Annotated in this window: 48 protein-coding genes and 1 pseudogene (1 of these 49 running past the window's edge); 20 read left to right on the top strand and 29 right to left on the bottom strand. The window is 61.4% G+C overall.

Features of this window, described 5'->3' with window-relative positions; all coding sequences use genetic code 11:
• Together DFR34_RS04490 and DFR34_RS04485 are read right to left on the bottom strand one after the other, a co-directional pair.
• Positions 1-344: the 5' portion of a YbaY family lipoprotein gene (locus DFR34_RS04490; protein ID WP_158281732.1), read on the bottom strand. 64 nt of this gene lie to the left of the window's left edge; only the first 344 of its 408 coding nucleotides appear in the window; its start codon is at positions 342-344; the stop codon falls past the left edge of the window.
• Between the two features lie 60 nt (positions 345-404).
• Positions 405-2,840 (bottom strand): heavy metal translocating P-type ATPase, encoded by a 2,436-nt coding sequence (locus DFR34_RS04485; protein ID WP_110389971.1) that lies wholly within the window; start codon positions 2,838-2,840, stop codon positions 405-407.
• Positions 2,841-3,297: 457 nt separating this feature from the next.
• Here DFR34_RS04485 and DFR34_RS04480 point away from each other — a divergent pair, with 457 nt between their 5' ends.
• The 3 genes from DFR34_RS04480 to acnB all read left to right on the top strand — a co-directional run bounded on the left by DFR34_RS04480 (position 3,298) and on the right by acnB (position 6,989).
• Positions 3,298-3,942 carry a TetR/AcrR family transcriptional regulator gene (locus DFR34_RS04480; protein WP_110389970.1) on the top strand — a complete coding sequence of 215 codons (645 nt, stop codon included), beginning with the start codon at positions 3,298-3,300 and terminating at the stop codon, positions 3,940-3,942.
• A gap of 56 nt (positions 3,943-3,998) precedes the next feature.
• Positions 3,999-4,184, top strand: coding sequence for a hypothetical protein (locus tag DFR34_RS17325; RefSeq protein ID WP_146215050.1), 186 nt, complete (start codon positions 3,999-4,001; stop codon positions 4,182-4,184).
• A gap of 207 nt (positions 4,185-4,391) precedes the next feature.
• Positions 4,392-6,989: a bifunctional aconitate hydratase 2/2-methylisocitrate dehydratase gene (gene acnB, locus DFR34_RS04475; RefSeq protein WP_110389969.1), complete on the top strand. Its 2,598-nt coding sequence runs from the start codon at positions 4,392-4,394 to the stop codon at positions 6,987-6,989.
• A gap of 245 nt (positions 6,990-7,234) precedes the next feature.
• Here acnB and DFR34_RS04470 read toward each other — a convergent pair whose 3' ends face one another.
• The 10 genes and pseudogenes from DFR34_RS04470 to smpB all read right to left on the bottom strand — a co-directional run bounded on the left by DFR34_RS04470 (position 7,235) and on the right by smpB (position 20,740).
• Complete coding sequence (locus DFR34_RS04470; RefSeq protein WP_110389968.1) at positions 7,235-10,039, bottom strand: DEAD/DEAH box helicase; 2,805 nt, start codon at positions 10,037-10,039, stop codon at positions 7,235-7,237.
• A complete protein-coding gene (locus DFR34_RS04465) occupies positions 10,032-11,753 on the bottom strand; it encodes a site-specific DNA-methyltransferase (protein WP_110389967.1) in 1,722 nt (573 codons plus the stop codon). The genes DFR34_RS04470 and DFR34_RS04465 overlap by 8 nt, the downstream gene beginning before the upstream one ends.
• 13 nt (positions 11,754-11,766) lie before the next feature.
• On the bottom strand, positions 11,767-12,312 hold the full coding sequence (locus tag DFR34_RS04460) for a hypothetical protein (RefSeq protein ID WP_110389966.1): 546 nt from the start codon (positions 12,310-12,312) through the stop codon (positions 11,767-11,769).
• Positions 12,309-13,322, bottom strand: a complete 1,014-nt coding sequence (locus DFR34_RS04455; protein WP_110390100.1) for an ATP-binding protein — start codon at positions 13,320-13,322, stop codon at positions 12,309-12,311. Before DFR34_RS04455 ends, DFR34_RS04460 begins: the two co-directional genes overlap by 4 nt.
• A 31-nt stretch (positions 13,323-13,353) precedes the next feature.
• Positions 13,354-14,625 (bottom strand): ATP-binding protein, encoded by a 1,272-nt coding sequence (locus DFR34_RS04450; protein WP_110389965.1) that lies wholly within the window; start codon positions 14,623-14,625, stop codon positions 13,354-13,356.
• Positions 14,626-14,635: 10 nt separating this feature from the next.
• Positions 14,636-17,467, bottom strand: a complete 2,832-nt coding sequence (locus tag DFR34_RS04445; RefSeq protein WP_211309290.1) for an SNF2-related protein — start codon at positions 17,465-17,467, stop codon at positions 14,636-14,638.
• Between the two features lie 356 nt (positions 17,468-17,823).
• Positions 17,824-17,991 (bottom strand): annotated as a pseudogene (locus DFR34_RS04440) (transposase); the annotation flags it as partial.
• A 326-nt stretch (positions 17,992-18,317) separates the two neighbouring features.
• Positions 18,318-19,895: a glutamine-hydrolyzing GMP synthase gene (gene guaA, locus DFR34_RS04430; protein WP_110389964.1), complete on the bottom strand. Its 1,578-nt coding sequence runs from the start codon at positions 19,893-19,895 to the stop codon at positions 18,318-18,320.
• A 55-nt stretch (positions 19,896-19,950) separates the two neighbouring features.
• Positions 19,951-20,283, bottom strand: a complete 333-nt coding sequence (locus DFR34_RS04425; protein WP_110389963.1) for a hypothetical protein — start codon at positions 20,281-20,283, stop codon at positions 19,951-19,953.
• Between the two features lie 7 nt (positions 20,284-20,290).
• Positions 20,291-20,740 (bottom strand): SsrA-binding protein SmpB, encoded by a 450-nt coding sequence (gene smpB / locus DFR34_RS04420; RefSeq protein WP_110389962.1) that lies wholly within the window; start codon positions 20,738-20,740, stop codon positions 20,291-20,293.
• Between the two features lie 152 nt (positions 20,741-20,892).
• On the opposite strand from smpB, the gene DFR34_RS04415 reads away from it, so the two are divergent.
• Both DFR34_RS04415 and DFR34_RS04410 read left to right on the top strand, forming a co-directional pair.
• The gene (locus DFR34_RS04415; RefSeq protein WP_110390098.1) at positions 20,893-21,330 is read left to right on the top strand and encodes a type II toxin-antitoxin system RatA family toxin; all 438 of its coding nucleotides are present in this window, start codon (positions 20,893-20,895) and stop codon (positions 21,328-21,330) included.
• On the top strand, positions 21,317-21,649 hold the full coding sequence (locus DFR34_RS04410) for an RnfH family protein (RefSeq protein WP_110389961.1): 333 nt from the start codon (positions 21,317-21,319) through the stop codon (positions 21,647-21,649). The genes DFR34_RS04415 and DFR34_RS04410 overlap by 14 nt, the downstream gene beginning before the upstream one ends.
• A gap of 128 nt (positions 21,650-21,777) precedes the next feature.
• Here the strand turns inward: DFR34_RS04410 and orn are convergent, their stop codons facing one another.
• Entirely contained in the window at positions 21,778-22,323 is a 546-nt protein-coding gene (gene orn, locus DFR34_RS04405) for an oligoribonuclease (RefSeq protein WP_110389960.1), read from the bottom strand.
• Positions 22,324-22,471: 148 nt separating this feature from the next.
• Between orn and DFR34_RS04400 the strand changes: the two genes are divergently transcribed.
• The 3 genes from DFR34_RS04400 (at position 22,472) to phbB (ending at position 25,758) form a co-directional block, all read left to right on the top strand.
• Complete coding sequence (locus DFR34_RS04400) at positions 22,472-23,719, top strand: M48 family metallopeptidase (protein WP_110389959.1); 1,248 nt, start codon at positions 22,472-22,474, stop codon at positions 23,717-23,719.
• Entirely contained in the window at positions 23,716-24,594 is an 879-nt protein-coding gene (gene rsgA / locus DFR34_RS04395) for a ribosome small subunit-dependent GTPase A (protein WP_110389958.1), read from the top strand. The genes DFR34_RS04400 and rsgA overlap by 4 nt, the downstream gene beginning before the upstream one ends.
• A 426-nt stretch (positions 24,595-25,020) precedes the next feature.
• The gene (gene phbB, locus DFR34_RS04390; protein ID WP_110389957.1) at positions 25,021-25,758 is read left to right on the top strand and encodes an acetoacetyl-CoA reductase; all 738 of its coding nucleotides are present in this window, start codon (positions 25,021-25,023) and stop codon (positions 25,756-25,758) included.
• Positions 25,759-25,992: 234 nt separating this feature from the next.
• Here phbB and DFR34_RS04385 read toward each other — a convergent pair whose 3' ends face one another.
• Positions 25,993-27,561, bottom strand: coding sequence for a methyl-accepting chemotaxis protein (locus DFR34_RS04385; protein ID WP_158281731.1), 1,569 nt, complete (start codon positions 27,559-27,561; stop codon positions 25,993-25,995).
• A 639-nt stretch (positions 27,562-28,200) separates the two neighbouring features.
• On the opposite strand from DFR34_RS04385, the gene DFR34_RS16760 reads away from it, so the two are divergent.
• From DFR34_RS16760 to DFR34_RS04360, 5 genes are all read left to right on the top strand, one after another.
• Complete coding sequence (locus DFR34_RS16760) at positions 28,201-28,632, top strand: hypothetical protein (RefSeq protein WP_146215049.1); 432 nt, start codon at positions 28,201-28,203, stop codon at positions 28,630-28,632.
• 280 nt (positions 28,633-28,912) lie between these two features.
• The gene (locus tag DFR34_RS04380; protein WP_110389955.1) at positions 28,913-30,013 is read left to right on the top strand and encodes a hypothetical protein; all 1,101 of its coding nucleotides are present in this window, start codon (positions 28,913-28,915) and stop codon (positions 30,011-30,013) included.
• 258 nt (positions 30,014-30,271) lie between these two features.
• Complete coding sequence (locus tag DFR34_RS04370) at positions 30,272-31,135, top strand: MBL fold metallo-hydrolase (RefSeq protein ID WP_110389953.1); 864 nt, start codon at positions 30,272-30,274, stop codon at positions 31,133-31,135.
• Positions 31,132-31,935 (top strand): sulfite exporter TauE/SafE family protein, encoded by an 804-nt coding sequence (locus DFR34_RS04365; RefSeq protein WP_245906811.1) that lies wholly within the window; start codon positions 31,132-31,134, stop codon positions 31,933-31,935. Before DFR34_RS04370 ends, DFR34_RS04365 begins: the two co-directional genes overlap by 4 nt.
• Before the next feature lie 120 nt (positions 31,936-32,055).
• Positions 32,056-32,433, top strand: a complete 378-nt coding sequence (locus DFR34_RS04360; RefSeq protein WP_110389952.1) for a rhodanese-like domain-containing protein — start codon at positions 32,056-32,058, stop codon at positions 32,431-32,433.
• Between the two features lie 187 nt (positions 32,434-32,620).
• On the opposite strand, the gene DFR34_RS04355 is transcribed toward DFR34_RS04360, so the two are convergent.
• The 6 genes from DFR34_RS04355 to ccoN form a co-directional block, all read right to left on the bottom strand.
• Positions 32,621-33,160, bottom strand: coding sequence for a FixH family protein (locus DFR34_RS04355; RefSeq protein WP_110389951.1), 540 nt, complete (start codon positions 33,158-33,160; stop codon positions 32,621-32,623).
• 7 nt (positions 33,161-33,167) lie between these two features.
• Positions 33,168-34,613, bottom strand: coding sequence for a cytochrome c oxidase accessory protein CcoG (gene ccoG / locus DFR34_RS04350; RefSeq protein ID WP_110389950.1), 1,446 nt, complete (start codon positions 34,611-34,613; stop codon positions 33,168-33,170).
• A 316-nt stretch (positions 34,614-34,929) separates the two neighbouring features.
• Entirely contained in the window at positions 34,930-35,847 is a 918-nt protein-coding gene (ccoP, locus tag DFR34_RS04345) for a cytochrome-c oxidase, cbb3-type subunit III (protein WP_110389949.1), read from the bottom strand.
• Complete coding sequence (locus tag DFR34_RS04340) at positions 35,844-36,047, bottom strand: cbb3-type cytochrome oxidase subunit 3 (protein ID WP_110389948.1); 204 nt, start codon at positions 36,045-36,047, stop codon at positions 35,844-35,846. Before DFR34_RS04340 ends, ccoP begins: the two co-directional genes overlap by 4 nt.
• A 10-nt stretch (positions 36,048-36,057) precedes the next feature.
• Positions 36,058-36,672 (bottom strand): cytochrome-c oxidase, cbb3-type subunit II, encoded by a 615-nt coding sequence (ccoO, locus tag DFR34_RS04335; RefSeq protein ID WP_110389947.1) that lies wholly within the window; start codon positions 36,670-36,672, stop codon positions 36,058-36,060.
• Positions 36,673-36,693: 21 nt separating this feature from the next.
• Positions 36,694-38,115 (bottom strand): cytochrome-c oxidase, cbb3-type subunit I, encoded by a 1,422-nt coding sequence (ccoN, locus tag DFR34_RS04330; RefSeq protein ID WP_110389946.1) that lies wholly within the window; start codon positions 38,113-38,115, stop codon positions 36,694-36,696.
• 476 nt (positions 38,116-38,591) lie between these two features.
• On the opposite strand from ccoN, the gene DFR34_RS04325 reads away from it, so the two are divergent.
• On the top strand, positions 38,592-40,343 hold the full coding sequence (locus DFR34_RS04325) for a M61 family metallopeptidase (RefSeq protein WP_110389945.1): 1,752 nt from the start codon (positions 38,592-38,594) through the stop codon (positions 40,341-40,343).
• A gap of 71 nt (positions 40,344-40,414) precedes the next feature.
• Here the strand turns inward: DFR34_RS04325 and DFR34_RS04320 are convergent, their stop codons facing one another.
• The 5 genes from DFR34_RS04320 to dnaE all read right to left on the bottom strand — a co-directional run bounded on the left by DFR34_RS04320 (position 40,415) and on the right by dnaE (position 45,733).
• Positions 40,415-40,909, bottom strand: coding sequence for a hypothetical protein (locus DFR34_RS04320; protein ID WP_146215046.1), 495 nt, complete (start codon positions 40,907-40,909; stop codon positions 40,415-40,417).
• Positions 40,910-40,953: 44 nt separating this feature from the next.
• A complete protein-coding gene (locus DFR34_RS16755) occupies positions 40,954-41,148 on the bottom strand; it encodes a hypothetical protein (protein WP_146215045.1) in 195 nt (64 codons plus the stop codon).
• Positions 41,149-41,180: 32 nt separating this feature from the next.
• The gene (locus DFR34_RS04315; RefSeq protein ID WP_110389943.1) at positions 41,181-41,783 is read right to left on the bottom strand and encodes a UPF0149 family protein; all 603 of its coding nucleotides are present in this window, start codon (positions 41,781-41,783) and stop codon (positions 41,181-41,183) included.
• Positions 41,784-41,945: 162 nt separating this feature from the next.
• The gene (locus DFR34_RS04310) at positions 41,946-42,293 is read right to left on the bottom strand and encodes a hypothetical protein (RefSeq protein WP_110389942.1); all 348 of its coding nucleotides are present in this window, start codon (positions 42,291-42,293) and stop codon (positions 41,946-41,948) included.
• The gene (dnaE, locus tag DFR34_RS04305; RefSeq protein ID WP_110389941.1) at positions 42,293-45,733 is read right to left on the bottom strand and encodes a DNA polymerase III subunit alpha; all 3,441 of its coding nucleotides are present in this window, start codon (positions 45,731-45,733) and stop codon (positions 42,293-42,295) included. Before dnaE ends, DFR34_RS04310 begins: the two co-directional genes overlap by 1 nt.
• A 288-nt stretch (positions 45,734-46,021) precedes the next feature.
• Here dnaE and DFR34_RS04300 point away from each other — a divergent pair, with 288 nt between their 5' ends.
• Positions 46,022-47,227, top strand: coding sequence for an ammonium transporter (locus DFR34_RS04300; protein ID WP_110389940.1), 1,206 nt, complete (start codon positions 46,022-46,024; stop codon positions 47,225-47,227).
• Between the two features lie 128 nt (positions 47,228-47,355).
• Positions 47,356-48,339, top strand: coding sequence for an RpnC/YadD family protein (locus DFR34_RS04295; protein ID WP_110389939.1), 984 nt, complete (start codon positions 47,356-47,358; stop codon positions 48,337-48,339).
• A 143-nt stretch (positions 48,340-48,482) separates the two neighbouring features.
• Here DFR34_RS04295 and DFR34_RS04290 read toward each other — a convergent pair whose 3' ends face one another.
• On the bottom strand, positions 48,483-49,427 hold the full coding sequence (locus tag DFR34_RS04290) for a restriction endonuclease (protein ID WP_373277938.1): 945 nt from the start codon (positions 49,425-49,427) through the stop codon (positions 48,483-48,485).
• Positions 49,428-49,454: 27 nt separating this feature from the next.
• Between DFR34_RS04290 and DFR34_RS04285 the strand changes: the two genes are divergently transcribed.
• The 4 genes from DFR34_RS04285 to DFR34_RS04270 all read left to right on the top strand — a co-directional run bounded on the left by DFR34_RS04285 (position 49,455) and on the right by DFR34_RS04270 (position 53,365).
• The gene (locus tag DFR34_RS04285) at positions 49,455-49,772 is read left to right on the top strand and encodes a hypothetical protein (protein ID WP_110389938.1); all 318 of its coding nucleotides are present in this window, start codon (positions 49,455-49,457) and stop codon (positions 49,770-49,772) included.
• 121 nt (positions 49,773-49,893) lie between these two features.
• Positions 49,894-51,267: a phosphomannomutase/phosphoglucomutase gene (locus DFR34_RS04280; protein ID WP_110389937.1), complete on the top strand. Its 1,374-nt coding sequence runs from the start codon at positions 49,894-49,896 to the stop codon at positions 51,265-51,267.
• A gap of 58 nt (positions 51,268-51,325) precedes the next feature.
• The gene (gene prmB / locus DFR34_RS04275; protein ID WP_110389936.1) at positions 51,326-52,231 is read left to right on the top strand and encodes a 50S ribosomal protein L3 N(5)-glutamine methyltransferase; all 906 of its coding nucleotides are present in this window, start codon (positions 51,326-51,328) and stop codon (positions 52,229-52,231) included.
• Between the two features lie 270 nt (positions 52,232-52,501).
• Positions 52,502-53,365 carry a DMT family transporter gene (locus DFR34_RS04270; protein ID WP_211309288.1) on the top strand — a complete coding sequence of 288 codons (864 nt, stop codon included), beginning with the start codon at positions 52,502-52,504 and terminating at the stop codon, positions 53,363-53,365.
• A gap of 75 nt (positions 53,366-53,440) precedes the next feature.
• Here the strand turns inward: DFR34_RS04270 and DFR34_RS04265 are convergent, their stop codons facing one another.
• The 3 genes from DFR34_RS04265 to DFR34_RS04255 form a co-directional block, all read right to left on the bottom strand.
• Complete coding sequence (locus tag DFR34_RS04265; protein ID WP_158281730.1) at positions 53,441-55,654, bottom strand: patatin-like phospholipase family protein; 2,214 nt, start codon at positions 55,652-55,654, stop codon at positions 53,441-53,443.
• Positions 55,655-55,661: 7 nt separating this feature from the next.
• Complete coding sequence (locus DFR34_RS04260) at positions 55,662-56,408, bottom strand: amino acid ABC transporter permease (protein WP_110389934.1); 747 nt, start codon at positions 56,406-56,408, stop codon at positions 55,662-55,664.
• Positions 56,409-56,728: 320 nt separating this feature from the next.
• A complete protein-coding gene (locus tag DFR34_RS04255; RefSeq protein ID WP_110389933.1) occupies positions 56,729-57,538 on the bottom strand; it encodes a basic amino acid ABC transporter substrate-binding protein in 810 nt (269 codons plus the stop codon).
• Positions 57,539-57,671: the final 133 nt, after the last annotated feature.

Here is a 57,671-nt window from a genome sequence, read left to right as displayed (position 1 = left end):
TCTTCCTGCGTGCGGGCGCGCTCGCCCTGGCTGTCGTATAACCGGGCTTCCAGCACATACACGCCGTTGGCGGGCAGCCGGCGGGCGTCGATGACCGGCAGGCTAAAAGTGACCGGCAAGCTGCGCGGGTGCACCAGCGTCTGTTCCGCCAGCGTCACCGGCATGCGGGGTTCGCCACGGTCGATCAATCGGACTTCCACCGCCACCACCTCTGCCGGGGGGGGGCCATTAAGCCGCACCTGGCCTTGCAGCAGCATTGGCCCGCTGGGGCCCCACCAGCTGGCGCAGGCGCTCAGGGTCAGCGCCAATGCGGCTGCCGCCAGGGAATTGAACATGCGCTTCATGTTTTGCATCCTGTTCAGGTGAATCAAGTTATCCGGTGGACTGGCGCGCGGGCGACAGGTTCAGCCGCGCCGCACCAGCCGCAGCGCATTGCTGACCACCAGCAAAGAGCTGCACGCCATGCCCAGGCTGGCCAGCCAGGGGGTGAGGTGGCCGCTGATGGCCAGCGGCAGCGCCACCAGGTTATAGCCGGCCGCCCACCACAGATTCTGGCGAATCACGCTCAGCGTGCGCCGCGCCAGCAGCACGGCGTCGTCCAGCCGCTGCAACTGATCGTTGACCAGCACCATATCGCCGCTCATGCGCGCCACATCGGCGCCGCCGCCCATGGCCACCGACACATCGGCGCGCGCCAGCACTGGCGCGTCATTCACCCCGTCGCCCAGCATCAGCACCCGACGGCCGGCCGCCTGCCAGGCCGCCACCCGCGCCAGTTTGTCTTCTGGCAGCAGGCCGCCTTCGGCGCTGTCCACCCCCAGCTTGGCCGCCACCGCCGCCACCGCGCCCGGCGCATCGCCAGACAAAATATGGCAGCGCACGCCATGCCGGCGCAGGCTGGCGATCAGCGCGCCGGCGTCGTCGCGCAGCGCATCGCCAATGGCGAACGCCGCCGCCCACCCCTGGGCGCTGCCCAGCGCCACCACCGTGGCGTCGTCGCGCCAGCCGGCCAGTGCGGCGGGCAAGGGCCCGGCCAGCGCGGCCACATAGTCCGGCTTGCCCAGCCGCCAGGTGTGGCCGGCGACTTGCGCTTGCAAGCCACAGCCCGCCTGATAGCTGACTTCGTCCAGCGCCGGGGCGGGCGCACTGGCGTGCTCGGCGGCGGCAAAGGCGCGGGCAATCGGGTGATGGGCGTGGGCTTCCATGCCGCGCGCCAGCGCCAGCGCCTCGGCCTCGGGCAGCGCGCCCAGGGGCAAGGTTTGCAACAGGCGCATATCGCCGTGGGTCAGCGTGCCGGTTTTGTCGAACACCGCGTCGCTGACCTTGGCCAGGGTTTCCAGCGCATGGCCGCGCGTGGTCAGCATGCCAATGCCGGCCAGATGGCCGGTGGCGGCGGTCAGCGCCGCCGGGGTGGCCAGCGACAGCGCGCACGGGCAGGACACCACCAGCACCGCCACCATGATCCACAGCGCACGGTCTGGCGCAATGGCCAGCCAGCCCAGATAACTGGCGGCGGCGGCCAACAGCAGCACGGCAACAAACCAGCCGGCAAAGCGGTCGGCCAGCTTGGCCAGGCGGGGTTTTTCCGCCAGCGCCTGATCCAGCAAGCGCACCACACCGGCCAGCCGGGTGTTTGGCCCTACCTGACTCACCCGCACGGTCAGCGGCGAATCCAGGTTGATGCTGCCGGCAATCACCACGCCGCCCGGCGCGCGCGGCAGCGGCCGGCTTTCGCCGGTCAGCAGCGATTCGTTCACCGAGCTTTGCCCGGCCAGCACCTCGCCATCGGCCGGGAAACTCTCGCCGGCGTGCACGCGCACCACATCGCCCACATTCAGCAGGGCGGCCACCGCTTCTTCGCTGTCCTGGCTGGCTGGCCAGTCGGGCACGCGGTGACAAAACGCCGGGGTGAGCTTGATCAGGCTTTCGGCAGCGGCGCCGGCCTTGCGCCGGGCAATGCCTTCCAGATAGCGCCCGCCCAGCAGCAAAAAGACAAACATCGACACCGAATCAAAATACACGCCATGGTCGATGTGATTGAGCAGCGCCCACAAGCTGGCAAAAAACGCGGTGAGAATGCCAATGGTCACCGGCGTGTCCATGCCCACCCGCCGCGATTTCAGGTCGCGCCAGGTGGCGCGGTAAAACGGCACGGCCGAATACACCACCACCGGCAGGGTGAGGATAAAACTGGCCCAGTGCAATAACCACAGCCATTGCGGGTCGATTTCGCCATCCGGCGCTAGATAAATCGGCACGGCGTACATCATCACCTGCATCATCGACAGTCCGGCCACCCACAGCCGGTTAATCGCCTGCTTGCGCTCTTGCTGGGCCAGTTTTTCCTGGCGCTCGGCGTCGTAAGGGTGGGCTTGATAGCCAATGGCGGCGATGGATTCCAGAATGGCCGACAGGGCGATGCGCGAATTGTCCCAACGCACTCGCGCGCGGTGGCTGGTGTAGTTGATGTCCACCGACAGCACGCCGGGCAGGCCGCGCAAGTGGCGCTCGTTCAGCCACACGCAGGCCGCGCAGGTGATGCCCTCCAGCATCAGCGCCGCCTCGCGCACGTCGCCGCCCTCGTCGCGGACAAAGCTGGCTTGCAAGGCCGGGGTGTCGTACAGCCGCAGCCGCGCCAGCAGCTCATCGGGCAGCGGGTCGGCCTGGCGGGCCTCGGCGGTGCGGTGGCGGTAATAATCGCCCAGGCCGCTGTCGAGAATGGTTTGCGCCACTGCCTGGCAGCCGGCGCAGCAGGCGGCGTGCTGGGTGTCGCGGTCTTGAATGGGGAAATCCACCCCCGGCGGCACCGGCTGGCCGCAGTGAAAACATGTCTGGCTCATGGCCGGTATTGTGACATACCGGGCCAGCCTGCCGCCAAGCGCCGTGTGGAAAAACCCCGGGGCAGCCCGGACGGGCCACTGATGCAATTTGTGCACGCCAGCAAATATCTGCCCGCCATGCGGCGAGCCGCGTTCCGCCTGTCGGAATTCTGTGGCTTTTCAGCACAAATCGCTCATGGCATGGCCTTGGTGCGCACAATCCGCTGACAAACAGCCATCAAACTGGCAGAAAAAATCCTAAGTGCTTGTTCGTAAAGTATGATGTCCCCATGGGCAAATGCAGCGGATCATGATACAAAGCACAACATTGACCGTTGCGCATCGCCCCCCGAATCCGGCGGTCAAGCTTTGGGATATCTGCTTGCTCCCCGGTCGGCATGAACAAAAGTTTCAAACAACCACTTATAAAAATATAATGACAGAGACTCAGACTCTTAATCCCCCCCAACGGAAAACCATGGATAGCGCCACCAAAGACACCGCCACCCGCATTCTTGACGCGGCCGAGCGTTTGTTCGTCGAACACGGCTTTGAGGCCACCTCGCTGCGCACCATCACCCAGCAAGCCGAAGTGAACCTGGCTGCGGTCAACTATCACTTTGGCTCGAAAGACGCGCTGTTTCAGGCCGTGCTGGTGCGTCGCCTGGCGCCCCTGAATCAACAATGCGTGGCCGAGCTGGACGTGCTGGAAAAATCCGGCGCGCCGATCACCGTCGAAGGCGTGCTGATGACCTTCATCCGCCCCTGTCTGGCGCTGTCCAAAGACCCCAATCGCGGCGGCGCCATGTTTGTGCGCCTGCTGTCGCGCACCTTTGTGGAAAACCACCGGCTGATCCGCGACACCCTGCCGCAGCAATACAGCGAATTCGTCAATCGCTACAGCAAGGCGTTTTCCCGCGTGCTGCCCGGCCTGAAGCTGGAAGAACTGGCCTGGCGCCTGCATCTGGCCTTTGGCCTGATGTTCAACGCCTTTGCCGGCAACGACGTGCTGAAAATCTTCGTCAAGAGCGATATTGTCTCTGCCCGCGACCCGGACACCGTGGTGCGCCACATGATTCCGTTCGTGATTGCCGGCCTGACCAATCCCGCCACCCAGTCCTGAGCCGCGCCTGGCGCAATCCGGGCAAACCCGCACGCCGGCGCTGGCGTGCGGGCGTCATGCGCACCAAGCAAGCGCCCGCTTGGTGCGGGCTTGGGCGTAAACCGCTGAAAGCACGCCAAAAACCCGCCCGCCGCATCCGCGCGCGGCAAACCCAGTTTTTTGTCACATTCCCGCCATCTGCCGGCAAAAATCGCCGTCCGTGGAAAAAAACCGGGAAAAGTGTCGCATTTTCTTCACATTAAGTCCGCTTTCCGATAAAATTGGGCCGTTTCGACAGGCCTTATCCCGCACGGACCCGCTCCAGGCATCCGGTGGCCCCGCAGCCTTGCGCCGCATGTCGCCCTCGCCTGTACAGCTTCCGCTTTCGAGCCGGTGTTCCGGGTTTGCCGACCCGCCGGGACGTTTTACCCCCACCAGATACTCTTGCCTGAAATAGAGAGGATGAAGCTGTGCTAGAAGCTTATCGTCAGCATGTCGCAGAACGTGCCGAAATCGGAATCCCCCCGCTGCCCCTGAACGCCAAGCAAACCGCCGAACTGGTCGAGCTGCTGAAAACCCCGCCGGCTGGCGAAGAAGCCGTGCTGGTGGATCTGCTGACCAACCGCGTGCCGGCTGGTGTGGATGACGCCGCCAAGGTCAAGGCCTCGTTCCTGGCCGCTGTCGCCCGTGGCGAAGCTGCTTCCCCGCTGGTTTCCCGCGAGAAGGCCACCGAACTGCTGGGCACCATGCTGGGCGGCTTCAACATCAAGCCGCTGATCGACCTCTTGGGCGACGCCGCGCTGGGCGGCATTGCCGCTGATGCCCTGAAAAAAACCCTTCTGGTGTTCGATTTCTTCCACGACGTGAAGGAACTGGCCGACAAGGGCAACGCCAATGCCAAGGCCGTGCTGCAATCCTGGGCTGATGCTGAGTGGTTCACCAGCCGTCCGGAAGTCCCGGCCGTGCAAAAAATCACCGTGTTCAAGGTCACTGGCGAAACCAACACCGACGATCTGTCCCCGGCCCCGGACGCCTGGTCCCGCCCGGACATCCCGCTGCACGCCATGGCCATGCTGAAAAACCCGCGCGATGGCATCACCCCGGAACAAGCCGGCGTGCGCGGCCCGGTGAAATTCCTGGAAGACCTGCGCGCCAAGGGCAACCTGGTGGCCTACGTCGGCGACGTGGTCGGCACCGGCTCCTCGCGCAAATCCGCTACCAACTCGGTGCTGTGGTTCACTGGCGAAGACATCCCCTTCGTGCCGAACAAGCGCTTTGGCGGCGTGTGCCTGGGCTCCAAAATCGCCCCGATCTTCTTCAACACCATGGAAGACGCCGGCGCGCTGCCGATTGAAATCGACTGCGGCCAAATGGACATGGGTGACGAAGTCGAACTGCACATCGACCAAGCCACCGCCAAAGTCACCGCCATCAAAAACGGCGCCGTGATTGCCGAAACCACCCTCAAAACCCCGGTGATTCTGGACGAAGTGCGCGCCGGCGGCCGCATTCCGCTGATCATCGGCCGTGGCCTGACCGCCAAGGCCCGCGAAGCCCTCGGCCTGGCCCCGTCCACCCTGTTCCGTCTGCCGCAAAACCCGGCCGACAGCGGCAAGGGCTTCTCGCTGGCGCAAAAGATGGTTGGCCGCGCTTGTGGTCTGCCGGAAGGCCAGGGCGTGCGCCCGGGCACCTACTGCGAACCGAAGATGACCACCGTCGGCTCGCAAGACACCACCGGCCCGATGACCCGCGACGAACTGAAAGACCTGGCTTGCCTGGGCTTCTCTGCTGACCTGGTCATGCAATCCTTCTGTCACACCGCCGCTTATCCGAAGCCGGTTGACGTCAAGATGCACCACGAGCTGCCGGCCTTCATCAGCACCCGTGGCGGCGTGGCCCTGCGTCCGGGCGACGGCGTGATCCACAGCTGGCTGAACCGCCTGCTGCTGCCGGACACCGTCGGCACCGGCGGCGACAGCCACACCCGCTTCCCGATTGGCATCTCCTTCCCGGCCGGCTCTGGCCTGGTCGCCTTCGGCGCCGCCACTGGCGTGATGCCGCTGGACATGCCGGAATCGGTGCTGGTGCGCTTCAAGGGCACCATGCAGCCGGGCATCACCCTGCGTGACCTGGTGAACGCCATTCCGCTGTACGCCATCCGCGCTGGCCTGTTGACCGTCGAGAAGAAGGGCAAGAAAAACATCTTCTCCGGCCGCATCCTGGAAATCGAAGGCCTGCCGGACCTGAAGGTCGAGCAAGCTTTCGAGCTGTCCGACGCCTCCGCCGAACGCTCCGCTGCCGCCTGCACCGTGCACCTGAACAAGGCGCCGATCGTCGAATACATGCGCTCCAACATCACCCTGATGAAGTGGATGATCGCCAACGGCTACGAAGACGCCCGCACCCTGAAGCGTCGCATCAAGTCGATGGAAGACTGGATCGCCAACGGCGAACTGCTGAAGGGCGACGCTGACGCCGAATACGCCGCCGTGATCGACATCGACCTGGCCGACATCACCGAACCGATTCTGGCCTGCCCGAACGACCCGGACGACGTCAAGGTGCTGTCCGAAGTGGCTGGCGAGAAGATCGACGAAGTGTTCATCGGCTCGTGCATGACCAACATCGGCCACTTCCGCGCCGCCGGCAAGGTGCTGGAAGGCAAGTCGGACATCCCGACCCGCCTGTGGATCGCCCCGCCGACCAAGATGGACCAGTACATCCTCAACGAGGAAGGCTACTACGGCATCCTGGGCCGCTCCGGCGCCCGTATGGAAATGCCGGGCTGCTCGCTGTGCATGGGCAACCAGGCACAAATCCGCAAGGGCAGCACCGCCGTGTCCACCTCCACCCGGAACTTCCCGAACCGTCTGGGCCTGGACACCCGCGTGTTCCTCAGCTCCGCCGAACTCGCCTCGATCTGCGCCTTGCTGGGCAAGATCCCGACCGTGGCCGAGTACATGGAACACATCCAGGTGGTCAACGCCAAGGCCGCTGACATCTACCGTTACATGAACTTCGACCAGATCCCGGCCTTCGTGGATGTGGCGGCAACGGTGGAAGCGTAAGCGCCACAGCGGGTGAAGCCTGGCGGGGGTTCCCTCCACCGGGCGCGCCGCAGCAGTGAAAACCCCCCGTCGGGAAACCGGCGGGGGGTTTTATTTGTTTGCCGTGTCAGGCGCGGTTTCACCAAGCTACGCAATAGCGGAAAAAAGGGTGCAGCGTGCCACCATGGCCCTGGCAATCAGCTTGCTGGAATGTTTAGCTGAGGCGCGAGGCAGCCTGTCTATTTTCCCTGCATGGCTATTGGGTGCTATTTCTCTGTAAAAATCCATTCAGCGTTCAACATCTTGACGCTACACCCCAACTGAATGGCCGTATCCGGCGCCAGCAGATAGCACCACCGCTTGCCGCCATGCTGCGTCGCATGTTGATTGGCGTAACCACACCAGCGCAGCGCTGCCCGCGCCTTGGCCTGCACATCGTCCAGCGCCATCTGATCGGCCCGCTTTGGTTCGATGAGTAGACAGGCATCCGTCGTTTCCACCACAAAATCCGGCTCGTAATTTTTGCCACTCTGGTATTCGATACGAAACTGCCCCGGTGCTGGCTTCATCCACTTGATCACATCAGGGTCATCTTCCAGAATCTGCGCCAGCCGCCATTCACCCTCAACCGACTGGAATTTCTGGTACGGATAACAACACTTGCGAAAGCCCTTGAATACCATCTGTCGCACCAGGCGCTTGTCGGTAATGGGAGCGCGGAAATCACGGGGATATTCGCTGGCGGCCAGCGTGAAACTAGCGGGTTTCAGCACGTCAAAACCCTGAGTCACCTTGCCAATGTAATCTGTCGGCGTGACCCAGACATGCTGCTGCATCTGCGCCCAGACAAATTCACCCAGTTGCCGCTGCCAATAAATCAACACGTTTTCCAGCTTGTCCTCATCGCCGCCCAGATGTTCGCGCAGGCGGGCGACAACTTGCCCGGCCAGCCCATAAAGCAGGTCGGCATGCTCGTCGTAGTCGATAGCATCCTGATCGACCAATTGGCGGACAATGTAATCCTCGGGTCGGGTCTCCTGAACGTCAGCGCCTTCCCACTGGATGCGCGCCTGCTGATTGTCTTCCAGATGCAGCAACAGTAATTCCTGGCTGACTGGCTGGTAGGCGATTTTCTCCAGCCCTTCCAGGGTGAATGCCTGAAAGTGGTAATTCACTTCACGCGTTGGCAACACGGCAATCTGCGGGATGTCGATGGTCAATTCGATCAGGCGCTCGGTCACATGGCGCACCACGTGCGACACCAGCGCTTCCGGGCTACTGGTAAGCTTGGCGGCTTCCATTCCCGGCAGGCTGGCCTGCGGCGGTGCGCTTTCTTCTGCCCAGCGTTTGACCTTGGCCACCAGCCGTTGCTGCACCTCGGCATGGTTCAAGGCCTTGCTCGACGGCAAGCTGGCGGCTTCCTGCTGCACGGCGCGCAAGGCCAGCTCCGCCAGGCGGGATTCCTCCGGGCTGATCATCCTGGCGGGCGTGATTGCGCCAGCCGCCTCATCGAGGGGTTTGCCATCCTGCTCCGGCTGATGGCCGGTGCACAGGATGTCGAGCATCGAGCCGGTATTCAGCAAGTGTGGCTGTTTATCCGGCACGTCGGCATCTTCCGGCGCGCCGATATAGACGGTTTTTCTGATAATCGACTCAGGATCGTTAGCCCTATCGACAATATCCTGAAAGCGGTCGTGGGCGATGATGCACAGCCGGTCTACCGCCTCCACGCCGGTGCGTTGGCCAAAGGGCAGGCGCAGCCCTCGACCAATGGTCTGTTCGGTAAGGATTTCCGAAGCCGAAGCGCGCAGCGGCACGATGGTGTACAGATTGGTCACGTCCCAGCCCTCTTTCAGCTTGTTGACGTGGATAACCACTTCGGTTTTTTCGTCGTGCTCCACCGCCAGCAGGCGGGCCATCGCCTCGTCGGATTCCTCGCCAGATTGGTTGGAGTGCACCTCAATCACCCGGCCCTGATAATGGCCGTTGAAAAAGCTTGCAGATTCGAGCTTGGCTTTTAATGCCGAAGCATGCGCCGTATCCTGCGCCACCACCAGCATGAAAGGCTTGACCACGGGCTGATTAAAACTGCGGGCGTAGTTTTCCAGCTCTACTTTCACAAATTCGTGATGGTGGATGCCGTCTTCCAGTTTGATTTCTTCCAGCCGCTCGGCGCTGACCTGATCGGCGCGGAAATCCCGACGCGTGGCGACCGCCGGAATCTTCACATAGCCATCTTGCAAGGCGCGGGACAGCGGGTAGTGATAGACAATATTGGCAAACTGGCGCGGATTGGCGCCCACCGTCTTGGGCGTGGCGGTCAGCTCAATGCCCAGCACCGGCTTCAGGTCGTTGATTGCCTTGGCCCCAGCGCTGGCGTAATAGCGGTGCGCCTCGTCCATCAGCACCACCAGGTCAGGCAGGCCGGCCAGATAGTCGAAATAGGATTCGCCTAGATATTCCTGATAGCGGCGCACCCGCGCCATGCTGGACTTGGCTGCGCCTTTTTTGTTATCGCGGGCGTTGATTTTGGAAATGTTAAAGATGTTGATGTGCGGCGCCGTATCGTTGGTGAACAGCTCGCCGGTTACATTCTGCGGCACGGCGATGTCCAGCCGCACACCGCGTCCATCCTCGTAGTCCTCGCCGGTGATCAGCACCGGCGGATTGTCCGCCAGTTCGGTAATGCCCTTGAACACGTACTTGGGGCTGCCGGGCAGGAAATCCTGTTTCAGCTTTTCGTAAATGGTCAGATTCGGGGCCAACACAAAAAAATGCCGGCTGCGCCCGGTGATGAACAGCCAGGCGATGATTGCCCCCATCAGCCGGGTTTTGCCCACGCCGGTGGCCAGCGCAAAGCACAGCGTGGGGAAATCACGCTCGAATTTCTCCACCGTCGGGTACTGGGCGCGGATGGTTTTCAGCCAGTGTTGCAGGTCGGCATCTTTGGTGAGTTCCAGCGTTTCCAGCAGGTTGGCCAGGATGTCCAGCGAATCGCGCTGCGGCCCGCGCAGGGAGAGCCGGGCCGCAATCTGCTGCGCGGCCCGACTGCCGTCAATCCGCTTACTCATCGGCAGCCTCCTCGGCATCGGCATTCAGGGCAAACTCATCGTCCTCCTCGGGCTGCTCCTCCGGCTCGGCCAGCACGTCGATGGAAAAGCTGTAATCGTCATGGTCCCACTCGCACTTGTGCAGGACCGTCTTGGGGATTTTTTTCAGCGTCAGGTTGGGAAAGGCCGTAACGTCGGCCATAAACGCCTTGCAGCAGATCAGCAGCGAACGCGCGCTGCCGACTTCCTCGCTGATCACGCGCAACTGGTCGTGGCTGAGGCTGCCAGTGGTGACATAGATGAAATCGGTTTCTGTGCTCTGGCCGTGCTGCCAGAAAGTGGACTGGCTGGGCGCGTAAGTAAAGCCCATCAGCTTGCACATGGCTTCCGAGAGCATTTCGCCGTTGTAGGCCGGGTTGATCACCCAGTGGCCCCATTTGTCCTTTTTCAGCAGCGACGGCGCCAGCCGGTAATAGCGAAAGCCGCCGCCGCCCTGCCAGCCCACCGCCTTGGTGATGCCGCCAGGGTCTTGCCCGTCGATCACTTTTTTCAGGCGCGGCACGATATGGGTGTGGCAATGCTCGCCCAGTTCGACCATGATCCAGCGCCGGCCCATTTTGTGCGCAACAGCTCCGGTGGTGCCGGAGCCGGCGAAGGAGTCGAGGACGAGATCGCCGGGGTTGGTGGCGATATGGATTACTCGCTGCAGCAGTTCTTCTGGCTTGGGTGTCTCAAAAAAAGCTTTTTCACCAAAAAGCTTTTCCATATGGGATGAAGCATGTTGATTCAGCCCTGTATCATTCCAAATTGAAGGTGCTGTCATTCCTTGTTTGGCTTCATACTTGAAGAGCTTTCGCATTGGTGTTGTGGCCGTACCCTTGGCCCCCCAGAAAAGACGCTGATCGGCTTGCAATCGAACCATCTCGTCTTTACTATGCCTCCAGCATGTGCCTTCGCGTGGCCAAACATCTTGTCCTGTGTAGGGATTACGAATTGGGTAGTAAAGGCTCTCAACATATCGCCCCCCTTTCCCGTTTGCTGTGGTGTCAATTTTTCGAAACGGGCCGCGTGGGTCTGGGCCTGATGGTTCGTTAAATACTTGGTACTGAGCATCAGCCTTTTCGGTGCGCGGCATCAAATTAAACTTCTCCTCCGCCACCGTTTTCTTGCTAATGCCAGAACGGCTCTTTGCCCAAACTAGAACGTGGTCGTGGATTGATCCAATCTTTCTATCATTTGGTGGGCCATCGCGTTTCTGCCACGAAATGTCGGTGATAAAGCAGGCACGACCGAATACTTCGTCGCCTAATACTTTAAGATAGTGCGCCTCATTGTCGTCAATCGTAATCCACAACGAGCCATCCTCCGCCAGCAGCGTCCGAATGATCTCCAGGCGATCCCGGATCAGCGTCAACCACATCGAATGCTCGACCCCGTCGTCGTAATGGGTGAAGGCGCTGCCGGTGTTGTAGGGTGGGTCAATGAATACACATTTGATCTTGCCGGTGTATTTGCTTTCCAGCGCCTTCAGCGCCAGCAGGTTGTCGCCGTGGATCAGCAGATTGTCGTCAAAAGCGGGGGCAGCCGCGCCGGCTGCCTGGTCAACCAGATCAGGAAGGCCATGCGATGCGGCGTGATAGGACAGCGCCTTGTCTTCCAGCAGGATGCGCGGTTCCAGCCGTGGGCGCTTGTGCTTGCCGGGCCAGGTGAGTTCAAGTTTGGTTTTGGTGGTCATCGGGGGCGGATTCTTATTCGGGAGTGGTCGTCGCGGGGGTGACCAGGCCTTGTTGTGCAGCCAGGTCATGATTCAACACAACGACAGAGCTGGGCGGCAGCGCCCAGGTCTTGACAACAGGTTTCAGGGCAAGAGACAGGGCGTCCTGCACTGGCGCCAGCCATTCTTCCTTGTGGCCGTTGATGACCAGGACAAAACGGAAACTGGTGTGTTGCAAGTCCAGCGCCTGAAAGGGCGCCGGCAATTCATTGACCGGCGCGCTATGGCGGTTCAAGCGGGCGGCGATGCCGAGCAGAAAGGCATTGCTGAGCTTGACGCGGATTTCGTCAATGAACTGGTCAAAGTTGGGCTGCGTTTGTGGCCGGGGGCTGCTGGATTTGGCTTCAATGATCCAGATGACGGGATGCGCACCCGCCTTCTGGCGCAACAGCAGGAATTCGGCTATCTGCACGCCTTCCTCAATCTTGCCATAGCACTTGCTCTTTTCAATGTAAAAACACTGGTCAGCGGGGTAGGGGCCAAATGTCAGCTCCGATTCGATGATCTTGACTGTGGTCATTTCAGGGCCAGTTCCACTTCTTCACGGTAGAGGCGGATAGATTCGGCAATGATCGGGTTTTCCGGCATGCCGTTTTGCAAATCATCACAAACCCAGCCATCGTCGGTTGCCGAGATGACGGGGATTGGCCAGTTGCGCGCCTGGGCAATGAGATAGAGTTTCTTGACGACAAAATAGGAGTGGCTGGCCATAAAAAACTGAATGCCGCGTTCGGCCAGCATGGCAACGATGTCGAGCAACTGCGAGATGGCAGTAGGGTGCAGCGCCGATTCGGGTTCATCAATCAGGACAACTGAATTGATGTCGAGGTAGCGATTGCCGAGCAAGGTGTCGAGAATGGCAATTTTCTTGATGCCTTCGGCAGTGACGCCAATCGGGAATTTATGGCGTCCCTTGATGAATAACCAGCGGCCCGATACTTCGTCATATTCGATGACGCCGCCGAGAATATTTTCGAGTTTTTTGCGTGAGTCGGAGAATTCTTTGTAGTTTTTTCCCCGGCTGGTCGAAATACGCAAGGCCCTGGCCAAGTCATAGTAGGTGTCGTCAAAGCCAAAGACTTTGTCTTGTTCTCGGGCGGCCAAAATGATCTGGTGCAGGGAGAGCACTTCTTTGGCGGGCAGAAAAACAGAATTGCTGGCGCGGGGCGGAACGTGATTTTCAATGCTGGCGATTTGCTTGCTGGTGTCTTTGCCAAAGCTGTAGGAGAAGGATTTCCCGTCGAATGCGATATCGCTCGACAACGGCGTGTCAGCACCTTTGCTGACCAGGTCGCCAATTTTTTCCGCCTGAAATGTCCAGTACAGCTTGTCGGCTAGAATATCGGAGGCAGAGCGTTGCTCATTGCCGCGTTTGTAGTCTTCCAGTGTGCGCAGGCTGCTGTAGATGGCTTTGAGCAAAAAAGTTTTGCCACTGCCATTGCCGCCGATGATCAGGTTGATCTTGCCAAGTTCTGACCAGTTGATATGCGAGAGTGGGCCAAAATTGTTAAGTTTGATGTGATTGATCATGTGTTCCATCTCTCGGTGAATTGGGCAACGCTTATTCCGCACTGAACTGCGCCACCAAGCCGTTTTTCTCGCGGCTGGCGGCGTAAATAGTGAGCTTGAGTTCGGTGTGGTCGATCTGTTCGTACAGCGGGCGGCGCAGCGACAGGCGCTCGCTGGCGGCAAGGATGGTTGGCACGCCTTCACCGCGTCGCTCGATCAGGTTTTGCCGTTTGCTGATCGGGTCGGCAGGATAATAGCGCGACAGCAAATTCACCAGCGTTTCGTTACGGGTGATGCTGTTGGCGTCCATGCTGTCGATGGTCAGGCTGTTGGGCAGGCCGCCAGGGGTGGAAATTTCGAGCCGGTCGGCAAACAGGTGCAGGCGAATGCGTGCGCCGTGCATCGAATAGTCGCGGTGGGCAACGGCATTGACGATGGCTTCGAACACGGCGGCCAGGTCGTATTGCGGAATATCAATGCGGCCGGGGCGCTTGACGGCTTCGGTGCGCATATTGCGTTTGACGAAGGTGAGCGCAAGGCGAATCTGCTCATCCACCGGGCCATCGCAGTCCTGGGCGTCAAGCTGGTATTCGGCATTGCGCTCAGTGCCGGAATAGGCAACGCATTGAACATAGGCCGATGAGAGAAAATCCGCCGGGCGCGCGGTAAGCAGCAGCACGCCGCTGACGGTGAGGCACAACTGGCCGCTTTCGTCTTCGCCGATCAGGTAAAGCTTTTTGAGCTGCGTTTTTTCCGGTAGGTCGCCGCGCAGGAAGCGGGCTTTGAGCTCAGGGGCAATGGCTTGCTGATTTGCCTGCGGCACCAGTTGCTCGTCGAAACGGATCAGGCGCACCATGCTGCGCTGTTGTTCCAGTCTGAACAGCAGTTCTGGCGACATTGCGCGCTTGCTGGAACCGACCCGGTGGAAATAGCCGTGTGGGCTTCGGTGTACGAAAACGCTTTTGGCTACGCGCACCCACACGACGGGTTTGGCTTCGCCCTGACGGTTGGGGATTTCGACCAGCCGGATTTCGATGTATAGCGCTGGATCAATGGCTGTGGCGATATTGGATAGCCATTTGTCCACAGTATCGAGATCTGCCAGGGGAATGCCTTCCACTTCACGCGTTTTGTCAGCCACCCCCAATACCAAAATGCCACCATTGGCATTGGCGAAGGCGGCCAGCTCGTCAGCCACGCTGTCACGGTGCGGCGCTGTGACTTTATCGCCCTTGATGGTGATGCTCTTGAATTCGTAGGCGGAATCTTCGCCTAGGCGTATCTGGTAGATCAGTTCGCGGATGAGATCGGTGGTGTCGATCATGGGGCTTTCCTCATGAGGCTTTCAAGCGCCAGCGAATGGCAAACAGGCGCTGGCGCTGCGGCGTGAGTTTCAGCGCGGCTTCGATTTCGTTGAGCAGTTGGTCTTCTTCGGCATCGATGCGTTTTTTTTCTTCGTGGTAGTCAAGCATCACACGGTCGCGTTCTTGCTCAAGCTGCTTGATGGCGCGCTTGGCGTTGAGCTTGTCTTGCAGTGAGGTGAGCTGACGGGCCGCTTTGCGGGTGTCCTTGATTTCCTGGTCGAGCTGTTTGATGCGAATGTCCAGGGCAATGCGCCGGTCTTCGGCCCAGCTGTCGAGTTTTTCGCTTTCTTCAGTGAAGTAGCGGTCATTCAATCGCAGGGCGTCGTCGAGCCTCTGGTTGGCTTGTTCCGTCAGGAGTTCAACCAGTCGGGACTCATCCAGTGAGGCATCCGCCGCGTCGAGAAGGCGAGCCGGCAGGGTAAGCAGGCGTTCGGCCTGTGTGCTGTCCAGCACGTCGCCGCTGTCGCTGCAAGCGGTGACCAGCAGGTGTTCGATGCGCTGCCGGGCGGTGGTGAGGGCAAGTTTTTCCACCCGCAGCTCACCCGATTGACCGGCAAAGTCGCGGAGACAGGAATGCTGGCCGTTGGGGGTGTGGGCCAGATCGAATTCGAGCGTGGCGACTGGCAATGTTTCCAGACCCGCCTTGCCCTCGGCAAGCAGTGTGGCGCCCAGTCCTTCGTTGGGGCGCAGAAAGCGGGCGTGGGCGCTTTCGGCTTTTTGCCAGCGCACATCATACCAGTGGCCGTCGTGCAAAAAGCGGTGGGTGTCGAACTGCGCTTCGGGCAGCATCATGCGGGCGAGCAACAGCAGCTTTTCCTGATAGTCGTTGACGTGCTGTTCGGTCTTGTCCTTGGTCAGGTTGAGGTGTTTGACAACATCGACGTCAAGATTTTCCAGCACCGAGCGTCGGGTTTCCGTGGTGCGGGCGTCGAGTTCGGCTTTGAATTTGGCTTGTAGCTGGTCGAATTCAGCATCGATTTGCTCGGTGTTCTTGCAGCGCTGGTAAATCTCGTGGATGTGGCGCTCGATATCGACGCCGGATTCGATGCTGCCGAGGATTTCATCCGAAGCGCCAAAGACGCCTTCAAAGAGCTGGAATTTCTTGCTGAGCAGCTCAAAAACCCGTTCGTCAGCCCGGTTGCCCTTATTGATGAAATTGACTACGACAACATCGTTTTTTTGCCCGTAACGGTGCACGCGGCCGATGCGCTGTTCGACTCGCTGCGGGTTCCACGGCAGATCGTAGTTGATGAGTAGCGAGCAGAATTGCAGGTTAATCCCTTCGGCGCCGGCTTCGGTGCAGATAAGAATTTCCGCCGCTTCGCGAAAGTGATCAACCAGGGCGGCTTTCATGTCCGCTGTCTTGGCGCCAGAAATACGACCGCTGCCTTCGTGCTGCTTCAGCCAGTTTTTCAGGATGGCTTTGGAGGCTGGGTCAGCGTTGCTGCCATTAAGAATGGCGATTTTGCCGGCGTGGCCGTTATCTTCAAGAAGTTGCTTGAGTTGTGATTGGGTGCGCACTGATTCGGTGAAAATCACCGCCTTGCGCTTGCCGCCCAGCCGTTCGGCAAAGTCGAAGGCTTTGCCGAGAACGCGCAGCAAGGCGTCAGCCTTGGCATCGCGGGCAATGCTGTCAGCCAGGCGACGAAATCCTTTGAGTTGATCAACTTCCGCAGCCAGCGCGACGGGATCGACGGTGTCTTCTTCGTCAACGCCTTCCTCATCGGCCAGATCGGCGATGGCGTCGTAATCGTTCAGCGCATCGGCCAGCGGCAGCTGTTTTTCCAACCGCTCGATCATGGTGGTCAGTGTGCCTTGGATGGCAAAGGAAGACGAGGCCAGAATCTTGCGAATGACCAGCGTGACCAGATGCCGGGCGCCGGGTTTGATCGACAGGATGCTTTCGTCCTGAAGATATTCGGAAACCTGCTGATAGAGTTGGAGTTCATCCGGCGAGGGCCGAAAATCCTCGGTCATCGAGTAGCGACGGGTGAATTTGATACCGCCCGTTTCTTGCACCTGGCGACGCAAGGTGCGTTTGCAGATGGTTTTCAGGCGGTCGCGCAGTTGTTCGAATTCGGCATCTTCCAGCTTTGGCCGGCAATACCGGGCCTTGAAGGCATCCAGGCTGCCAAAGAAATGCGGGTCGATGATGGCGATCAGGCCATAGAGTTCCTGCAGGTTGTTTTGCAGCGGCGTGGCGGAGAGCAAGAGCTTGGGCCGGCCTTTGAGGGCGATATCCAGCCGGCTGGCAATCTTGGCGCTTTCACCTTTGTAGAAATTGCGCAGTTTGTGCGCTTCGTCAAACACGACTAAATCCCAGGGCACCGCCGCCAGTTCGGCTTGCTTGCGCGAGGCGAACTCATAAGAGCAGATGACGACGGCAGGCTCACCAAAGGCGCTTTCCGTCTGGAAGGGGTTATCGGCGCCAGCTGCCTGTGCTTCTTTGAAATTGCTGGCTTCCAGAATCCGCGAGGGCAGGGAGAATTTTTCGACCAGCTCCTGGCTCCATTGCTTGCGCAGGGTGGCGGGAACAACCAACAGCAGGTGGCGTTTGTGCTCAGCCCATTTTTGCGCCAGCACTAGGCTGGCTTCAATCGTCTTGCCCAAACCCACTTCGTCGGCGAGGATGACACCGTAGGAAAGCGGCGAAGCCAGCGCGAACAAGGCCGCATCCACCTGGTGGGGATTCATGTCCACCTTGGCGCCGGCGATAGTTTGCGTCAATGCGTCTTCCGCCACCCCTTCAAGCGATAGCGCATGAGCAAGATAACCGCTCTGATAGCGGGTGTACATCAGCATGCTTCCTTCTGCGCTAGGCCACTGGTGATGCGCCATGTGTCGGCCAGAATAAAATAGATCTTCATCATCCTATGCTATGGCGGATTAAACAGGCAGTTATTGTACACAAACCCGAAATCCCCAGAACGCAGTGGGCAGCGTCCCGCACCAAGGAGCACCCCAAAAAAACACCCCGGCTGATTGCTCCGCCGGGGCATCACCCATATCACCTTCTACTTGGGCGTGTCACCAATCAACCCGGACGTGATGAGCAGGTTTTAGCCGCTCATGCGAGCCAGACCATGGCAGCAGCAAGATGCACCGCACCAAGGAAGTTACATGCAGTCTTGTCGTATCGCGTTGCAATCGCACGGTCTCCAGCGGGAGTGCCGGGTATGCACGACGCGAAAGTCGCCGAATCGCGCTGGCAGGTCGCGCCAGGGGATGCCTGCGCGGTAGCGGTACAGCACGGCATCGACGAACAGGCGGTTGTTCTTGGCTGTGGCTCCAGGCTGACCTGCCTGGCCGGGCAGCAAATCCTTGATGCGCTCCCACTGCGCACGCTAGATAGGGTTTCCACGCTGCGCAGCACATCGCACTCCGCCAGCCGGGCCAGCACGCCCAGGTGAAACAACGAGGCGCGAAAACCGCCGCCGGACAGCGCCAGGCCCACCTTGCCGCGCCAACTGTCGAGCGCGGCAAGCGTGTCGTCACCCAGCAGTTTTTCCAGCGCTTTCCAGGCGGCAGGCCATTCTTCCCGAGGCTGTCCGCTATGGTCGCCGCCAGATAACAATAAAGCCCGCAGCATGGCGGGCTTTATCAGCAGGCACGGCTGCGCCACTGATCGGCGGCGCAGCAAAAACCTACTCTCTCACTCCCACTCAATCGTCGCCGGCGGCTTGCCGGACACGTCGTACACCACGCGGTTGATCCCGCGCACTTCGTTGATGATGCGGTTGGAAGTGCGGCCCAAGAGGCTGTAGGGCAGTTCGGCCCAGTGAGCGGTCATGAAGTCGCTGGTGACCACCGCGCGCAGCGCCACCACCCATTCGTAGGTGCGGCCGTCGCCCATCACGCCCACCGACTTCACCGGCAGGAACACGGCAAACGCCTGGCTGGTGAGGTCGTACCAGCTCTTGCCGCTGGCTTCGTCGATGGTGTTGCGCAGTTCTTCGATAAAAATCGCGTCGGCGCGTTGCAGCAGGCTGGCGTATTCGGCTTTGACCTCGCCGAGGATGCGCACGCCCAGGCCGGGGCCGGGGAAGGGGTGGCGGTAGACCATTTCATGCGGCAGGCCCAGCGCCACACCCAGCTCGCGCACTTCGTCCTTGAACAGCTCGCGCAGCGGCTCCAGCAGTTTCAGGTTGAGCGTTTCCGGCAGGCCGCCGACATTGTGGTGGCTCTTGATGGTGTGGGCTTTTTTGGTTTTTGCGCCGGCCGATTCGATCACGTCCGGGTAGATGGTGCCTTGCGCCAGCCATTTGGCGTTGGTCAGCTTTTTCGATTCGGCCTGGAACACTTCGACGAATTCGGCGCCGATGATCTTGCGCTTTTTCTCCGGGTCGGTTTCGCCGGCCAGCTTGCCCATGAACTCGGCGCTGGCGTCAACGTGCACCACTTTCACGCCCAGGTTGCGGGCGAACATGTCCATCACCATCTGGCCTTCGTTCAGGCGCAGCAGGCCGTGATCGACAAATACGCAGGTGAGTTGCTCGCCGATGGCGCGGTGAATCAGCGCGGCGGCCACCGAGCTGTCCACGCCGCCGGACAGGCCAAGAATCACTTCTTCGTCGCCCACTTGCTCGCGGATTTTTTTCACCGCTTCGTCGATGTAGTTGGGCATGGTCCACGACGGCGCGGCGCCAGCGATGCTCAGCACAAAGCGGTGCAGAATATCGGTGCCGCGCTTGGTGTGGGTGACTTCCGGGTGGAATTGCACGGCGTAAAAACCACGCGCCTCGTCGGCCATGGCGGCGATCGGGCAGGACGGGGTTTCGGCAATCAGGGTGAAGCCGTCGGGCAGGGCGGTGACTTTGTCGCCGTGGCTCATCCACACGTCCAGCAAGCCATGGCCTTCGGCGTTGCTGCGGTCTTGCAGGCCGTTGAACAGCTTGGAGTGGCCACGGGCGCGGATTTCGGCGTAGCCGAATTCGCGGGTGTCGCCGGATTCCACCTTGCCGCCCAGGGTTTGCGCCATCCATTGCATGCCGTAGCAGATGCCCAGCACCGGCACGCCCAGGCTAAACAGCGCCGGGTCGGCCTGGTAGTCGGATTCGTACACCGAGTTGGGGCCGCCCGAGAGGATGATCGCCTTGGGGTTAAAGGCGCGGATGGCGTCGATGGGCATGTCGTAGGGGTGCAGTTCGCAATAGACATGCGCCTCGCGCACGCGGCGGGCAATCAGCTGCGCCACTTGCGAGCCAAAGTCGAGAATGAGGATTTTGTCCATGAGGGTCTTTCCGGGCCGGCGTAGCGGCGATACAGTCAAGATACAGTCAAACGATTCAATCGGGGCGTCGGCGGCTGCGCTCGGGCACGGCGCTGCTGCGCGCGGCCAACAGCAGCAGGCCCAACAGCACCATGCCGCACGAGGCCCACACGCTGAACGGCAGGGCAAAATGCTCGCGCCCGTACACCACCAGGCCGGCGTACATCAGCATCGGGCAGCTGACCAGGGTGGATTTGTTCAGGCCGTCCAGCAGCAGCATGGCCCCACCCGCCACCGCCAGGCCGATGGCCACCAGGCTGTGGGCGTTGGGCAACAGCGCGGTGCTGTGCAAAAACCACAGCAGGCCGGCGGTGATCAGCAAAACAGGAAAAGTCGCGTTGCGGTGCATGGCGGGCTCAGCGCACGTTGTGCTTCATCAGGCGTTGTTTTTCCCGCTCCCACTCGCGGTTTTTCTCGGTTTCGCGCTTGTCATGCTGTTTTTTGCCCTTGGCCAGGCCGATTTCCAGCTTGACCCAGCCATTGCGGTAATGCATGTCCAGCGCCGCCAGCGTGTAGCCGGCGCGCTCCACCTTGCCGATCAGCTTGTCGATCTGCCCGCCCTTGAGCAAGAGCTTGCGGATGCGGGTGGGGTCGGGGTGGACGTGGGTGGAGGCGGTGGGCAGTGGCGAAATATGGCAGCCAATCAGCCAGATGGCGCCTTGCTTGATGATCACATAGGATTCTTTCAGCTGCACCCGACCGGCGCGGATGGATTTGACCTCCCAGCCTTCCAGCACCAGGCCGGCTTCGAATTTCTCTTCAATGAAGAAATCATGGAAGGCTTTTTTGTTCTGGATAATGCTCATGACGCCCCCGTGGGTGAATCGGTCATTTTAGCAGATCATCGCGCCGGGCCAAACTGGCGCAAATTCATGGGCTTGACCGGCCGGCCGGGGTACAATGCCGCTGCCGGCGCCTGGCGCTGGTCATCTTTACCCTCATGTTGGCCGAGCTGAGTATGCCTGTTGTAGAAAAAAACGTGCTGGTGGCCCATACCCCGGCGCAGATGTTCCATCTGGTGGACGACGTGGAGCGCTACCCGAAGTTCCTGCCCTGGTGCGCGCGCGGCGAGGTGATTTCTCGCCAGGGGCCCGAGCTGGTGGCCAGCCTGCACATTGATTACCTGAAAATCCGTCAGCACTTCACCACGCGCAATTACAACCACGACGACTACACCATCGACATGACGCTGGTGGATGGCCCGTTCGAGCAGCTCAGCGGCGGCTGGCGCTTTATCCCGCTGGGCGATATTGGCTGCAAGATTGAATTCCGGCTGAACTACGAATTCTCCAGCAAGATTCTGGAAAAAATCATCGGTCCGGTGTTCAGCCATATCTCTGGCACGCTGGTGGATTGTTTTATCCGTGAGGCGGATCGACTGTATGGCGACGACTGACAGCAGCCCGGCGCGCATCGCCGTCGAGGTGGTGTATGCGCTGCCCGAGCGGCAAACCCTGCTGGCGCTGCATGTGCCGGTGGGAACCACCGCGCAAGAAGCGGTGGCGCTGAGCGGCCTGCTGCGCCAATACCCGGAGCTTGATCTGGCCCAACACAAGCTGGGCCTGTTTGGCAAAGTCAGCGCCGCCGACACGGTCTTGCGCGAAGGCGACCGGGTGGAAATCTACCGCCCGCTGCTGGCCGATCCCAAAGAAGTGCGCCGCCGCCGCGCGGCCGAGGGCAAGGCCATGCGCAAGGGCGTCGGCGAGGCGGGCTGACGCCTTCCAGCTGATCAGGCGCCGTGGCCCGGCACTGCCGTGGCACAGGCAGATGCCGCCCATGCCACAGGCGCGCGGGCCGGGCGAATCGCCGCTGACAACACGCGCAGCGCAAGGAGGCCAGGCTGTTACAGCCGGATGAAGTGCTCGCGGTAGTACTTCATTTCTTCGATGGATTCATAAATATCCGCCAGCGCCTCGTGCTTGCCATGCTTGCGCAAGCCCTTGGCCAGCTCCGGCTTCCAGCGCTTGACCAGCTCTTTCAGCGTGGAGACGTCCAGATTGCGGTAGTGAAAATGCGCTTCCAGCGCCGGCATCCAGCGCGCCATAAAGCGGCGATCCTGGCAAATCGAGTTGCCGCACATCGGTGAGGCGCGGCCGGGCACATGCTCGCGCAAAAACGCCAGCATCTGCTCTTGTGCGGCGGCTTCGTCCAGCGTCGAGGCCTTGACCTTGTCGATCAGGCCGGAGCGGCCGTGGGTGGATTTGTTCCAGTCGTCCATGCCGTCCAGCACGGCGTCGGACTGATGCACCACCAGCACCGGCGATTCGGCAATGGTGTTGAGCTGGCTGTCAGTAATCACCACGGCCATTTCAATAATGCGGTCGTTGTCCGGATCCAGCCCGGTCATTTCCATGTCCAGCCAGATGAGGTTGTTTTGATCCTGTGCCATAATGCGCGTTCGTTTCTGTTGACTCTGATAAAGACGGTTATTGTCGCATGAACTTGCCGCGTTCGCCGACCTGGCGTCGCGCCCGGCAGCGAACGTTGGCGCGCCCGCGCAGTCCATCCTGCCGTCTTCACTCCATCCGGCCCTGCCCATGAGCTCACCGCTAACCCTGCTATTTGTTTTTGCCCTTGCCCTGAGTCTGGCCTTGCGGCTGTGGCTGGCCGCGCGCCAGCATGCCCATGTGCGCGCCCATCGCCAGGCGGTGCCGGCGGCTTTTGCCGGCCAGGTGTCGCTGGCCGACCACCAAAAAGCGGCGGATTACACCTGCGCCAAAACCCGGCTGACGCAGCTTGACGCGCTGTGGGACAGCGCCATCCTGCTGGGCCTGACGCTGGGCGGCGGCATCGACGCGCTGGCGCGGCTGTGGGCCGGCTGGCTGGCCGACCCGCTGTGGCAGGGCGTGGCGGTGATCGCCTCCACCTTGCTGCTCAGCGGCGCGCTCAGCCTGCCGCTGAGCCTGTACGCCACCTTTGGCGTGGAGGCGCGCTTTGGCTTTAACCGCAGCACGCCGGCGCTCTACCTGGCCGACCTGGCCAAATCGCTGGCGCTGTCGGCGCTGCTTGGCCTGCCGGTGCTGGCGCTGGTGTTGTGGCTGCTGGCGGCGCTGGGCGATCAGGCCTGGCTGGCGGTGTGGTCGGTGTGGGTGGGGCTGAGCCTGTTGCTGATGTGGCTGTTTCCCACGGTGATTGCCCCCTTGTTCAACCGCTTTCAGCCGCTGGCCGACCAGGATTTGAAAACCCGCATCGAAGGCTTGCTGGCGCGCTGCGGTTTTGCCTCCAGCGGCGTGTTCGTGATGGACGGCTCGCGCCGCTCCAGCCACGGCAATGCCTATTTCACCGGCTTTGGCCGCGCCAAGCGCATTGTATTTTTTGACACCTTGATCAAGCAGCTCAGCCCGGCGCAAATCGAAGCGGTGCTAGCGCATGAGCTGGGGCATTTTCATCATCGCCATATTGTGCAGCGCATGTTCACCAGCTTTGTCCTGTCGCTGGCGGTGCTGGCCGGCATGCAGTGGCTGCTGGGCTGGGCGGGGTTTCAGCCGGCGCTGGGCGTCAGCCATGGCACGCTGGCCACTGGCTTATTGCTGTTTTTGCTGGCGCTGCCGGCTTTTACCTTTCCGCTCACCCCGCTGACCAGCCTGTTGTCGCGCCGCCACGAATACCAGGCCGACGCCTTTGCCGCGCGGCATGCCTCGCCTGCCGAGCTGATTGCCGCGCTGGTGGCCTTGTACCGCGACAACGCCGCCACGCTGACCCCCGACCCGCTGCATTCGCGGTTTTATGATTCGCATCCGCCGGCCAGCCTGCGCATTGCCCACCTGAAAGAATTGTCCGCATGAGCCAGACTTGCACCGGCCAGATCATCACCAGCTATGGCCGCCGTTACATCGTGGAAACCCCGGAAGGGGTGCGCTACGACTGCACCACGCGCGGCAAAAAAACCGACTACGCCTGCGGCGACCATGTGGATTTGCTGGTGCAAAACGCCGAACAGGCGGTGATCGAGCGCGCGCAGCCGCGCCAGAGCCTGCTGTACCGCTCAGACGCTTTTCGCAGCAAGCTGATCGCCGCCAATGTCACCCAGCTGGCGATTGTGCTGGCCCCGGTGCCGACCTTTAGCGAAGAGCTGCTGAACCGCTGCCTGGTGGCGGCCGAAGCGGGGGGCATTGCCCCGCTGATCGTGCTGAACAAATGCGACCTGCCACAGGCCGAGGCGGCGCGCGCACGGCTGGCGGCCTGGCAGGCGCTGGGCTATCCGCTGCTGCCGCTGTCCGCGCGTGAAGACGTCAGCGCGCTGCGCGCGCGCCTGCAAGGCCACACCAGCGTGCTGGTCGGGCAATCCGGCATGGGCAAATCCACCATCACCAACGCCTTGCTGCCAGACGCCTGCGCGCGGGTGGGCGAGATTTCCACCGCGCTGGATTCTGGCCGCCACACCACCACCCACGCCCAGCTGTATCACCTGGACGCCGACAGCCATTTGATCGACTCGCCCGGCTTGCAGGAATTCGGCCTGCGCCACCTGCACGCGCCCGACCTGATTCATGAGTTTCCCGAACTGCGCCCCTATATCGGCCAGTGCCGTTTTCATAATTGCAGCCACCGCGTCGAGCCTGGCTGCGCGCTGATTGCCGCCGCCCAGTCCGGCGCGGTGTCGGCCGAACGGCTGGCGTTCTTGCAAAAGCTCACCGACGAGCTGTCCCCACGCGGCTGAGCCGCCTCCTCTCTGGCGGGTTTTTGCGGTGCTGACGCACGCGGAAACCCCGCCCCGCCTGCGGCGACGCAGCATATTCTTGTCTACTAGGTAGTTTTTCGTAAAACCCCCAGGTGAATCGGCCTTGCTGGCATTTTTCTGGCAGATGATTGCTGTTTTTCTGGAAATCTGGCGAAAAATTTCGCGCCAGCACGCGGTTTACGTACCGGTTAATGCTGCGCCGCACGACAAGTCGTCACACTCAAGCAAAATTTTAATGCTATAACCATAGGGTCAGCGCCGCGATGCGCATGGCGAAGACAGGGCGCAGACCCTGCCGCCAACATCCGCACTGACGCCTGCGCCAGGCCTTGCCGCGCAGGCGCGCCGCGCGCCATGTTTTGCCGGCGCGCGCAGAACACACAGACACAGACGGAGAGAGAACCCATGACGAAAAAAATCGCACTGGTCACCGGTGGGATGGGCGGCATCGGCACCGCCATTTGCAAGGCGCTGGCTGATGCCGGCTGCACCGTGGTCACCACCTACAGCAAGTCCGGCAAGGAAGTGCAATGGCTGGCCGACATGAAAGAGCAGGGTTACGCCATGCACGCCTATCTGTGCGACGTGACCGACACCGACGCCTGCGCCGCCACCGTGGCGCAAATTGCCGCCGAAGTGGGCCCGGTGGACATTCTGGTCAACAACGCCGGCATCACCCGTGACGGCACCTTCAAGAAAATGAACAAAGTGGACTGGGACATGGTGATGCGCACCAACCTGGATTCGCTGTTCAATCTGTGCAAACCCACCGTGGATGGCATGGTCGAGCGCGGCTGGGGCCGGGTGATCAATATCTCGTCGATCAACGGCCAGAAAGGCCAGTTCGGCCAGACCAACTACTCCGCCGCCAAGGCCGGCATGCATGGTTTTTCCATGGCGCTGGCGCAGGAAGTGGCCAAGAAGGGCGTCACCGTCAACACTGTGTCGCCGGGCTATATCGGCACCGATATGGTGATGGCGGTGCCGGAAGAGGTGCGCAACAAGATCATCGCCGGCATTCCGGTCGGCCGGCTGGGCAAGCCGGAAGAAATCGCCGGCCTGGTGACCTATCTGGCCTCGGATCTGGCCGGGTTCATCACCGGCGCCAACCTGGCGATCAACGGCGGCCAGCACATGATGTAAGCGGCGTTTGGCGTGATGGTGTGACTTTGCCGTCTGCCCACGCCTGCCGACTAAGCACGGCTTACAAAACCCAGCGCGCTGGTCAGGCGCGCTGCCGCAGACAGCACAAGCCAGTACGGCAAGACCGCGCAACAACGCCAGGAGGGTTTTGCTAGCCGCTCGAAATACCCAACGGCCCGCTGTGATACACCACAGCGGGCCGTGTGTCATGGCAAATCGCGCCAGCCGCAGCGCTCAATCCGCCTCGAAATGCCGCGCCAGCCGAGCCATTTTTTCGGCCTGGCGCAGTAAATCATCAATCATGCTACGCGCCTGCTGCGCCGCCTGCGCCGAAGCCTCCAGCTGTTCGCTGACATTCACTGTGCGGTTGACCAGGTCATGCGAGGTAATCGACTGCTGATGGTTGGTTTCGGCAATGCCGCACACCATGTCATTCACCTGAATACTGGCCGCGACAATCTGTTGCAGCGCCGCCATGGCGGCATCCAGCTGGCCTTCACCGTGGCGGGTATGTTCGCCCACCTGGCCCATGGCCGCGACTACCGATTGCGCCACCGCCGTCACCTGGCTGACCAGGGCGTGAATCTCGCCGGTACTCTGGCTGGTGCGCTCGGCCAGCTTGCGCACCTCATCGGCCACCACAGCAAAACCGCGTCCGGCCTCACCGGCACGGGCGGCCTCAATCGCCGCGTTCAGCGCCAACAGATTGGTTTGCTCGGCAATGGCGTGAATGGTTTCGGTCACCGTGGCAATGCTGCCTACCGCGCAGTGCAACTGGTCGATGGCGCCTTGGGCGTTTTGCATGATGTGGACGGTTTTCTGCGTGCCTTCGTGCGAGACGCGCATGCGGGTTTCACCGCTTTCCGCCAGGTCGCGCGCGCTGTCGGTGTGCTCGGCTGCCACCTTGGCGTTATCAGCCACTTGGGTGATGGAAGCGCTCATCTGCTCAATCGCCGCAGAAATCGCACAAGCACTGTCTGCCTGGCTGTCAAAGCGGCGCATCATCTCGGCCATACTGTCGTTCAGCTTTTTGGCGCGGCTTTCTACCAAGCGAGCATCGTGCAGCAAGTCATCGACAATCACTTTTACCTGCACCTGCATCGACGCCAGGCCGGATTCGATCAGGCCGATTTCGTCGTCGCGCTCGGTGGGCAAGGGGTTGGTCAGCACGCCTTCGGCGATGCGGGCAAAGGTGTGATTGATGTGGGCATAGCGCTGGCGCGCGCGGCCATAGGCCAGCCAGGCCAGCAGCGAGCCCAGCAGCATGGCGCCCACGCCGCCCCAGCGCGCCCATGGCGCATCCAGCGTGGCGCTGGTCAGTGCCACAGCGTTGATGAACAGCAGGCCCAGCAGCACCTTGGCGGTGGAGCTTAAGCGCAGGCCGCGCGATTTTTTCAGTTTGCCGTCGCGCCCCAGCTGGCGATGCAGGATTTCTGCCTTGGCGATGCCGTCACGCGGCGCCGGAGAACGTACCGACATGTACCCTGTGGTCTGTCCACGTTCGCGAATGGGCACCACAAACGCCGATACCCAGTAATGGTCGCCGTTCTTGCAGCGGTTTTTCACCAGCCCTTGCCATGGTTTATCACGGCGCAGGGTTTTCCACATATCGTCAAACAGCGTGGGTGGCATATCGGGGTGCCGCACAATATTGTGATTGACCCCCAGCAGCTCTTCGCGACTGAAGCCGGACATGTCCACAAACGCATCATTGGCGTAGGTGATGATCCCCTTCAAATCGGTTTTGGTGACAATCGTCCCGTGCGTGAACGGCTTTTCACGCCCGGTGACGGGTTGATTCAACTTCATCCCCTGGCTACCCCTGACTATTGTGCGCGCCGCCTGTCTTGTGCGCAGGTTGGGCGTGGCGCGGATTCATTTTTTTGCCGCCATCCGGGTGCGGCGCCGAGCCCGACAAGCGGGCGCTGCAACACTGTTGCCCTGCATGGTATTCAGCCCGCATCAGCTGGCGCGCTGGAATCTCTATGCAATATCGGGGCCATGCCCCGCACAGCCAGGCAACGCGGGCATGCTGCGAACGCCATGGCCTGCTTGGCCACAGGCGTGCGCCATGCTGCCGCTCTGGCACAAGGCCACTCACAACATACTGCCAACATCTGATCAAGGAGGATGACCGACGGTCAGAACCCGCCGGCAATACTGGAACGAATACGCGCTGGAATCAGCCTCGGCCCCGGTATACACACCGAGGAATCATGACGGGGCGGATGCCCCCACACCTGCCCCGTCATTTGCCTGATCCCTTGTCATCTCGCGGCCTGCCCCCAACTACCCATGCATGCCGCGCGACAGGCTCTCCAACACCCAAAACCCGGGAGAGCGCATCCTGCAGACGCGGGCCACCACAAGAGATGGGCCGTTTGCCGCTGCAATGCAGCGGCATATGCTGCGCACCGTGCCGGCCATGGCTGGCGGCGTGGTGTGTTTCCGGCCGGATTGGGCCGGGCAGGTCTGCCGATGTGGGCAGCATTCTACGGTGATCAATGGCAAAAAACAGGTGAAAAACTGGCTGTTTCAGCCCTGACAGGGCAAAAACTGCACAATCCTTGCGCTGGATCAAACTGGGCATTTTGTCTGGATGGCCAAACAGAATGTCCACAAATCAACGAAAATTCTCGAAGACGAACATTTTTTTTGCTGCAGCGCAGCAATTTTCAGCAACTGTGTCTCTGTCCTTGGCATCAGGGTTTCCCCCTACATGACAGCGTCTCAGTGCTGGCGTCACCTGCGCAAGCAGGCTTTACCCAGCAAGGTAAACACAGAAAAAAATCCAGAAAAAACAAGGGCGGGAATTTTTGGCAAAAAAAAAGCGCGGGAGATAAGCCCGCGCTTCAATCTACAAAGGAGAAATAGAGGAGAAACTATCAAGAAGCAATTGCTGCATCTCAACGAGTACGGATTATCCAGACCGACCGTGACCCTGTCAACGCTCTTCATGTTGCTAGGCATCATTTTTGTAAAAAATTGTCGCTGTAGGGCAAATAAGATGTTCATTAGCGAACATCAGCGGTACACCGACCCTGCCACCGGCAATAGCGCAATCGGCCCTGAGCACGCATGCACAAGCGGCGCAGCGCACGCCCATCTGTGCGACAATAACGCCGATTTTGTGCCCTAGTAGCGGAACCCTCCCATGTCGATGTTGCTGCCTGATCCCCGCCTGTACCCCCGTGTTGACCCCGATAACCTGTTGATTCGCCTGGCCATGGCCTTGCTGACCGAGCGCGAGGCCGGCCGTGCGCTGACCCGCGCCGAAGCGCTGAAAGACGCCATCGCCGCGCAACTGGCCGCCGCCGACGACAGCGTGCTGAACGCCGCGCTGCGCCATGCGCCGTCGCAAGAAGTCTATAAAGCCGTCTGGCAAGCTGCGCTGGACGTGGTGGGTCAGGTGGGCAACGAGCGCCACGCGGTGATTTTTGCCTTGCCGGTGGTGCTGGTGGCCGGCTGCAAGGGCCGCGCCGAGTTGCCCGAGCGGCTGAGCGATGTGGACGCGCTCAGCCAGCTGCTGCGCCAGCACGGCGTGATCGACGCCCAGGCGGAATGCTTTATCTCGGGCAAGCTGGTGCACCCGGACACGCTGGAAGGGCTGAGCTTCAGCCAGCTGTACCGCTACAGCCGCAATTTGGCCGACGCCGGTCGCGGCCTGCCGGTGGAGCTGCCGGGCGACCCGGCGCCGGTGAAGGACGATTGCGTGCTGGTGCGCTATCTGGTGGGCGTGGCCATGCGCGAGGCCAATGGCGAAATGCCGGTGAAACTGGGCGGCAGCATGGGCGCCTGGGGCATGCCGCTGATGCAATTGCTGGGCGAGCAGCTGAAAACCGCCAATGTGACGCTGTTCCCCATCCCGCGCGTGCCCAACTGGCTGCGCGAGGCGCACCGCCAGGGCCAGGCCGCCCGCCAGGAAGTCAATCTGCAAGTGTTCGCCAGCAATATCATCCGCAAGCTGCGTGAATATTCGCTGCCGATCACCGCCATCGCCGCCGCCCACGACAATGGCGAGCTGCGCTTTACCATCAGCACGCCGGGTGACGACAAAAACTGGGCGGCGCACGCCTGGCCGCTGGCGCCGCTGGATTCGGTGGAGCGCATTGCCGAAGAATTCATCGGCCTGATGCGCGAATGCCAGGTGGAAGACGTGCGGCTGGTGAAAGAAGTGCAAACCGACCGCGAGCATGGCATTCCGTTTTTTGTCACCGTCAACGACCCGGCGGCGCAATCGCACGGCCTGCATTAAACGCTGCTCACACCAGCCGCCTGGCCTTGTTGCGCGGCCTTTGTCTTATAAGCACGGTCTGCGGCCGCACGCCTTGCCAGGCGTGCTTCACTGAGTTTGGTAAGCGATGCAACACTTGGCCAAGTGAACGCCCCCAACGCCCGCTGAAACCAGCGGGCGTTTTGCATGGTCATCTCCATCAGCTGAGCATCTGCATACGATTTTGCAATCATTATACTTTTGTATATAATAAATTCATCCACTCGCCCGGAGCCCGGCATGAACCCGATCATCGACAGTTTTTACCACCCCGCCACCTGGACCGTTACCCACCTGGTGTACGACCGTCCCGGCGGCGTGGCGGCGATTATCGACCCGGTGCTGGACTTTGACCCGCGCTCGGGCCGCACGCGCAGCGACTCGGCGCAACAGGTGCTGGCCGCCGCGCGCGCGCTGGATTTGCACGTGGCCTGGGTGCTGGAAACCCACGCCCACGCCGACCATTTATCCGCCGCTGCCTGGCTGAAAGCGCAGCTGGGCTGCTCGGTGGGCATTGGCGAGCGCATCCGCGAGGTGCAGCACACCTTTGCCGGCCTGTTCAATCTGGGCGACGCCGCCCCGCGCGATGGCGCGCCGTTTGACCGGCTGTTTGCCGATGGCGAAATTTTTGCCCTGGGCGGGCTGAGCGTGGAAGTGCTGGCCGTGCCCGGCCACACCCCGGCCGATGTCGCCTACCGGATTGGCGACCATGTGTTTGTCGGCGATACCCTGTTCATGCCAGATGTCGGCACTGCGCGCTGTGATTTTCCCGGCGGCGACGCCCATCAGTTATACCGCTCGGTCCGCCGGCTGCTGGCCCTGCCGGAATCCACCCAGTTGATGCTGTGCCACGACTACCCGCCAGCGGGCCGCACCGAACCGGCCTGGGTGTGTACGGTGGCGGCACAGCGCGCCGGCAATATCCATGTGCATGACGGCGTGGACGAGGCAACGTTTGTCGAGCGCCGGCAGGCGCGTGACCGCACGCTGGACATGCCCACCTTGTTGCTGCCCTCGGTGCAGGTGAACATCCGCGCTGGCCAGTTGCCGCCGGCCGAGGCCAATGGCGTCAGCTATCTCAAGCTGCCGGTCAATGCGCTGTGAGCTGGACGCTGTTTAATCTGCTGTGGACCGGCGCGCTGATTGGCGGCCTGCAAGGCGTCACTGGCGCGGGCGGCGGCATCATGGCCGTGCCGGCCTTGGTGGCGGTGCTGGGCTGGGGCGTGGTGCAGGCCGGGCCGGTGGCCTTGATTGGCGTGGCCGGCAGCGCCGCGCTGGGCGCCTGGGATGGCTTTCGGCATGGCCTGGTGCGTTGGCGCGCCGCCTTGCTGATGGCCTGCGCCGGCGTGCCGGCGTCTGGCCTGGGCGCCATGTTGGCGCAGCAATTGCCGGGGCGTGTGTTGCTGGCGCTGTTTGCCGCGGTGATGCTGTGGACTGCCTGGCGCTTGCTCAACAAATCGGGCCAAACCGGCGAAGACGAAGCATCGCTCTGCCCGCTGCACCCGGAAACCGGGCGCTTTGTCTGGCCCTTGCGCAGCATGTTGCTCATCGGCGGCGTCGGCGTGTTATCCGGGCTGATGACCGGCCTGCTGGGCGTGGGAGGCGGTTTTATCATTGTGCCGGCCTTGCGCCGGCTCAGCCCTTTGCCGATGCACAGCATTGCCGCCACCTCGCTGCTGGTGATTGCCCTGGTGGGCGCTGGCGGCGTGGGCATGGCCACCTGGCACGGCGTGCATCCTCCTGTCGATGTTGCGGCGCCGTTTCTGCTGGCCAGTCTCGTCGGCATGCTGGTGGGCCGACGGGTGTCGCGCCGTTTGTCGCAGGCCGCCGTGCAGCGCAGTTTTGCCTGGATGGTGTGTGCAGTAGCTGGTTATTTATTACTGAAAAGCGCCGGGCTGGTGTGAGTCTGCACCCGCCGCGGGTTGTCTCTCAGGGTTTTCTCCGGGTGTTTCTTGCTTCACCCTGCTGACATGCTGTGCCAGGCGACTGGCCAGCATGCTTTTTTATTTAGGAGTGTTTGACTGATGAAAACCGCACACGATCTGGTGCTGGCCGCGCGCGCCGGCATCACCGAACTCACCCCGTCGCAGGCACAAGCCTGGCAGGTGAGCTGCGCCGCCTTGCTGATTGATGTGCGCGAGCCGGACGAATTTGCCGCCGGCCATGTGCCCGGTGCGGTGAATGTGCCGCGCGGTATGCTGGAGTTTCGCATCGCGGATTTACAGCCTGATGGCAACGCGCCTGTGCTGGTGTACTGCAAGACCAGCGGCCGCGCGGCGCTGTCTTGTCAGTCACTGGCCAGCCTGGGCTATACCCAGCTGCGTTCGGTGGCGGGCGGGTTTGATCAGTGGTTGGCGGAGGGCTTGCCGGTGGAGCAAGCGACGCTGCCGTCGTTTGAATAAGCACCGCCGAGAAAACCCTCCTGGCGTTGTTGCATGGCGCCCGTCATGTCTGCTGCCGTCGCACACTTGGCCAGCAGTACTGTGCTGCATTTGGTCAATCGTGCTACCTCAGCACTCAATAGACATGAAAAACCCCGCCGAGGCGGGGTGCGTCGAACGCGGCATGCAAGTGAATTACCGCAGTTGATCAGTTGTCCGCTGCCTGACCGCCCGAGGCGCTGGCAGACAAGGCAACCACATTGTCTTCAGCAGGCTTCCATTGGCTTTGCAAGCGCCAGCGGCCACTGATATCTTCCAGCCGGACAAACCAGTGTGCCGCCGCAGGCAGGGTCAGCTTGCCCATGTAAAAGCCTTCGCCACTCTTGACCAGCTCGACTTGCTGATCCCGATCCGACAGGGTGGGATGCAGCATCAGCAAACGTACTTTGTCCGGCGCTGCCGCCACCGGGCTTTGCAGCATCACCCGCACATCACGGCCACCCTCGCCAAACATCACTTGCGCGCCCATTTTCAGCCGGGTAGCTTCGTTGTCGCGGGTGAGCTCGGCGTTGATTTCCTTGCCGCGTTTGTAATAGTCGTCGTTCACCAGTGCATCCTGGGTGCGCACGGCCACAGCAGCCGTGGTCAAGCCAGCGACCACCACCACCATCGGGCCGAGCATCAGCAACCAAGGCCAGCGTTGACGATACCAGGGCACGGTGGAAATCGGGGTGGTCGATTGGCTCATGATGCGCTTACTCTCCAATAAAGCTGCTGGGCTCTTCCAGATTGACCGCATTGTCATCCAGGGACTTGATCACAAACTGGATTTTGTGGCTGCCCTTGGGTGCGCTCTCCGGCGGTGCCTGAACGTTCAGGGTCACCAGCACATTGCCCGTGGGCGGCACGTCAAACACATCTCGCTCGGCCACCAGCTTGATGCCAGGCAGACCTTGCACAGACAGTTTCAGCTTCTGCGGGTTCTCGGAAATATTGATAAAGCGGATATTGTACGTATTTTCCAGCAGGCCATCCTGGGTTTCACGCACCAGCGAGGCGCGGTCGCGCAGGATATCCACCTTCAGCGGCTGGCGCATCATCAGGCCGGTGATGGCGATGCCGGCGACGGTGAACAGCACCAGCGAATACATGATCACCCGCGGACGCTTGATGCGGGTCCAGATCTGGCTTTCCGGGTAGTGTTTTTCCAGCGCGTTTTCCGTGGTGTAACGGATCAGGCCGCGCGGGTAGTTCATCTTGTCCATCACTTCGTCGCAAGCGTCGATACAGGCAGCGCAGCCGATGCACTCGTATTGCAGGCCGTTGCGGATGTCGATGCCGGTCGGGCACACCTGCACGCAGATGCCGCAGTCCACACAGCTGCCCTTGCCGACGCTGGCCGGGTCCACGCCCTTCTTGCGCGTGCCGCGCGGCTCACCGCGTTCGGTGTCGTAGGAGATAATCAGGGTGTCGGCGTCAAACATCACACTCTGGAAGCGGGCATACGGGCACATGTATTTGCACACTTGCTCGCGCATGAAGCCGGCCATGCCATAGGTGGCAAAGGCGTAGAAGAAGATCCAGAAGGTCTCCCACGGGCCCAGATCCCACACCAGCAGTTCGTCAATCAGCATGGTGCGCGGGGTAAAATAGGCCACCAGGGTAAAGCCGGTGATCAGCGAGAAGGCAATCCACAGCGTGTGCTTGGCGGTCTTCAAACCCAGTTTGCGCGCCGACATCGGTGCTGCATCCAGCTTGATGCGCTTGCTGCGGTCGCCTTCGATCAGGTGCTCAAACCACAAAAACACTTCGGTGTACACTGTCTGCGGACAGGCGTAGCCACACCATAAGCGGCCGGCAATGGTGGTCCACAGGAACAAGCCCAGCGCACACATCATCAGCAGGGCGGCAACGTAGATGAAATCCTGCGGGAAGAAGGTGATGCCAAAAAAGTAGAATTTGCGGTTGACCAGATCAAACAGCACCGCCTGGCGGCCGTTCCAGGTCATCCAGGGAAAGCCGAAATACACCAATTGGGTCAGCCAGACCATGGCCACGCGCATATTGGCGAATAGGCCGGTGACGTGACGCGGGTGGATTTTCTTGTGCTCGGCGTACAGAGAGACGACTTCAGCCTTGTTGTCTGCCTTGTTGTCGGCAGGCACAGGCTTGATCGGGATGGACTTTTTGTCGCTCGACATACTCGTGGTTCCTGAGAAAGGTTTAGCCAAACAGTCGCAGCAGACCGGCGCGAAGCGGCAGGCCACTGCTTGGCTAAACCCTCTGCATTCAGCAGAGCCAGCTTGCCAGACAGCTCGACAAGCAGGAAGTTTACGCCATACGCAAAGGATATTTGGCGCTATATTTATTCTATCAAAATCTATAGTGACTGCGTGGAATTAGTGAACCCAAGTTTTCCACTTGTTGACACAGGTCAAATCCGGCCCGCGCCAACAGGCAGAAACGACACTGCCCGCCAAAGCGGGCAGTGTTGCACATCTCAACAGGCCTCAGCGATTACTGAGCAGCGGCCTTGTTGTTGGACAGACCCCACACATAGGCGGTCAGCAGGTGCACCTTGCCGTCGCCCAGGAAGTCTTTCCACGCCGGCATCTGGTTGGCGCGACCATTGGTGATGGTCTCGATGATGGTCTTTTCAGTGCCGCCATACAGCCAGATGTTGTCGGTCAGGTTCGGGGCGCCCATGGCCTGGTTACCCTTGCCATCCGGGCCGTGGCAGGCTGCGCACACGGTAGAGAAGGTTTCCTTGCCGCGACCGGCGCGTTCGGCGTCATGCTTCTTGCCGGACAGCGACATCACGTAGTTGGCCACGTCCTTGACCTTTTCTTCGCCAAAAGCCGCACCAAATGCCGGCATCTGGCCTTGACGACCACCGTTCAGGGTTTGCAGGATTTGCTCCGGGCTGCCGCCATAGAGCCAATCGTTGTCGGTCAGGTTCGGGAAGCCCTTGGCGCCACGGGCATCAGAGCCGTGGCACTGGATGCAGTAGGTCTGGAACAGGCGCTTGCCCATTTCCTGAGCTTCCTTGTCAGCAGCCACCGCCTTGACATCTTGCTTCAAGTACTTGTCGTACAGCGGCTGGTACTTGGCTTCGGCTTGGGAACGCTCTTCCTTGTACTGGCCAACCGAGGTCCAGCCACGCAGGCCGGCCCACTTGCCCAGACCTGGGTACAGCGCCAGGTAACCAATGCCAAAGAAGATGGTCAGGTAGAACATGCCCATCCACCAGCGCGGCAGCGGATTGTTGTACTCCTCCAGGTCACCATCCCACACATGACCCATGGTCTGGACCTGCTCACCCTTCTTGAGCGTGGTCTTGGACTGGCTGAAGAGCAATGCGCCCACACCCAGGATACCGACCACCACAATCACGGTGATCCAGATACTCCAGAAATCACTCACAAAATCACTCATCTTTTTGCTCCGTCGGAAGCTGACGGCGAGCGAGTGCCGTCAGCTTGCTGTGAACCCTCTTCATCGTCGGCAAAGGGCAGGTTAGCCGCTTCGTCAAACTGCTTTTTGCTGGTCTTGCTGTATGCCCAGAAGGCAATCAGCAGGAAGCAGACAAACGACAGCACGGTGAAGATGATTCGAATCAGATTGATGCCGTCCATGGACTGGAAATCAACGCGTGTTCTTCAGCGCCAGACCCAGGCCCTGCAGATAGGCGATCAGAGCTTCCATTTCCGACTTGCCTTCCACCATGGCCTTGCCTTCGGCAATTTCCTGGTCGGAGTACGGCACACCCACTTTACGCAGGGCAGTCATCTTGGCAGCCACGCCATCGGCATCAGCCAGGTTCTTGGAGAGCCACGGGAAGGCCGGCATGTTCGATTCCGGCACCACGTCACGCGGGTTGGTCAGGTGGACACGGTGCCATTCGTCGGAATAGCGGCCGCCCACACGGGCCAGGTCCGGACCGGTACGCTTGGAACCCCACTGGAACGGATGGTCGTACACCGACTCACCCGCCACCGAGTAGTGGCCATAGCGCTCGGTTTCGGCGCGGAACGGACGGATCATCTGCGAGTGGCAGTTGTAGCAGCCTTCGCGGATGTAGATGTCGCGACCAGTCAGTTGCAGGGCGTTGTACGGCTTGACGCCCGCCACCGGCTCGGTGGTCGACTTCTGGAACATCAGCGGGAGAATCTCAACCAGCATGGCCACGCTGACGGCCAAGAGGGTGAACACGATCAGATAGCCGACGTGTTCTTCAACCAGTTTCTGAAACTTTTCCATGTTCGCTTTCCTTCGTCCGACTTAGTGAGCGTGAGCCACGGCCGGGATTTCAGCCACAACCGGGCGACCAATGGCGATGGTGCGGAACATGTTGTAGGCCATCAGCAACATGCCAGTCAGGTAGAACACACCACCCAGCAGACGGACAAAGTGGTACGGATAGGTAGCCTTCACCACTTCGGCAAACGAGTAGGTCAGGGTGCCATCCGGGTTCAGGGCACGCCACATCAGGCCTTGCATCACACCGGAAATCCACAGGGCGGCGATGTACAGCACCACACCCACGGTAGCCAGCCAGAAGTGTGCTTCGACCAGCTTCATGCTGTGCATTTGCTCACGACCAAACAGACGCGGCAGCAGGTAGTAGATGGAACCAATGGAGATGAAGCCCACCCAGCCCAGTGCGCCGGAGTGCACGTGGCCGACGGTCCAGTCGGTGAAGTGCGACAGGGCGTTCACGGTCTTGATCGACATCATCGGGCCTTCGAAGGTGGACATGCCGTAGAAGGACAGCGACACCACCAGGAACTTCAGCACCGGGTCGGTGCGCAGCTTATGCCAGGCGCCCGACAGGGTCATGATGCCGTTGATCATGCCACCCCAGGACGGAGCCAGCAGAATCAGCGAGAACACCATACCCAGCGACTGAGTCCAGTCCGGCAGGGCGGTGTAGTGCAGATGGTGAGGACCTGCCCACATATAGGTGAAGATCAGCGCCCAGAAGTGCACCACGGACAGGCGATAGGAGAACACCGGACGGCCAGCTTGCTTGGGCACGAAGTAGTACATCATGCCCAGGAAGGCGGCGGTCAGGAAGAAGCCCACGGCGTTGTGACCGTACCACCATTGCACCATGGCATCCACAGCGCCAGCGTACACCGAGTAGGACTTGGTCAGGGAAACCGGGATTTCCAGGCTGTTGACGATGTGCAGCAGGGCCACAGTCAGGATGAAGGCACCGTAGAACCAGTTGGCCACATAGATGTGCTTGACTTTGCGCACGGCGATGGTGCCAAAGAACACAATCGCGTAAGCCACCCAGATCACAGTGATCAGGAGGTCAATCGGCCATTCCAGCTCAGCGTATTCCTTGCCGGAGGTGAAACCCAGCGGCAGGGTGACGGCGGCCAGCACGATGACCAGTTGCCAGCCCCAGAAGGTGAAGGCGGCCAGTTTCTCGGCGAACAGGCGAACCTGACAGGTGCGCTGAACGACGTAGTAGGAGGTGGCGAACAATGCGCAACCGCCAAAGGCGAAAATCACGGCATTGGTATGCAGCGGACGCAGACGACCAAAGTGCAGCCACGGACCAAAGTTCAGGTCCGGCCACACCAACTGCGCGGCGATAATCACGCCCACCAGCATGCCGACGATGCCCCAGATCACGGTCATCACGGCAAACTGGCGCACCACCTTATAGTTATAAGTGGATTGCGTTTCCATTTAGGGTTTCTCCAAGGTTGCTAACACAAGAATCAAAAACCGTCGAGCAGGCCTGTTGGAAACGCCCCATATGCCCCCATATGGTTGTGATGCGCTTCCACCGGCTCGGGCCGGGGACTGGCGCCGCAGGGCCAAAAGCCCTTGTGTGCGACGCGGTCAGCTACACGCCCCCGTATCTGAATCGACCCATTTTACATCGAAGGGGCCGCACAGGCCACACAGATGCATGGCCAAGTCAGTCAACCCTTGCCTGACGCAAGACTCAATTCCAGCCAACTCATTATATTGTCATGCCTTGACAAGGTGTTGACGTAGGTCAACCCCAAGCCAGCCCATCAGCCGATTTCCCCGTATTTTTACCATGCCAGGGGACTTGACCTGACTGAGCCACGCCATCAGCATGGGCAAAAGGCATACACATCTTCGCCTGCATGCGGCACACTGTCAGTCCGACTTTATGTGCACACGAGCCCGCCATGATCCACCCCTTGCATTACCGCCTGTGCGTGGCCGACCCGGCCGCACACTATTTTGATGTCACCCTGTCCATCCAAGCGCTGACCCCTGGCCCACTCACCCTGCGTCTGCCCTGCTGGATTCCCGGCAGCTATCTGCTGCGCGAATTTGCCCGCCATATTGTCAGCCTGCATGCTCAGGCCGATGGCGCCAATCTTGCTGTCACCAAAATCGACAAACACAGCTGGACGCTCGACCCCGGCCAGGCCCGCCGGCTGGAAATTCACTATCGGGTATACGCTTTCGATCTGTCGGTGCGCGGCGCGTATCTTGATCTTGAGCGCGGCTTCTTCAATGGCAGCAGCGTGTTTCTGGAAGTCGCCGGCCGCGCCGACGAGCCGGTCAGTGTGGAGATTGCCGCACCGGAACACCCGGCCTGCGCCGACTGGAAGCTGGTCACCAGCCTGCCGCGCCTTGGGCGCGCCGCCCGGCATGGCTTTGGCCGCTTCTGCGCCGACAACTACGCCGAGCTGATCGACCACCCGGTGGAAATGGCTCAGCTCGACCTGGTGCGCTTCACCGCAGGCGGCGTGCCGCACGAAATCGCCGTCAGCGGCCAGCATCGTGGTGACCTCAAGCGTCTGGCGCGCGACGTCAAGGCGGTGTGCGAATGGCAAATCCGCTTGTTTGGCGCGCCGCCGCCGTTTACCCGCTATGTGTTTTTGCTGTATGTCGGCCAGGATATTTATGGCGGACTGGAACACCGCGCGTCCACCGCCTTGATGGCCGACCGCGCCGCGCTGCCGGCAGAGGGAGAAGAAGCGCCCAGCAAGGCGTATCAGGATTTGCTCGGTTTGTTCAGCCATGAATATTTTCACGCCTGGAACGTCAAGCGCATTGCCCCGGCCGTGTTTACTCCGCACGACCTGTATCAGGAAAACTACACCCGGCTGCTGTGGGCGTTTGAAGGCGTGACCTCGTATTACGACGACCTGGCGCTGGCGCGCAGCGGGGTGATCAGCGCCGAGCAGTATCTCAAGCGCCTGTCCGATACGCTGACTGCCGTTGAGCGGACGCCAGGCCAATATGTACAAAATCTGGAAGACGCCAGCTTCGACGCCTGGATCAAATACTACCGGCAAGACGAAAACAGCCCCAACAGCCTGGTGAGCTATTACACCAAGGGCGCATTGGTGGCTTTGTGCCTGGATTTGTTGATTCGCCGCGACACCCGTGGTGCGCGTTCGCTGGATGACGTGATGCGCGCGCTGTGGCAACGCTGGCTGGCAGATGGCCAGGGCGTGGCGGAAGCCGAATGGGAGGCGATTGCCAGCCAAATCAGCGGGTTGGATTTATCCGACTTTTTTGACCGCGCCTTGCGCAGCGTTGAGCCCTTGCCATTGGCCGAACTGCTGGCCAGCGTTGGCGTCACGCTCAGCCACAGCAGCGGCGACAGCCAGGCGCCGACGTTGGGGGTGAAAACCGAGCGTGATCCGCTGGGTTGGAAGATCAAATGCGCTTACCAAGACGGCCCGGCGCAGCAGGCTGGCCTATCGGGCGGCGATGTGCTGATTGCACTGGATGGCCTGCGCATCCACGACCTGGACGCCATGCTGGCGCGCTATCAAGCGGGTGAACAGCTCAGCGTGCACGCCTTCCGCCGTGAGCGGCTGCTGCACGTGAACATCACCCTGCAAGCGCGCCCGCACGACCATTGCGCGCTGGCGTTTGAGCCAGAGCGGGTCAAGGGATGGTTATCAACACAGGGCTGAGATGGCACTGACGGTGCGCCAGAACCGCAGTTCTGGCGCACCCCTGACAGAACAAGCAATATGTCTTGCGCTTAAGCAGCGTTTTGTTGAGTCATGGCTTTCAATACTTCCGTTTTTTGCGCACTGCTGCTGGAACTGCCAAAGTAATAGCCCAGAATGGTCGTCACCGCGGATGACAACACGCCAAGAATATACAAAATAAAATCCTTGGTGGCGCTTTGCTGCTCCTTGACGGCATCCTGCACTGAACGGGCGTTGTCCAGCACTTTCTGCGCCAGCACCAGATCATCCTGCGTCTTGGTATACTGAGCGGTTTTCTCTGGCGGCAATTGCCGCATTTGTTGGGTAAGCTGCGACACCGCCTGCGCAGCGGCCTTCATCTCGACCAGTTGCGCACCACTTTTTGAAGATAAATCAATAAAGTAGTAAAACATGGCAAAACAGGCCAGCAGGGTTAGCACAGCCAGCACGGAAGGTATCTGTGCGGTGAACGCTCGGGGAGCCAAAACGGGTGCCGACGCAACGGTCGCCGGCGCAACGGGTGCAGCGGAAGAAGCATTAGACATGATCAAACTCCTAAAAAATCCAATATGACATTCATCACCAAAGCCTATGTGCTTTGGCTGACGCCAGCATAAAACAAATCATGGATTTCCGAGGAGCTGCTTTTTGCAAGCTGGATATTATCGCCAGCAAAAAACCCATACAAATAAAACACCATCAGTAGTTTTACTCTACCGATGAAGAAAAGCTTAGCATCTCTTGCTAGACAACCCCATACTTGCATGTATTTCATGGCAAACATGCCACCTCAGCGCCCAAAACCCATATCAGGGCTCAATCGTCGCCGTATTCCACCTCCAGCGCCGCGCGGCGGGCACTGAAAAACCCATACAAGGCGCTGACAGCCGGGCCGATGGCGCCCAGCCACTCCGCTCGGCGCACCTCGTCCACCTCGCCCAGAAACGGACGCATCTCCGGGTCGGGGTCGCGCTCGAAGGCCAGGGCCATGATCGGCGCCAGCGCCTCGCCCAGTTGCGGGTGATCAAACACCTCGGCCCAATCGTCGTTGAACAGCTGCATGCCGGCACTGAAGCCTTCTGCCCAGTCATTGCCGCGCACCTCGCCTGCGGCGTCTTCTTCCAGCCAGGGCTGAAACTCGGCGCCGCTGCGCAAGGTGTCGGCAATATCGCGCCAGTGGCGGCCCACCAGATCGACAAATTGTTCCAGCGCCTTCACCGAGGTAAAGCTTTCGTCGTCGTCAAATGCCGGGCCGAGCACCAGCGGCAAGGTGGCGGTGGCGCTCAGTGCCTCCGGGCCGGCGAGCAGGGCAGTAAAAAAGCCATCCATGTGTTCCAGCGACATGGCGCCTTGCGGGGCCAGGCGGGTGAGGGTGGCGGACAGGCGTTGGTAATCCTTGTCGGACAAGGGCGCGGGCATGCGGACTTCCTTAGCAAGCAAATCGGTTTACACAGAATGGGGGGCGGCTTAGCGTCGCTGACAACACTCAGCGAAGCAATCCAGGCCAGACGTGTGACCGCAGTCAGTGCAATTGCACCACCGGGTCACACAATAACGCCAGGAGGGTTTTGTACGCAGCGCCTACCAGGGCTTGCCGGTCAACGCCTGCCAGGCTTCAGCCATGGCGTGCAGCTGACGGCGCAGCGCCTCCAGCCGGGGGTCGGCCAGCGCTGGGGTATCCAGCGCCTCCAGCACACGCTGCGCGCTGCGGCACACATCGACAGCGGCGTTAAAATCCGCCGCGCTGAGCACCTTGCCGTTGCGCACCTTGCGCCAGTACACCCGCAGGGTGCGCAGGCGGGCGGCGGCGGCTTCGGTGCTGGCCAGTTCGCCCAGCAGTTGATCTGCCAGTTGGCAGGCGTTTTCCGCCAGGGCAAAGCGGGCGCGTTCGGCCGGTGTCTGGCCACGGGTTACAGATAATTTCGCCATTACATCAGCACCTCAACCGATTTTTCGCCCAGCAGGGCGCGCAGGCTGTCCAGCAAGGCATCGCTGAGCATCACATTCCACGCCTCGCCGGCGTCCAGCTCGCCGCGCGCCTGGCTGCCGGCATAGCGAAAGCGCAGGGGGCAGGGGCCGCTGCCAGCAAAGGGTTGCAGCAGGTGTTTGAGCTTGCCGATATCGCTCTCGGCGTGCAGGCTCAGCGCCAGGCCTTGGGCAAAGCGGCTTTGCGCCTCAGCCAGCTCCAGCACGCTGTCCACCACAATGCGCAGCCCGCCAGAGAAATCATCGTAGCTGACCTTGCCTTCAACAATCAGCAGCGCGTCTTCGCGCAACTTGTGGCGATTGGCTTCGTAGGCTTCCGAGAACAAAGACACATCGTGTTTGGCGGTGCCGTCGTCCAGTTGCACAAAGGCCATCTTGCCGCGACTGCCCACCTTGGTGCGCACCAGGGTCACCACCCCGGCCAGGGTTTGCGGCTCTTTCTTGGGCGACAGGCTGGCCAGGGTGTTTTTGACAAAACGGCGCACCGTGGCGGCATGGGCCGAGAACGGATGGCCGGACAGATAAAAACCAATCGCCAGTTTTTCTTCCGCCAGGCGTTGTGCTTCACTCCAGGCCGGCACGTCCTTCATTTCCACCGGCGGCGCCACGCTGTCGTCAAAGTCATCAAACAGCCCGCCCTGATTGATATTGGCGGCGGCCTGTTCAGCCAGGCTCATCGCCAGTTCGACATTGGCCAGCAGTTTGGCGCGATTGTCGTCCAGGCCGTCAAACGCGCCAGCGCGGACCATGGTTTCGATGGCGCGGCGATTGACGATGCGCTTGTCGGTGCGCCGGCAGAAGTCAAACAAGTCCACAAACGGGCCATGGGCCTCACGCTCGGCAATCAAGTGCTCCACCGCCGCCTCGCCAGTGCCCTTGATGGCGCCCAGCGCATAGCGGATATGCTGACGGTCGGTGGGCACAAAGCGGTAATGGCTGTGGTTGATGTCCGGCGGCAAAAACTTCAGCTTGTTTTTCAGCGAATCGTCGTAAAACACCCGCAGCTGGTCGGTGTTGTCCAATTCACTGGACATGGTCGCCGCCATGAATGCCGACGGATAATGCGCTTTCAGCCAGGCGGTCTGGTAGCTGACCACCGCATACGCGGCCGTGTGCGACTTGTTAAAGCCGTATTCGGCAAACTTGGTCATCAGGTCGAACAACTGCTCGGCCAGCGCCGGATCGTAGCCCTTGGTCTTGGCCCCTTCCGCGATGATGCTGCGGTGCTTGGCCATTTCTTCCGGCTTTTTCTTGCCCATTGCCCGACGCAGCATATCGGCGCCGCCCAGGGTGTAGCCGCCGATGATCTGCGAGATCTGCATCACCTGTTCCTGATACACGATCACGCCATAGGTCGGTTCCAGGCAGGCGGTCAGGTCGGGGTGGAAGTAATCCACCGCCTGCTTGCCGGCCTTGCGCAAGATAAAGTCGTCCACCATGCCCGAACCCAGCGGGCCAGGGCGATACAGCGCCAGCACGGCGATGATGTCTTCAAAACGGTCGGGCTTGAGCTTTTCCAGCAGCTTTTTCATGCCGTCGGATTCCAGCTGGAACACCGCCGTGGTGTTGGCCTCCTGCAAGACCTTATAGGCTGCCGGGTCGGTAAACGGCATGGTGTTCATGTCAACGCTGAAGTCGGGCTGCAATTGCTTGATGTAGCGCACCGCCAGATCAATGATGGTGAGGTTGCGCAGGCCCAAAAAGTCGAACTTCACCAGGCCGACTTGTTCCACATCGTCCTTGTCAAACTGGCTGACCGGGCTGGCGTCTTCGCCGCCGGCCTGGTACATCGGGCAAAAATCGGTGATTTTGCCCGGCGCAATCAGCACGCCGCCGGCGTGCATGCCGATATTGCGGGTGAGGCCTTCCAGCTTTTTCGCCAGCTCCCACAACTCGGCGACTTCTTCTTCCTGCGCCAGCCGGTCTTTCAGGATGGGCTCCATCTCCACCGCGTCGTCCAGGCTGTATTGCTTGCCCGGCGCGGCCGGAATCAGCTTGGACAGACCATCGCAAAACATATACGGCAAATCCAGTACGCGGCCGACGTCGCGCACCACCGCCTTGGCAGCCATGGTGCCAAAGGTGACGATCTGGCTGACCGCGTCGGCGCCGTATTTTTCCCGCACGTATTCAATCACCCGCCAGCGGTTGTCCTGACAAAAGTCGATGTCAAAGTCAGGCATCGACACCCGCTCCGGGTTCAGAAAGCGCTCAAACAGCAGGGCGTAGGCCAGCGGGTCGATGTCGGTAATGCCAATGCTGTAGGCCACCAGCGAGCCGGCGCCCGAGCCCCGGCCAGGGCCGACCGGGCAGCCATTGTGCTTGGCCCAGTTGATAAAGTCGGCCACGATCAAAAAGTAGCCGGGGAAACCCATCTGGATGATGGTGTCCAGCTCGAACTTCAGCCGCTCGCGGTAGCGCGGCATTTCTGCCTCGCGCTGGGCCGGGTCGGGGTAGAGCGCCTGCATGCGCTCGACCAGGCCTTCGTTGGCGCGGTGGATCAGATAATCATCCAGCGTCATGCCGTCCGGGGTGGGGAAGTCCGGCAGGTAGTTCTTGCCCAGCTGAATGGTGACATTGCAGCGCTTGGCGATTTCCACCGAGTTGGCCAGCGCTTCCGGCAGGTCGGCAAACAGCTCGGCCATTTCGGCCGTGCTCTTGAAATACTGTTCTTCGGTAAACAGCCGCGCGCGGCGGCGGTCGCCGAGGATTTCGCCCTTGGCGATGCACACCCGCGCCTCGTGCGCCTTGTGGTCATCGCGGTGCATGAACTGCACCGGGTGGGTGGCCACCACTGGCAAGCCGGTTTCGCCGGCCAGCCACAGCGTGCGCTCCACCAGGGTGTCGCAATGCGGCGCGCCGTAGCGCTGGATTTCCAGATAAAAACCATCGCCAAAGCGCGCCGCCCAATCGCGTGCGGCGGCCTGCGCCACCGGCAGCTGGCCATCCAGCAAGGCGCGGCCGACATCGCTCATGTGCGCGCCGGACAAGGCCAGCAGGGTGCGGCAGCGTTCGGGCGTCAGCCAGTCGCGCTTGATTTCGGCGCGGCCATGGCGCTGGTTGGTGCGGTAGGCGTCGGTGAGCAGTTGGCACAGGGTGAGGTAGCCGTCGCGGTTGCGCGCCAGCAACAGCAGGCGAAACGGCGCGTCGGCGTCGTCCGGGTTTTCCACCCAGACATCTGCCCCCACCACCGGCTTCACCCCCTTGCCACGGCAAGCCTTATAAAACTTGACCATGCCAAACAGGTTGGCCAGATCGCTCAGGCCAAGCGCCGGCATGCCGTCGGCCACGGCGCGGCCGACGGCCTCGTCCAGGCGGACAATGCCGTCAGTGATGGAGAATTCAGAATGCAGGCGAAGATGTACAAAGCGCGGGGTAGTCATCGCCGTATTTTACCCGGTTCGCTGACCGCTGTCGGCAGCGATGCACGCCGGCAACGCATGCCCATTCTGGCGCGCATGTCTGCACTATATTCGTGCATTGCGTTCAGAGTTGGTGCGTAAAACCCACAATAAATGGGCGAAAAAATGGCCAGATTAGCTTTGTTACGGTGCGCTGACTTCATTGCGGACATTTTTTATTTTTAATAAACAATGTATTAATCACATCGGCACTATGTTTGCTTTCAGTGCATCCATCTGAAAAACGCACCAATACAAGGAAAGCCACCCATGGGAACGCTTCCCCCCAATGCTGCCGACGTGCTGTTCTTGCTGCTCGGCGCCATCATGATTCTGGCCATGCACGCCGGTTTTGCCTTTCTGGAGCTGGGCACCGTGCGCAAGAAAAACCAGGTGAACGCCCTGGCCAAAATCCTCAGCGACTTTGCTGTCTCCGCCATTGCCTACTTTGCCGTGGGCTACAGCGTGGCCTATGGCGTGACTTTTTTTGCCCCGGCCAGCGCGCTGACCGCCAACCACGGTTATGAGCTGGTGAAGTTCTTTTTTCTGCTGACCTTTGCCGCCGCCATCCCGGCCATCATCTCTGGCGGCATCGCCGAGCGCGCCAAATTCAGCCCGCAGGCCTTTGCCACCTTTGCCCTGGTGGGCCTGGTGTATCCGTTTTTTGAAGGCATCGCCTGGAACAACCATTTTGGCCTGCAAGACTGGCTCACCGCCCAATTTGGCGCGCCCTTCCATGACTTTGCCGGCTCGGTGGTGGTGCACGCCGTTGGCGGCTGGATTGCCCTGGCCGCTGTGCTGCTGCTCGGCCCGCGCCATGGCCGCTATCACAAAAGCGGCAGCATGTCGGCCCACCCGCCGTCCAGCATCCCGTTTTTGGCCCTGGGCGCCTGGATTCTGATTGTGGGCTGGTTTGGCTTTAATGTGATGAGCGCGCAAAAACTGGACGGCATGTCCGGCCTGGTGGCGATGAACTCGCTGATGGCCATGGTGGGCGGCACGCTCACCGCCAACTGGCTGGGCAAAAACGACCCCGGCTTTCTGCACAACGGCCCGCTGGCCGGCCTGGTGGCGGTGTGCGCCGGCTCGGACGTGATGCACCCGCTGGGCGCGCTGGCCGTGGGCGGCGCCGCCGGCCTGCTGTTTGTGGTGATGTTCACCGTCACGCAAAACCGCTGGAAAATCGACGACGTGCTCGGCGTGTGGCCGCTGCACGGCCTGTGCGGCGTCTGGGGCGGTGTGGCCTGCGGCCTGTTTGGCCAAACCTGGCTGGGCGGCGTCGGCGGCGTCAGCCTGGCCTCGCAAGCATTGGGAACCCTGGCCGGCGTGCTGATCGCCTTTATCGGCGGCGGCGTGGTGTACGGCGCGCTGAAAGCCACCGTCGGCCTGCGCCTGGATCAAGAAGAAGAATACCAAGGCGCCGACCTCACCGTGCACAAGATCACCGCCACACCAGAACGCGAAGCCAGCTGGTAATACACACCATACGGCCGCCATCACGCAATCGGGCGGCCACGCCAGCCGCCCGTTTGCGTATCTTCGCGTATTGTTTACGCCTTTATCCGGTTTTAAGCTGAGCGCTTCGCCACCGCCGAAAGCCCAGCATGGATAGCCCCGACGACTACGACAGCCCATGGAAAGAGGCTGTCGAAAGCTACTTTCCTGAGTTCATTGAGTTCTACTTCCCCGACGCTCACTGGCAAATAGACTGGGCGCGCGGTTACCAATTCCTCGACCAGGAACTGCGCGCCGTGGTGCAGGATGCCGAGTTGGGCAAGCGCTTTGTCGATAAGCTGGCCAAGGTGGCGCTGTACGACGGCAGCGAACGTTGGGTGTATGTGCACCTGGAAGTACAAGGCAGCGCCCAGGCGGAATTTGCCGAGCGGATGTTTGTCTACAACTACCGCTTGTACGACCGCTACCGCCAGCCAGTGGCCAGCTTGGCGGTGTTGGCGGACAGCAGCGCCAATTGGCGGCCAAACCATTTTGGATTTGCGGTCTTGGGCTGTGAACATGAACTGCGTTTTCCGGCGGTGAAGCTGCTGGACTACGCTGCCCAGCAAGACCAGCTGTATCAAAACCCCAATCCGTTCGCCCTGGTGACTTTGGCTCACCTACTCACCCAGGCCACCCGGCAAGACATGAACGCCCGTTTCGCCGCCAAGTGGAAATTGGTGCAGTTGTTGTATCAGCGTGGCTGGGATAAACAACAGGTGATTGATTTGTTCAGCGTGCTGGACTGGATGATGCGCCTGCCGGAACAGCTGAAACGTTCGCTGTGGCACAATATCGAAGTGCTTGAGGAGCAAGAAAAAATGCGTTACGTGACTTCTGTGGAGCAGATCGGGATTGAGAAGGGCCTGTTGCAGGGGATGCAGCGGGGCTTGATGCAGGGCCGTGCCGAGGGCCGTCTGGAAGGCGAGCAAAGCGGCGAGGCGAAAGCACTGCGCCGTCTGTTGCAAAAACGCTTCGGGCCACTGTCGGAAGATGTGCTCGCCCGCCTGCAAGCGGCCAGCATCGACGAGCTGGAGCTGTGGCTGGATCGCGCCTTGGACGCCGACAGCCTGGCAGGGGTGTTTGCCCAGTAGCACAGCTCAAACCCTTTGGCGCCGCACCACCAAGCCCTCCTGGCGCGGTGGCCGTTCAGCTACGGTCTGCGGCCGCGATACACCGCGCCAGTCAGCGCAGGCAAGCTCAGCCCGGCTCAGTTTATCCGCTGCCGCGCTTACCCTCACCCGCGCGGCTCGCGCAGGGTGGCCAAGTCGGTGTGGTTTTCCAGGTATTCCGCCAGTTGCAAGAAATCCGTGCGGGGATAACTGCGTCCGGCCACTTCGCGGAAGGCCAGTTGCGGGCGTGAGCCATCGACAATATGGTAGCCCCAGTACAGCAAGGCGCTGCTGTGGCGCACTTTGGCTTCGTCGGGCGGAATCAGCCGGCACTTCGGGTCGTGCTGGGCGTAGCGGTCGATTTCTTTTTGCAGATGGGTGAGCAGCACTTCGTTTTTCTTTTCCACCGCCTTGCTGGAATCATAGCCATTGATCAGGCAAAACAGCTCAGCGCGGGGGTTGAGCGAGCGGATATGCGCAAACGTGCGAGTGATCACATTGGCGTTTTTGGCGATGCCCAGCGGGTTGAGCGTGGTGGGGATGATGCAGTAGTCAAACTGGCCAATCAGCCCGGCCGGGTTTTCCGCCAGCACTGGCGAGCAATCGCAAATCACCACTTTGGCGTCGCGATAATCCCCGGCTTGGGACTGCTGCCACTGCGCGTGACTGAGCACAGTGATGGTGGCGCCGGGCTGGTTTTTCATCAGCGCCGGCACAAACAGGCAGGCTTCGCTGCCGGCGTCGTCCGTGTCGGCGCGAAACAGCTTGTGCAGGTTTTGGTCGGGGTCGAGGTCCAGCAGGATCACATCGTGGCCCATCAAGGCAAACGCGCCGGCCAGGCTGCACTTGCGGGTGTAATTTTTTACCTGCACGGCAATGCGGTGGCCGTCGCGTTGCAGCTCCAGATCGTAGCCCCGAGTATTGGCCAGCGGGGCAATCACCTTCCAGCCAGCGTTCCGAAACAGCACGCCGATATGTTTTTCGAATGATTCCGTGTCTTTAGATGACCAAAGGGTCGTGCATTGGGCAGGCTTCCTTGCAGGTAAAAAAACACAGCGGCGGTGGACCACTGCTGATGAATCATATTTTCATCATAATTGGCCCCGGACTGTCTGCGCAGCTGGCGCGGCAAGGCCACCTCACCAGGCCAAGGGGGTGGCCAATCCGCCGCCCGGCGCTGGGCCACGCTGAGCGTGGTGCTGGCCGATGAAAAACGCAAGCTGGTGGGCAATGGCGATGCGGATTTGGCGCGCATCCGCCAGGAAGTGTTCGGCGACGCCCCGGCCAGCAAGCCGGACGAGAAAAAACCCGAGCAAAACCCTGCCCCCACGCTGGATTTGCCCGGCAAGCAGCTGAACGAGCTGGCCGATGTGCTGAAAAAATTTCGTGATCTGTTTGCCGCTGGCGGCAAATAAGCCTGGCCCAGCGCGCGGCGCGCAAGCCCCCCACGCCAGTGGGATTGGCTGGTAAAATCAGCCCACTCTTTCACCTTATTTTCGCCGGCCGCCGCGTGCGGCGCGGCGCACAGACGCCACCATGACCCAGTTCCCCAAGGAAATCTTCAAGGCCTACGATATTCGTGGGATTGTCGGCAAAACCCTCACCCCAGAGATTGCCCAGGCCATTGGCCAGGCGATTGGCAGCGAGGCGCGCGCGCGCCAGGTGTCGGCGGTGTGCATTGGCCGCGACGGCCGCTTGTCCGGCCCGGCCCTGTCCAACGCGCTGGCCGCTGGCCTGCGCCAGGCCGGCGTGGACGTGATCGACGTTGGCCAGGTGGCCACGCCGATGCTGTATTTTGCGGCTCACCAGCTGGGCACACTGTCTGGCGTGATGGTGACCGGCAGCCACAACCCGCCGGAATATAACGGCCTGAAAATGATGCTGGCCGGCGAAACCCTGGCCGGCGAGGCGATTCAGCGCCTGTATCAGCGCCTGGTGGACGGCGACCTGGCCGAGGGCGCTGGCGGCTATCGCCAGCACCAGATTGCCGAGGCTTACGCCGAGCGCATTCTGGGCGATGTGCAGCTGGCGCGGCCGATGAAGATTGTGGTGGACTGCGGCAATGGCGTGGCGGGCGATTTTGCCCCGGATTTGTACCGCCGGCTGGGCTGCGAGGTCAGCGAGCTGTTTTGCGAGGTGGATGGCAACTTCCCCAATCATCACCCCGACCCTTCGCAGCCGGCCAATCTGCAAGACGTGATCGCCGCGCTGGCCAATGGCGACGCCGAGCTGGGCCTGGCGTTTGACGGCGACGGCGACCGGCTGGGCGTGGTCACCAAAGACGGCCAGATTATCTACCCGGACCGTCAGCTGCTGCTGTTTGCCGCCGATGTGCTGGCGCGCAACCCCGGCGCCAAGATCATTTACGACGTGAAATCCACCCGCAATCTGGCGCCGTGGATTCGCCAGCACGGCGGCGAGCCGATCATGGCGCGCACTGGCCACAGCTTTATCAAGGCCAAGATGAAAGAAACCGGCGCGGCGCTGGCCGGCGAGATGAGCGGCCATGTGTTCTTTAAAGAGCGCTGGTACGGCTTTGACGATGGCCTGTATGCCGGCGTGCGCCTGCTGGAAATCCTCGCCCGCGCCGCCGACCCCAGCGCGGTGCTGAACGCCCTGCCCAATTCGGTGTCCACCCCGGAGCTGAACATCAAGATGCAGGAAGGCGAGCATTACGCGCTGATCGACCGCCTGCAAGCCAGCGCGCGCTTTGACGGCGCCAGCGAAATCATCACCATTGACGGCCTGCGGGTGGAATACCCGGACGGCTTTGGCCTGGCCCGCGCCTCGAACACCACGCCGGTGATTGTGCTGCGCTTTGAGGCGGACAATGCCGAAGCGCTGGCGCGCATCCAGGCGGATTTCCGCCGGGTGATCGCCGCCGAAACCCGCGCTGAGCTGCCGTTCTGATTATGTCCTGACCGCCCCGACGCCGCCCTGGCGCCGGGGTTTCACCCCGAGAGTTTTCATGTTTGATCAAGCCGCCGTCCAGTTGTCCACCGTGCGCGACCTGCTGCGCTTTGCCGTCAGCCGCTTTACCGAAGCCGGGCTGAGCTTTGGCCATGGCAGCGACAATGCCTATGACGAAGCTGTTTATCTGATTCTGCACACCCTCAAGCTGCCGCTGGACCGTCTGGAGCCGTTTCTGGACGCCCGGCTGGTGGACGAAGAAATCCGCCAGGTGCTGGATGTGCTGGCGCGCCGCGTCAATCTGCGCACCCCGGCCGCCTACCTGACCCGCGAAGCCTGGCTGGGGGAATACCGCTTTTATGTGGACGAGCGGGTGATTGTGCCGCGTTCTTTCATCGCCGAGCTGCTGCCCGAGGCGCTGGAACCGTGGATTGAATACCCCGAGCTGGTGCACCGCGCGCTGGACATGTGCACCGGCTCCGGCTGCCTGGCGGTGCTGCTGGCCGATCTTTACCCAGATGCCGACGTGGACGCGGTGGATCTTTCCGCCGACGCGCTGGCGGTGGCGCAGATCAATGTCGAGCAATACGGCCTGCAAGAGCGCATCGAGCTGATCCAGTCGGATTTGTTCAGCGCATTGGCCGGGCGCGAATACGACCTGATCATCAGCAATCCGCCGTATGTCGATGCGCCGTCGGTGGCGGCGCTGCCGGAAGAATACCTGCGCGAACCGGCGCTGGCGCTGGGTTCGGGCGAAGACGGCCTGGACGCCACCCGCGAAATCCTGCGCCGCGCGCCGGCCCACTTGAGCGAGCACGGCGTGCTGGTGGTGGAAATCGGCCATAACCGCGAGGCGCTGGAAGCCAGCTTCCCCGAGCTGCCGTTCACCTGGCTGCCTACCGCCAGCGGCGATGGCTTTGTGTTCCTGCTCACCCGCGACGAACTGCTGGCGGCGCAAGCCTAAGCTTGACGTCGTTCACCAAGCCCTGCGGGCCTTGTTGTGGCGCGCCTGGCCAGGCGCGCTGCGCTAAGCGTCGCACACCAAACCCAGCGCAGCAGTCCTGGCGAGGTGTGCAGTCGCAGACAGTACAAGGCCGCGCAACGACGCCAGGAGGGTTTGGTGAGCGGCTCTAAGTGTGGTGAACGACTCGCGTCGTGCTCGTACATCATTCGGCCGCCCAGTGTCACGCTGGGACGGCCGTGATTTTTTGTCCTCTGAACGGAGCCCCTGTCCTTGAGCGCTACCCATTCTCCACGCGCCTGGCTGGCGCTGCATTTTACTGTTTTGCTGTTTGGCTGCGCCGGGCTGTTTGGCCACGCCCTACCGGTGTCGCCCTGGGTGTTGGTGTTTGGCCGCACGCTGTTTGCTGCGCTAAGCCTGGCGCTGTGCCTGCTGGCCTTGCGCCGGCCGTTGCGCCCCCGTACGGGGGAGGGCGGCAGGCTGGCGCTGGCGGCGGGCGCTTGCCTGGCCTTGCACTGGGTGACGTTTTTTCAGGCGATTCAGGTTGGCGGCGTGGCGGCAGGTTTGCTGGGCTTTGCTGCTTTTCCGGCGGCGGTGGTGGCGCTGGATAGCCTGGGGCAACGGCGCTGGCCAGCTTGGCGCGATGTGGCGATGGTGGGCTTGGTCAGCGTGGGCCTGGTGCTGGTCACGCCCTTGTCCGCCGAGGGCGCCGCCGTGCGTGAGGGCGTGTTGTGGGGTGTGCTGTCGGCGCTGCTGTTTGCCGTGCTGGCGCTGCTGAACCGACGCAGCGCCAGCGGCGACCCTTTACGCCTGGCCGGCCTGCAAAACGCCGCCGCCGCGCTGTGGCTGCTGCCAATGGCGGTAGGCCAGCTGCCGGCGCTCAGCCTGCGCGATTGGCTGGGGTTGGCGGTGTTGGGCGTGGTGTTTACCGCGCTGGCGCATGCGCTGTTTTTATTCAGCCTGCGGGTGTTGCCGGCGCAACGGGTGGCGGTGGTCACCGCGCTGGAGCCGGTATACGGCATGGCGTTTGCCTGGCTGCTGTTTGCCCAGGCGCCGGATGCACGCATGTGGCTGGGCGGGGCAGTGATTGTGCTGGCCACCTTGTGGGCTTCACTGGGTAAAGCATCCAAGCACTGAAGCTTTTCCAGAAAAACCGCATTTAGCGTAGCTCACAAAACCCAGCCTGCGTCGCTGCACAGCTTTGCCGGCCGGCTAAAAATCCGACCCCAGATACAAATAGCCCATCAACCCCGATTGCGTTGCCTTGCCCACGCCCAGAAACAGCGGCCCCAGCAGGCTGTCAGCCACCAGATAGGCCGATGCCGCCGGCACCCAGCCCTGACGGGCATATAAACCAGGCAGCGCATGGCGCACGCGGCCGGCTTCCAGCGACACGCCGGCATACAGCCCACCACCGATGGCGCTGGGCAAGGCGGCAATTTGCCGATAGCCCATCAGCCGGGCAAACAGGGTTTCTTGCCCCAATAACTGATTGGGCCCCATGCCAGATACATTCAGAAAACCGCCCAGGCCGTGCTGGTCGCCGGCGATGCGTTCACGGGCAAAGGTGCGCGCGTATTTCAGCGTGGCGCGCAGAGTGTCGGCGCCCAGCGTTTGCGCCCAATCCAGCCGGCTGTTCAGGTGGGTGTAGGGCTGTTCGGTGCCCAACACGCTGAAGGCGCGGGTCATGTCAGCGTGCAATAAATACCCCTCGCGCGGCAGCTTGGGGCGGTCGAATTGGTCCAGCGTCAGGCTGGCAGTCAGCCCGGCAATGGCGGCGCGGCCGGATTCAAACTGCGCCGGGTCACCCACTTCGCGCTCGGCGCGCTCGCTGCCGCGAAACACGCCAAGCCGCGCTTCGCCGCTGGCCCCCAGCGACCAGCCCAGCTCGGCTTGCACGGCTTGCCGGCGCACGTTCAGGCTGCCCAGTTGCTCGCCGCCCGGCAGATAGATGCGCAGCGGGTGTTGCTCGATGCGCGCTGACAGCGCCATAAACAGCGGTCGGTCGGCGCCCAGCGGTTGATACCATTCGCTATGCGCGCCGGGGCTGTGGCCAAAAGCCAGCTCGGTGCGCCACTCGCCGCCCCAGGCATTCAGCCAGATGCGGTGATGGCTGAACAGCAGATTAAAAGCATTCTGGCCATCGGTGCCCGAAGTCAGCCCCAGGCCCATGCGCAGATAATTGGGCGCCACGCTGCGCTCTTGCGGCATCAGCTCCAGCGTGGTGCGGTTATCTTCACGCCACAGCCGGTAACCCACGCGCTCGAAGTCGCCGCTGGCGTAGGCTTGGTCAAGCTGCCGGCTCAAGTGGGCGCTGTCCAGGGGCTGGCCGGTGGCGGGTTTGAGCGCAGCCAAACTGGCGGCCGGGGCCATGTCGCTGCCGGCGGCAATGGTCACCGTGTCGATATGCGGCGCTGTCGGGCGAAGCGCCAGCCGGGTGGACTGCCAGCGGGCATAATCGGCTTCGCTGACGCTGTAGCGGCTGAGCGCCTGCACATGCGGCTGCACTGCCAGCCGGCCCAGTTCGGCCAGTTCATGGTGGGCTTTGAAGTCAGCCGCGGTGTACTGGCCGAGCATCGGCCGGATCAGCACGTCGCGGTTAAGGTCGAGTTTTTGTTCTTGCTGGCGCACATTTTGCAGCACGCCAATCTGGGTGTATTGCGCGAGCACATCGACAAACGAGCGGATGTCTTCGCGCTTGAGCGAAGGCGTGCCGACATCAATGGCAATAATCACATCGGCACAGCCGTTGGGGCCCTGCAGGTTTTCCACCGGCAGCTGGCGCGCCATGCCGCCATCCACCAATAAGCGGCCGTCCAGCTCTACCGGCTCGAACAGGCCGGGCACCGCCATGCTGGCGCGCTGGGCGATGGCCAGGTCGCCGTGGTCAAACACATAGGCGTCGCCGGTAAGCAGGTCGGTGGCGACCGCCTGAAACGGAATCGGCAACTGCGCAAAGCTGTCCACCAGCACATTGCCGCCCAGCTCACGCATCAATTGGTCGATATGCTGTGAACTGACCGCCGCGCGCGGCAGACGCAAGCTGCCGTCACGAAAGCCGGTGAGCAAATCAAAATAATTGCGGTAATCGTCGCGCTTGCGCTTGAACGGCAGGTCGGCGCGATTAAGCTGGCCGCTGAGCACGCGGTCCCAGTCGGTGCGCTCAAAGGTGGCGCGGATATGCGCCAGCGACTGGCCGCTGGCGTAAAAACCGCCGATCAGCGCACCGGCGCTGGTGCCGGCCATGCAGGCAATCGGGATGCGCAGGCGCTCCAGCTCGGCCAGTACGCCCAGGTGGGCAAAACCACGCGCGCCGCCGCCGCCCAACACCACGCCCACGCGCGGCGGGGTGTCGGCGGCAGGCGCCGCGCCTGGGGCCAGCAGGCCCAAGGCAATCAGCGCGCTGAGCAGCAGACGGCGTATCACGACGCAATCAACGGTGATGGGCGATCTGGTAGCGTTTTTCCAGCCAGTTCACCCCGGCGGCCATGGCCAGGGTCAGCACCAGGTACACCAGCGAAATGGTCAGGTAGGGCTCCCAGTAGCGCGAGTAGACGCCGGCCACGGTGCGAGCGGCAAAGGCCAGCTCGGCCAGGCCGATGGCCGACACCAGCGAGCTGTCTTTCAGCAGCATGATGGCTTCGTTGCCCAGTGGCGGCAGCATGCGGCGGAAGGCCTGCGGCACAATGACGAACTTCATGGTCTGGCCGTAGCTCATGCCCAGCGAGCGGGCGGCTTCGGTCTGGCCACGGTCGATGGATTGAATCCCGGCGCGGAAGATTTCGGTGATATAGGCGCCAGCGTTCAAGGTGAGCGCCACCAGGCCAGACAGAAAGGCGCCGTAGTTCTGGCGGATTTCACGCGCGGCATCGCCGCTGAGCAAGAGGCCGTCACTCGGGTGGATCAGCGCCGGCATCAGGGCAAAGTGAATCAGCAGAATCTGCACAAACAGCGGGGTGCCGCGAAAAAAGGTCACGTAGGCCGTGGCCGGCAGGCGCACCAGAAAGCGCACGGCGTAGCGCTGCCAGCCATATTTGGCTTCGGCCAGCCGGGCCATGCCCATCAACAGGCCGATCAGCGTGCCCAGCACCACGGCAATCACCGTGATGCCCAGCGTCATTTGCATGCCCTGAATAAACAGCGGCATGTACTCGGCAATCATGCCCCAACGGAAATCCATACATCCTCGATATGCAAGATCGGCAGCGCCGTCCGGCCGGATGGGCCGGGCGCGCGCCAGACCGCTGCGGATGGCAAGCGGCAGGCGCGGGCGCGCCGGAGTCCCCACGCGGCGCAAAGGGCGCGGGGCCGGGTGGATACACGGCGCAGGGCGAACGAGTGTTCGTCCGCCCTGCGCGCCGCATGGGCCGATGCCGGCATAAGCACGACGCCGGCCCAAAACTTGCGCCGCCCACCTCCGGCAAGCCGGGGTGGGCGGCGTGCGGCGCATCTGACCTATGATCGGGATGCGCCATTCAAGGGCTGGATTTTACCCGACGATTACTTTTTCTCGCCAAAATACTTGGCGTAGATCTTGTCGTAAGTGCCGTCAGCCTTGATGGCTTTGATACCTTCGTTCAGCTTGCCTTGCAGCTCGGCATTGCCCTTCTTCACGGCGATGCCATAGAACTCCGGTGCAAAGCTGTCGTTGTCGGCCACGGTGGCAATGCCATTGCTGGCGTTGTTTTTCAGGTAGTTGATCACCACGCCATTATCCGCCACCACAGCCTGCACGCCGCCGCTTTCCAGCTCTTTGAGCGCCAGCGGGGTGGATTCAAAGCGCTTGATGTCGGCGCTGGTCTTGCCCAGCAGCTTTTGCACCACTTCGTCGCCAGTGGTGCCGGTCTGCACAGCCACTTTCTTGCCCTTCAGGTCGGCGAATTTCTTGACGTCGGTCACGCCCTTGCCGATGGCGATCAATTGGCGGGCTTCAAAGTACGGGTCAGAGAAATCCATGCTTTGCTTGCGTTCGTCGGTGATGGTAACGGCAGAGATCACCATATCGCGGTCGCCTTGGGCCAGGGTGGCGAAAATGCCTTCCCACGGGGTGTTGACGAACTTGACCTTGAAGCCCGCTTTGTCGGCGACGGCGCGCAGCACGTCCATATCAAAGCCTTCGACTTCTTTTTTCTCGTTTTCGAATTCAAACGGGGCATAGGCGGCATCAGTGCCAACCACATATTCTTTCACCTGCGGGGCCGCCGGTGCTTCAGCTGCCGGAGCCGGGGCGGCTTCTTTTTTGCCACACGCGGACAACATCACGGCGCTCAAGAGCGCGCTCACCAGCAGGGTGCGACGGGAAATGGTCATAATTCGGGAACCTCGTGATAAAGTAACGGATCTAGAGGCATCCCATTACACACAAGTAGCCAGTCACCGTAAGATGCAAGCCTTTCTCACCGACGAGCGCCATCATGAACTGGGCAGCTGAAGAATTCAAAAC

Origin of the sequence: Rivihabitans pingtungensis (assembly GCF_003201855.1) — a bacterium.
GTDB classification, from domain to species: domain Bacteria; phylum Pseudomonadota; class Gammaproteobacteria; order Burkholderiales; family Aquaspirillaceae; genus Rivihabitans; species Rivihabitans pingtungensis.
The sequence above is the reverse complement of the archived record's forward strand: the minus strand, read 5'-3'. Positions and strand labels throughout refer to the sequence as shown.

Bases quoted from the DNA above. Each gene is read 5' to 3' on its own strand.
- smpB (WP_110389962.1), bottom strand. From the start codon at position 20,740: ATGAGCATTATCCAGAACAAAAAAGCCTTCCATGATTTCTTCATTGAA.
- DFR34_RS04455 (WP_110390100.1), bottom strand. From the start codon at position 13,322: ATGATCAATCACATCAAACTTAACAATTTTGGCCCACTCTCGCATATC.
- DFR34_RS04400 (WP_110389959.1), top strand. From the start codon at position 22,472: ATGAGCTCACCGCTAACCCTGCTATTTGTTTTTGCCCTTGCCCTGAGT.
- dnaE (WP_110389941.1), bottom strand. From the start codon at position 45,733: ATGACTACCCCGCGCTTTGTACATCTTCGCCTGCATTCTGAATTCTCC.
- guaA (WP_110389964.1), bottom strand. From the start codon at position 19,895: ATGGACAAAATCCTCATTCTCGACTTTGGCTCGCAAGTGGCGCAGCTG.
- DFR34_RS04260 (WP_110389934.1), bottom strand. From the start codon at position 56,408: ATGGATTTCCGTTGGGGCATGATTGCCGAGTACATGCCGCTGTTTATT.
- DFR34_RS17325 (WP_146215050.1), top strand. From the start codon at position 3,999: ATGCGCACCAAGCAAGCGCCCGCTTGGTGCGGGCTTGGGCGTAAACCG.
- DFR34_RS04445 (WP_211309290.1), bottom strand. From the start codon at position 17,467: ATGCTGATGTACACCCGCTATCAGAGCGGTTATCTTGCTCATGCGCTA.
- DFR34_RS04460 (WP_110389966.1), bottom strand. From the start codon at position 12,312: ATGACCACAGTCAAGATCATCGAATCGGAGCTGACATTTGGCCCCTAC.
- DFR34_RS04360 (WP_110389952.1), top strand. From the start codon at position 32,056: ATGAAAACCGCACACGATCTGGTGCTGGCCGCGCGCGCCGGCATCACC.
- DFR34_RS16755 (WP_146215045.1), bottom strand. From the start codon at position 41,148: ATGTTTGCCATGAAATACATGCAAGTATGGGGTTGTCTAGCAAGAGAT.
- DFR34_RS04340 (WP_110389948.1), bottom strand. From the start codon at position 36,047: ATGGACGGCATCAATCTGATTCGAATCATCTTCACCGTGCTGTCGTTT.
- DFR34_RS04295 (WP_110389939.1), top strand. From the start codon at position 47,356: ATGGATAGCCCCGACGACTACGACAGCCCATGGAAAGAGGCTGTCGAA.
- DFR34_RS04370 (WP_110389953.1), top strand. From the start codon at position 30,272: ATGAACCCGATCATCGACAGTTTTTACCACCCCGCCACCTGGACCGTT.
- ccoO (WP_110389947.1), bottom strand. From the start codon at position 36,672: ATGGAAAAGTTTCAGAAACTGGTTGAAGAACACGTCGGCTATCTGATC.
- DFR34_RS04320 (WP_146215046.1), bottom strand. From the start codon at position 40,909: ATGTCTAATGCTTCTTCCGCTGCACCCGTTGCGCCGGCGACCGTTGCG.
- DFR34_RS04450 (WP_110389965.1), bottom strand. From the start codon at position 14,625: ATGATCGACACCACCGATCTCATCCGCGAACTGATCTACCAGATACGC.
- DFR34_RS04410 (WP_110389961.1), top strand. From the start codon at position 21,317: ATGGCGACGACTGACAGCAGCCCGGCGCGCATCGCCGTCGAGGTGGTG.
- ccoG (WP_110389950.1), bottom strand. From the start codon at position 34,613: ATGTCGAGCGACAAAAAGTCCATCCCGATCAAGCCTGTGCCTGCCGAC.
- DFR34_RS04470 (WP_110389968.1), bottom strand. From the start codon at position 10,039: ATGAGTAAGCGGATTGACGGCAGTCGGGCCGCGCAGCAGATTGCGGCC.
- ccoP (WP_110389949.1), bottom strand. From the start codon at position 35,847: ATGAGTGATTTTGTGAGTGATTTCTGGAGTATCTGGATCACCGTGATT.
- phbB (WP_110389957.1), top strand. From the start codon at position 25,021: ATGACGAAAAAAATCGCACTGGTCACCGGTGGGATGGGCGGCATCGGC.
- DFR34_RS04415 (WP_110390098.1), top strand. From the start codon at position 20,893: ATGCCTGTTGTAGAAAAAAACGTGCTGGTGGCCCATACCCCGGCGCAG.
- DFR34_RS04380 (WP_110389955.1), top strand. From the start codon at position 28,913: ATGTCGATGTTGCTGCCTGATCCCCGCCTGTACCCCCGTGTTGACCCC.
- DFR34_RS04300 (WP_110389940.1), top strand. From the start codon at position 46,022: ATGGGAACGCTTCCCCCCAATGCTGCCGACGTGCTGTTCTTGCTGCTC.
- orn (WP_110389960.1), bottom strand. From the start codon at position 22,323: ATGGCACAGGATCAAAACAACCTCATCTGGCTGGACATGGAAATGACC.
- DFR34_RS04480 (WP_110389970.1), top strand. From the start codon at position 3,298: ATGGATAGCGCCACCAAAGACACCGCCACCCGCATTCTTGACGCGGCC.
- ccoN (WP_110389946.1), bottom strand. From the start codon at position 38,115: ATGGAAACGCAATCCACTTATAACTATAAGGTGGTGCGCCAGTTTGCC.
- DFR34_RS04315 (WP_110389943.1), bottom strand. From the start codon at position 41,783: ATGCCCGCGCCCTTGTCCGACAAGGATTACCAACGCCTGTCCGCCACC.
- rsgA (WP_110389958.1), top strand. From the start codon at position 23,716: ATGAGCCAGACTTGCACCGGCCAGATCATCACCAGCTATGGCCGCCGT.
- DFR34_RS04280 (WP_110389937.1), top strand. From the start codon at position 49,894: ATGACCCAGTTCCCCAAGGAAATCTTCAAGGCCTACGATATTCGTGGG.
- DFR34_RS04255 (WP_110389933.1), bottom strand. From the start codon at position 57,538: ATGACCATTTCCCGTCGCACCCTGCTGGTGAGCGCGCTCTTGAGCGCC.
- DFR34_RS04325 (WP_110389945.1), top strand. From the start codon at position 38,592: ATGATCCACCCCTTGCATTACCGCCTGTGCGTGGCCGACCCGGCCGCA.
- DFR34_RS04355 (WP_110389951.1), bottom strand. From the start codon at position 33,160: ATGAGCCAATCGACCACCCCGATTTCCACCGTGCCCTGGTATCGTCAA.
- DFR34_RS04485 (WP_110389971.1), bottom strand. From the start codon at position 2,840: ATGAGCCAGACATGTTTTCACTGCGGCCAGCCGGTGCCGCCGGGGGTG.
- DFR34_RS04310 (WP_110389942.1), bottom strand. From the start codon at position 42,293: ATGGCGAAATTATCTGTAACCCGTGGCCAGACACCGGCCGAACGCGCC.
- prmB (WP_110389936.1), top strand. From the start codon at position 51,326: ATGTTTGATCAAGCCGCCGTCCAGTTGTCCACCGTGCGCGACCTGCTG.
- DFR34_RS04465 (WP_110389967.1), bottom strand. From the start codon at position 11,753: ATGACCACCAAAACCAAACTTGAACTCACCTGGCCCGGCAAGCACAAG.
- DFR34_RS04425 (WP_110389963.1), bottom strand. From the start codon at position 20,283: ATGCACCGCAACGCGACTTTTCCTGTTTTGCTGATCACCGCCGGCCTG.